We start from the raw sequence: 57671 nt of genomic DNA, 5'->3' as shown, positions 1-57671 counted from the left end.
TCAGCATGGGCGTGTGCCAGAAGCTCGACGATGCGCCCGTGCTCAAGGAGCTCTATCCGTTCGCGCGCCTGAAGGACGACATGGGCGCGGGCGTGCAGCTCGGCATGACCGGCATCGGCTACAACACGAAGCTCTTCAAGGAAAAAGGCTGGGCGCCGCCGACTTCGTGGATGGACTTCGCCGATCCGAAGTACAAGGGCAAGGTGGTGTTCCAGTCGGCGTCGAGCAGCACGTTCGGCCTGCACGGCTTCCTTGCGATCAACCGCATCCTCGGCGGCAGCGAGAAGAACGTCGAGCCGGGCTTTTCCAAATGGGCGACGACGGTCGGCCCGAACGTCGTCGAGTACATTCCGAATTCGGCGAAGCTCTCGGAGATGATCACGACGGGCGAAGCCGGCCTCTTTCCGCTCACGCCGACCGCCATCGGCGATCTGAAGGACAAGGGTCTGCCGGTTGCGTATGTCGCGCCGAAGGAAGGCGCGGTGCTGCTGCTCGTCGATGTGTGCGTCGTGAAGAACAATCCCGATCCCGCGCTCGCGCAGAAGCTCGCGCAGTTCCTCCTGTCCGCGCCCGCGCAAACGAAGGCCGCCGAAGCCGGCAAGCAGATTCCCACCAACACGCAGGCGAAGATGACGCCGGAGATGGAGAAGAATCTCGGCGACCTGAACGCGCTCGTGAAGAAAGTGACCGTGGTGGACTGGGACACGATCAACGCGAATCGCGCCCAGTGGGATCAGCGCTGGAATCAGCAGATCGAGAAGTAACGCTTATAGGTCCTTCACTAGACGAAGCGCATCGTAGATGGCGGCGTGCGTATTGCGCGCCGCCACCGCATCTCCGATCCTGAAGAGCTGGAAGCGCCCTTCCGGATTCCGTTCGACGACTTGCGGCTTGCCGTCGATGAGCGTGTCGTAATCGACCGCGCCGAGGTTCGACGACAAAGGCTTCAGCTCGAAGTACAGTTCGTCCATCGGAATGGTGCCGTGATTGACGACGATCTGATCGTGACGCTGCTCTTTCTTCACGCCGCCGTAATCGCTGCCGATCGTCGCCACCAGTTCGCCGCCCTCGCGGCGCACGGATTCGAGGCGGAACGTCACCGTGAATGTGGTCGCGAGTTTCTGCAGCGAGCGCATGTAGGGCACGAGGTTCATGCTCATGACTTCGGGCGAGAACGAGCGGTCGGGCGTCATCACTTCCACCTTGCCGCCGGCCTGCGCGATCGTTTCGGCTGCCTGAAGCGCGGCGTGATCGCCGGCATCGTCGAAGATCAAGACATTCGCGCCGGGCTTCACATCGCCGGAAATGATGTCCCACGAAGAGACGACATGCTCGTTGCCTTCGGTGCAGACTTCCGTGTGCGGCATGCCGCCGGTCGCGACGATCACCACATCCGGATTCTCCGCCAGCACGGTCTCGTTGTCGGCCCACGTATTGAACCTGAACCGCACGCCGAGCCTTTCGCACTGCGCCATGCGCCAGTCGACGATGCCCATCATCTCCTTGCGGCGAACGTTCTGCGCGGTCAGGCGAATCTGGCCGCCGGGATCGTTCATCGCTTCCAGCACGACGACATCGTGCCCGCGCTCGCCCGCGACGCGCGCCGCTTCGAGACCCGCGGGCCCCGCGCCCACGATGACAATCCTGCGCTTCGTCGCGGCAGGCTTGATCGTGTGCGGCATCTCCAGTTCGCGGCCCGTCGCGGCGTTGTGGATGCACAGCGCCATGCCGCCCTGATAGATGCGATCGAGGCAGTAATTCGCGCCCACGCAAGGCCGGATATCGTCCTCCCTGCGCTCGATGATCTTTCGCACGATATGCGGATCGGTCATATGCGCGCGCGTCATGCCGACCATGTCGATCTTGCCCGACTCGATCGCATGGCGCGCGGTCGCGACGTCCTGAATGCGCGCCGCATGGAACGTAGGGAAGTCCGTCGCCTGCCGGATTTCACCCGCGAAATCGAGGTGCGGGGCGCTCTTCATGCCCATGATGGGGATGACATCGGTGAGCCCGGCGTCGGTATCCAGATGGCCGCGAACCACGTTCAGAAAATCGACGAGACCGCTGTTTTTCAGGCGCTTCGAAATCTCGATGCCCTCCTCCTTCGTGATGCCGCCTGCCAGCATTTCGTCGGCCGTATAGCGGATGCCGAGAAGAAAGCGCTCGCCGACGCGCTCGCGCATCGCGCGCAGCACGTCGAACGTGAAGCGCATGCGGTTTTCCAGCGAGCCGCCATACGGACCTTCGAGCGTATTCGTCAGCGGCGACCAGAACTGGTCCATCAAGTGACCGTACGATTCGATTTCCAGCCCGTCGAGCCCGGCGGCCTTCATGCGCTCCGCCGCATCGGCGAAGTCGCGGACGATGCGCTCGATATCCCAGTCCTCCAGCTTCTTCGGAAAAGCGCGGTGCGAGGGTTCGCGGTTGTGCGACGGCGAGACGGCCGGCAGCCAGTCGCCTTTGTCCCAGCGCGTGCGGCGGCCGAGATGCGTCAACTGGATCATCACTTTCGCGCCGTGCTCGTGGCACTCGTCGACGAGATCCTTCATCCACGGAACGACTTCATCCTTGTACGCGAGGATGTTGTTGAAGACCGGCGGACTGTCCTTCGAAACCGCCGCGGAACCCGCCGTCATCGTCAATGCGAGACCCGCCCTGGCCCGTTCGACGTGGTACGCGCGGTAGCTCGCCTTCGGCATCCCGTCCTCGGCGTACGCCGGTTCATGCGACGTCGTCATGATCCGGTTTCGAAAAGTAAGGTGTTTCAGCGTGTACGGCTGCAGCAGCGGGTCCGTGGACATGGATGCCTCATCGAAGCGAGTGGGGACGAAACGCCTGTTGTGAATCAAGAGTAGAACCTCTGTACACATGTGTCAAGTAGGGAGACAATGGTGTACATTGGAGTCGTCAAAGCGGAGGAAATAACGAAATGGACGAGACGCTCGACGTGGTGCGCGGCTCCGCCGACATGTGGCTCGATGCGGCGTATGAAGGCTTTCTGGAAGGTGGCGTGGAGGCGGTCCGCATTCTTCCGCTCGCAAAAAAGCTGAATCTTTCGCGGACGAGTTTCTACTGGTTCTTCAAGGATCGTGAAGAATTGCTGGCCGCGCTGCTCGACCGATGGAAACAGAAGAACACGGGCAACTGGATCGAACGTACGGAAGCGTATGCGGACAGCGTGTGCGAAGCGATCCTGAACGTGTTCGACTGCTGGTTCGACGACACGATCTTCGACTCGCGCTTCGAGGCCGCGATCCGCAACTGGGCGCAGCAATCGCCGGACATCGCGGAGCACATGGCTCAGGACGACGCGCAGCGCATCGAGGCGCTGACTGCGCTATTCGAGCGATTCGACTATGAGCCGCGCGCCGCCGATGTCCGCGCGCGCGTCGCGTATTTCACGCAGGCCGGCTATGTCTCGACGAAGCCTCACGAAGACATGTCCGTCCGCATGATGCGCATTCCGGAGTACGTCGAAGTCTTTACCGGTGTGCGGCCGAAGAAGCACGAACTCCAGCGCTTCTACTCGCGGCGCGACTTCGAGTTCGAGTTCGAATGAACGTGTTCCTTCGCGGTCAGTTGCTCGAACACGTGCTCGCATGCGGCTTTCCACGCCGCGTTGCCACCGAGCCTTTCCAGCACATCCAGACCTTGTGCCGTATAGGTGCCCGCCGTCGCGATGGATGAACCGATTTCGCCGATGCCCGACGAAGCTTTGTATCGCGAGTAAGCCACGCAGTCTTCGACGCCACTGAGCACGAGTTGTCTTGCATCGTCGGGTGCGAAGCCCTTCTGAACGAACCATTGCTGCAAGTCGTGGAGCAGGAAATAAAACCATCCGTTCATGCATGCGCCGACCGTGGCGAGTTCGAATTCGCGTTCGGTTGCAAGCAGCACCGGATTGCCCAGCGCGGCGAGCAACGGCGCCATCGCTGAATCGGCGGGATAGACCGCGACCGTCGAGCGGTTGATCTCGGCAGCGAGGGACAACATGGCGCGCGTGCATTCCCGTGCGCCGAACATCCGCTGCAAATCGCCGACCGGCACGCCACTGACAACGGAAATGAGCGGGATGCCGGGCCTCAAGCTGATTTCCTGCGCGAGCTCGCCGAGTTGTCCCGGACGAACGCCGATGAGGACGACATCAGCGGCATCCGCGACTTCCTGGTTATCGCGCATCAACGTGCAGCCGATATCTTTCGCGAGACTTTCCGCTCTTGCGCGGCTTCTGGGCGAAAGAAGAAACGTCGTGTCGCTGCCGCTGCGATGTAATCCTCGAATCATCTTCTCGGTCAGATCGCCGACGCCGAGCACCCCGAGCTTGATCATGAGTTTCGTCACTCCTCGCTGAGCCTGATTTGTCAAACTGAACATTCGTGCAGATGACGCGCGCATCACGAGGCACTATATCTGCATTCGAGAACATCTGGCCGCTTCCGTTGCACGTGCTCGAATCGGCGCATAGACTGATTCGGGTATCGGGTGTTCACGAATGCATCGTGAAGAAATACGGAGTATCGCCATGATCGAGCAGAGCGATTTTCGGACCAGAAAACTGGCGCTCAATCACGGGAGCGGCCTTATGCCCGCGCTCGGATTCGGCACACTCATTCCCGATGGGGCCACGACTCTTCGTGCCACCCGGGAAGCACTGGAAGCCGGCTATCGACACTTCGATTGCGCCGAGCGGTATCGAAACGAGCGTGAAGTAGGCGAGGCTCTGCGCACAGGGCTCGCGAATGGCGGAATTGCGCGCGAAGATATCTTCGTCACGACAAAGTTATGGAATTCCAATCATCGGCCGGAGCGTGTCGAAGCGGCTTTCGAAGGAAGCCGTGAAAGGCTCGGCGTCGAGTTTCTCGATCTCTATCTGATTCATACGCCGTTTGCATTTCAGCCAGGCGATGAGCAGGATCCGCGCGATCAGAACGGCGCCGTCATTTACGATAAAGGCGTGACTCTGCGCGATACGTGGAGCGCGATGGAGCGTCTCGTCGATCAGGGAAAATGCCGCGCCATAGGACTATCCGATATCGGCCTGGACCAATTGCGAGGGCTTTACGAAGCGGCGCGAATCAAACCCGCAGTGGTACAGGTCGAGGCTCATCCGTATCTTCCGGAAACAGAGCTTCTGGACTTCTGCAAGGAAAATCAGATCGTGTTTCTGGCCTTCGCGCCATTGGGTCATGGCATCAGGCCAGGGCCGCTCGAAGACCCCGTCGTTACGCGAATCGCCGCGCGAATCGGCAAGACGCCGGCGCAGGTACTGCTTGCCTGGGCGATTCAGCGCGGCGGCGCGTTGCTCACGACGCCCAAGACAGCGGAGCGCGCACGCGAGAATCTCGATGTATCCGCGCTTCCGGAAGACGCGTTCGACGAGATCAACCGGATCGAGACGCGGCAGCGGTTCAACGAGGTCGTGAAGACGGGCAGCCCCGGTTTTATTCCGCGCAGCCCGCAGTAATTGCGGCGCGAACGATATCCGGAGCCACGCCATGAGTGAAGAGCAGATTCGAGAAACGCTGAATGCGCACTGGCTCGCATCGGCGAACGGCGACCTCGACGCCGAGCACGACATCTACGATGACGATGCCATCTGCGATTATCCCCAGTCAGGCGAACGCATACGCGGACGGGCGAACTTGCAGGCATTGCGGGGACATCATCCGGACAAGCCGTCCGGTTTCGATGTCAAACGGATTCAGGGAGAAGGCAATCTCTGGATCACCGAATACATGATCTCGTATCAGGGACAGGCGGCCTTTACGGTCAGCATCATGGAATTCCGCGACGGCAAGGTGATTCACGAAACCCAATACTTTTCGAGTCCATTCGAAGCACCGGCCTGGCGAAGTCAGTGGGTTCAGCAAATGAACTGACGGGCGAATGTCTGCCTTGCGCCGACATCGAGCAATCGAACTGTCGCTCGCGAGCCGTCGCGTGACACGCGTGCGCGCTCGAATAAATTGCTCGACGCTTATAGGCAGGGACTTTCGCACTCGTTGGCATGGCGCGTGCAAATGAATGAGTGGCGATTTGCATGTCGTCATTCACTTCACTTTTGCCAGGAGACCAGCCATGACCACTCTGACCATCACCGATCTGCCCCGCGCCGATACCATCGATCGCGATGCGATGTCCGCCGTGCGCGGCGGCATCGCCCATGTGACCTTGCCCGGCGGCGGCAACACGCTTCCCGGATTGCCGACGCTGCCGGCGTCGTGGCCCGGCGCTGCCGCGCTCCTGAAGGAGCTGCACATTCCGGTGCCGCTGCAGATAGCGCCGCAACCCGCGACGCAGGACCCTCGTCTGCTTTGAGCCCGAGTCGCGTGAAACTCGACGCGCCTTCATCGTTCGAAATAGATCGCGAGCCAGACGGTTTGCTCGTCGGCATCCGTCCACGCGACGCGATGCCGGCAATGCGGCTCGATCAGCACGTAGTCGCCCGGACGCATGTCGTGCCGCGTCGAGTTCTCCTCGAACTCGAGCGTGGCCGCTCCCGACAGCAGCACGACCCATTCGGCGCGCGAGTCGTCGTACCAGAAGCCTTCAGGACTCGCGTGTCCCATCGACACGATCCGCTCCACGTTCAGGCGCTGCCCCGTGACGAGCATGTCGATCCGCTCTTCGACGCCGCGCTTTGCTTCGACGCCGAACAGGTTACCCGTTTGCAGTTGCATGGATCGGCCTCGCGTCAGGGTTCAAATCGCTGATATCGATTATGTGCGAACTCAACTCGACCCGCTTACCAGCAGATCGCGCATCGCGTTGAGCGCCGCCGAGAAGTGCCCTTTGCGCCACACGAGCAGCGTATCGACGCGGCCGAGTTCGCCCATCGGATGCAGATCCACTTCGCCATCCAGCCGCGCGAGTTCGAGCACTGAACGCGGCGCCACCGCGACGCCCGCTCCCGCCGCCACGCACGCGACGATCGCGTGATACGAACCCAGCTCCAGCACCCGCGCCGGTCGGATGCCCTGCTGCTCGTACCAGCGCATCGCGTATGAGCGGTAAGCGCAGCCGCGCTCGAACGCCACCAGCGTCAGACCCGCCGCCTCGCGCGCCGTCGTCGCCGGATGCTGTCCGCGCGGCGTGACCAGCGCCAGCTCTTCCTCGAACACCGGCACGAACTCGAACTGCTCGGGGGGAAGCGAGTCGGGCTCGATCGGACGCGCCATCACCGCCGCGTCCACTTCGAACGTGCGCACGCTTTCGATGAGCGCGCGTGTCACGCCCGTCGCCAGTTCGAGCGTCACCTGCGGCCAGCGCTGATGGTAAGTCGCGAGCACGCGCGGCAGGCGGCTCGCGGCCGTGCTTTCCATCGTCCCGAGCCGCAGACGCCCCTGCGGACGATTCTCGCTGACCGCGTGACGCGCTTCCTCGGCGAGCGCGAGCAGACGTTCCGCATAGGGCAGCAAGGTCTCGCCGGCCGGCGTCAGCACGAGACGCCGGCCATCGCGAATGAAAAGGTCCGTGCCGAGCGTCTCCTCAAGCTGACGGATGCGCGTCGTCACGTTCGACTGCACGCGATTGAGCTTCGCCGCCGCCCGCGTCACGCCGTTCTCGCGCACGACGGCCCGAAAAATGGTCAATGCCGATAGATCCATGATCTTTCCAGAAGATTCATTGCATCTCGATTATTCATTTTTCAAGATACATCGGTCAAGTTAGGATGCGTTCATTACCGCTTCGCTGATCGCCTCATGGCCTCCTCGCCCGCACAAGCCTCGTCGCTGCCCGCCCATCACGCGCGAAATGCCGCGCTGGCGTGCGCCGTCGTGCTCGCGGTGGCGCTCGGCGTCGGACGATTCGCCTTCACGCCGCTGCTTCCGCTGATGCTGAAAAGCGGCGCGCTCGATATCCGCCACGGCGGCTGGCTCGCATCGGCGAATTACGCGGGCTACTTGATCGGCGCGTTGTCGTGCGCGGCGATCCGCATCGACCACGCGCGCATGGTGCGCCTCGCGCTCGCGTGGACGATCGTGCTGACGCTCGCGATGGGCGTCGTCCATCTCTTCTGGCTGTGGGCCGCGATACGCTTCGCGGCGGGCGTCGTCAGCGCCTGGGCCTTCGTGTTCGCGTCGCAGTGGGGCTTGCGGCGGCTCGCCGAACTCGACGCGCACGGCCTCGGCGGCGTGATCTACGCGGGGCCCGGCGTCGGCATCGTGGCGACCGGTTTGCTCGGCGCGGCGGCCGCCGCGCTCGGCGTGCCAGCGCCTTCGGTATGGATCGGATTCGCGATCGCGTCGGGCGTGGCGGGCGCGATCGTGTGGAAGACGCTCGCTCATCGGGCGCCATCGACGCGTGGTCGCGCACACGTGCCCGAGCGCGCGGCGCCCGCGTCGGCGCGCGCCGATTCGATCGGGCTCGTCGGCCTCTACAGCCTCGCGGGCTTCGGTTACATCATCACCGCGACGTTTCTTCCCGTCATCGCGCGACAGGCGTTGCCGGGCTCGCCGTGGCCCGACCTGTTCTGGCCGGCGTTCGGACTGGCGCTGATCGCAGGTGCGCTGATCGCCGCGCGGCTGCCGCTGTCGTGGGACAACCGGTTCTTGTCGGCGGCGTGCTATGTGATCCAGGCGCTCGGCATCTTGCTGGGCATCGTGTTTCCGAGCGCGCTCGGCTTCGGTATCGGCAGCGCGCTGCTGGGCTTGCCGTTCACCGCGATCACCTTGTTCGCGATGCGCGAGGCGCGCCGATTGCGCGGTGAAGCCGCCGCCGGCCTGATGGGATACGCGACCGCCGCGTACGGCGTGGGACAGATCGCGGGACCGCTCGTCGCAGCACCGATCGCCGCGCACACCGGCTCCTTTTCCATCGCGTTATGGATCGCGGTGGCGGCGCTGGGACTCGGCGCGGCCGGACTGGCATGGCTCGGGATGCGCGGGCGCACAGCGAGCGCCTGACGCAACAGGATCGTCCTATCCGCGCGCCTAAGCCGCGTGTCAAAGTGGCGGGCATCCTCTCATGTGGAGCATGCCGTGTCCGCCGCCGAAACATCCGCTCTTCTCTATCGCCCCTTCACCGCCGATGACATCGCCGCGGCGCATGCGCTCTCGGTCGAAGTCAAATGGCCGCATCGCGCCGACGACTGGCGCTTCGTGCTCGACGCCGGCGCGGGTTTCATCGCGCAGGACGGCGAGCGCGTGGTCGGCACCGCGCTCTTCTGGACATACGGCGACGATGGCGGATCGCTCGGCATGGTGATCGTCGCGCCCGACTGCCAAGGCAAGGGCATCGGCCGCAAGCTGATGGAACTGCTGCTCGAAGCGCTCGGCAACCGCATCACCGTGCTGCACGCGACGCCCGCGGGCGAACCGCTTTACGCGAAGCTCGGGTTCAAACGCATCGGCGCGATCCATCAGCATCAATCCGCCGATTTCGCTGTACCCGCAATCGACCTGCCGCAAGGCGAACGGCTGCGCGCGATCGAACCGGGCGATACGCAAGCCATCGTCGATCTCGCATCGCGCGCGAACGGACTCGACCGAAGCGCGTTGCTGCCCGCGCTGTTGAACGTCGCGCGCGGCGTCGTGCTCGAACGCGATGGCGAAGTGATCGGCTTCTCGCTCATCCGCGAGTTCGGGCGCGGTCACGCGATCGGACCGGTGGTTGCCGTCACCACGGATCAACAGCAGCAACGCCGCGCGCAGGCGCTCATCGCGCATACGCTCGCGTCTCGCGAAGGCACGTTCACGCGCATCGATACGCCGGATGAAAGCGGTCTGTCGGACTGGCTCGAAGGCATCGGGCTCAAACGTGTGGACACGGTCATCAAGATGGCGCGCAACGGCACGCCGCCGCACGATGCGTCCGTCGCGCAATTCGCGATCATCAATCAGGCGCTGGGCTGATACCCATGACGATCCTCTATAAAGCCGATCCCGAACGCGGCCGCCAATGGGCGCAGCACTTCGCGCAGAAAGCGCCGGACGTGACGTTCCGTGTGTGGCCCGACATCGGCGATCCCGCAGCCGTCCGCTATCTCGCCGCATGGCAGCCGCCCGCCGACGTCATGCAGACATTCCCCAATCTCGAAGTGATCTTCTCCGTGGGCGCGGGCATCGATCAGTTCGATCTGTCGGGCGTGCCGCCGCATGTCGCCGTCGTGCGGATGACCGAGCCGGGCATCGTCGAAGGCATGGTCGAATACGTGACGCAGGCCGTGCTCACCATTCATCGCGATCTCTTCGATTACGCCGCGCAGCAACGCGAGCGCGTCTGGCGCGAGATGCCCGTGCGCGCCGCTTCGACGCGGCGCGTCGGCGTGCTCGGGCTCGGCATGCTCGGCACGGCGGTGCTGAAAACGCTGCGTCTCTTCGGCTTCGATTGCGCCGGATGGAGCCGTTCGCCGCATGAGATCGAAGGCGTCGAATGTCATGCGGGCGTCGAATCGCTCGATACGTTCCTCGCGCGCACCGATATCCTCGTGTGCCTGCTGCCGCTCACGGATGCGACGCGCGGCCTCATCGGCAAACACGTGTTCGAGACGCTGCCCAAAGGCGCATCGTTCATCAACGTGGGGCGCGGCCCGCAGGTGATTCAGCAGGATCTGCTCGATGCGCTCGACAGCGGTCATCTCCATGCCGCGATCCTCGACGTCACCGATCCCGAGCCTTTATCGCCGACGCATCCGTTCTGGACGCATCCGCGCGTGCGCCTGACGCCGCATATCGCGAGCGCGACGCGGCCGGAAACCGCCGTCGATGTGGTGCTGGAGAACCTGCGCCGCCATCGTGCGGGAGAACGCATGATCGGCGCAATCGACCGCACGCGCGGCTACTGAACCGTCCTCCGGGGCGCGCAGCACAAAATGCTGCGCGCCCCCCGAAAAAAACCGCGAATTCACTTTTTGGCGATTTTTTTGGCGATGCGCGCGATACGGCTCTGCCGATAGTATGAAACGGTCAAGAGCCATTCCGCCCCCTTCGAGAAGAGAGAGCCGCATCATGCCGATCAAGTCGCTTGTCGAGTCCGACCGTCAACATCTGATTCATCCCGTCGTCAGCTATCGCGCGCATGAGGCACGCGGCGTCACCGTGCTCGATTCCGCCGATGGCGTGTTCCTGCGCGATATCGAAGGCAAACAGTTGCTCGACGCGTTCTCCGGCCTGTGGTGCGTGAACACGGGTTACGGGCACGCGAGCATCGTCGAGGCCGCTGCGAAGCAGATGACGAAACTGCCCTACGCCACGAGCTATTTCCACTTCGGCTCCGAACCCGCGATCGAACTGGCCGCAAAGCTCGTCGAGCTCGCGCCCGCGTCGCTGCAACACGTGTACTTCACGCTCGGCGGCTCGGATGCCGTCGATTCCGCGCTGCGCTTCATCACGCACTACTACAACGCGACGGGGCGTCCGTCGAAGAAGCATTGCATCGCGCTGCAACGCGGTTATCACGGATCGTCGTCGATCGGCGCGGGACTGACCGCCTTGCCCGCGTTCCATCGCAACTTCGATCTGCCGCTCGCGACGCAGCATCACATTCCTTCGCCGTATGCGTATCGCAACGATTACGCCGACGATGCCGCGCTCATCGCAGCATCGGTGCAGGCGCTCGAAGCGAAGGTCGCGGAGCTCGGCGCGGACAACGTCGCCGCATTCTTCTGCGAGCCGATTCAAGGCTCGGGCGGCGTGATCGTGCCGCCGTCGGGCTGGCTGAAAGCGATGCGCGATGCGTGCCGCAAGCTCGATATCCTCTTCGTCGCCGATGAAGTGATCACCGGCTTCGGCCGAACGGGTCCGCTCTTCGCGTGCGAAGGCGAAGGCGTCGAGCCGGACCTGATGACGGTCGCGAAGGGCTTGACCGCAGGCTATGCGCCGATGGGCGCGGTCCTCATGTCCGACGCGGTCTATCGAGGCATCGCCGATGGCGCAGATGCGTCCGCGGTCATCGGTCATGGCCACACGTATTCGGCGCATCCGGTGAGCGCGGCCATCGGCCTTGAAGTGATGCGGCTCTATCATGAAGGCGGCCTGCTCGCGAACGGCCAGGCGCAGGCGCCGCGTTTCGCGCAAGGGCTCGACGCATTGCTCGAACATCCGCTCGTCGGTGACTCGCGTCATCGCGGTTTGCTCGGCGCGCTCGAACTCGTCGCCGACAAGGAAAGCAAGCGCGGCTTCGATGCATCGCTCAAGCTGCCCGACCGTATCGCCGCAGCCGCGTATGGCAACGGCCTCGTGTTTCGCGCGTTCGGCGACAACATCCTCGGCTTCGCGCCGGCGCTGTGCTACACGCAAGCGAACTTCGACATGCTGTTCGAGCGCCTCACGAAAACGCTCGACGACGTGCTCGCGCAGAGCGAAGTACGCGATGCGTTGAAGGGCGGATCGGGCTTCAGCTCCCGCGCGGCTGCGTGATAACATCGACCGACCGCCGACATGCGAGACCGAACCCGCCGCGATGAGCACCGACAGCAAGCTGGACCGAATCGATCTGCGTATCCTCTCGCAATTGCAGAAGCGCGGGCGCATCACGAACGTGGAGCTCGCCGATGCGGTCGGTCTGTCGCCCAGCCCTTGCCTGATTCGTGTGAAGCGGCTGGAAAAGGCGGGTTTCATCGTCGGCTACGGCGCGCAGATTCAACTCGAGAAGCTCGGCGACGTGCAGGTGGTCTTCACCGAAGTCACGCTCGCGGATCATCGCCGCGAAGACTTCATCAACTTCGTGAATGCCGTGAAGGATGTCGACGAGATCGTCGAATGTCATCTCGCGAGCGGCGGCTACGACTATCTGCTCAAGTTCGTCACGCGCAGCGTAAGCCATTACCAGAGCATTGTGGAAGGACTGCTGGAGCGTGGCATCGGCATCGAAAAGTACTTCAGCTATGTCATCATCAAGACGGCGTTCGTGAAAACGCACTATCCGCTCGAAACGCTCTTCTCGCAGCATCATCACTGAGGCGCGCGCCTCATTCTTCTCATGAACGAATGCACGCACGCGCGTTTTGCACGTGCGTGCTTTTTATCGTCGATCATCTTCACGCGGAGTAGCACATGTCCAGCAAATATCGTATTGCCGTGATTCCGGGCGACGGCATCGGCAAGGAAGTGATGCCCGAAGCATTGCGCGCGCTCGATGCCGTGAGCAAGCGCTTCAATATCGAACTGGAGTACCGGCATATCGAGTGGGCGAGTTGCGATTACTACGCGCAGCACGGCCAGATGATGCCCGACGACTGGAAGGCGCAACTGCAAGACGCCGATGCGATTCTGTTCGGCGCGGTCGGCTGGCCTGACACCGTGCCGGACCACATCTCGCTGTGGGGTTCGCTTCTCAAGTTTCGCCGCGAGTTCGATCAGTACATCAACCTGCGGCCCGCGCGTCTTTTCGACGGCGTGCCCTCGCCGCTCGCGAACCGCAAGGCGGGCGACATCGACTTCATGATCGTGCGCGAAAACACCGAGGGCGAGTATTCGTCCGTCGGCGGCACGATGTTCGAAGGCACGGAACGCGAGTTCGTCTCGCAGACATCGATCTTCACGAGAAAGGGCGCAGAACGCGTATTGAAGTTCGCGTTCGATCTCGCGCAAAAACGCGAGAAGAAACTCACCGTCGCCACCAAGAGCAACGGCATTTCGATCAGCATGCCGTGGTGGGATTCGCGCGCCGCCGAAATCGCCGCGCAGTATCCCGAGATCAAGTGGGACAAGCAGCACATCGACATTCTGTGCGCGCGCTTCGTGCTGAGCCCGGATCGCTTCGATGTGGTCGTCGCGACGAACCTCTTCGGCGACATTCTTTCGGACCTCGGTCCGGCATGCACGGGCACGATCGGCATTGCGCCTTCGGCCAACATGAACCCGGAGCGCAACTTCCCGTCGCTGTTCGAGCCGGTGCATGGTTCCGCGCCGGATATCGCGGGCAAGAACATCGCCAATCCGGTCGCGATGATCTGGTCGGCGGCGATGATGCTCGAATTCCTCGGCGAACGCGACGCGCACGACGCGATGCTCTCCGCCATCGAAACCGTGCTCAAGCAAGGGCCGCATACCGGCGATCTCGGCGGCCGCGCGAACACGACGGAAGTCGGCACGGCCATTGCGCGCCTGCTCGGCTGAACATTCCGGAGACCATCATGACGCAACGATACGAGTTGAGCGATCTGATTCGCGCCGACAATTTCATCGACGGCAAATGGGTTCCCGCCGCGAGCGGCAAGCGCTTCGCCGTCACCGATCCCGCGACGGGCGATGTCATCGCGCAAGTGGCCGACAGCGGCCCCGCCGACGCCCGCGCCGCCACCGACGCCGCCGCGCGCGCCTTTCCCGCGTGGCGCGATACGCTGCCGAAAGATCGCGCGGCCGTGCTGCATCGCTGGCATGCGCTGATCGTCGAAAACGCGGATGCGCTCGGGCGTCTGATCTCGCTCGAACAGGGCAAGCCGTTCGCGGAAGGCCGCGGCGAAGTGATGTACGGCGCGTCGTATGTCGCATGGTTCGCGGATGAAGCCACGCGCATCTACGGCGACATCATTCCGCAGCAGCAGCGCGGCAAGCGCATGAGCGCGGTGAAGGAGCCGGTTGGCATCGTCGCGGCGATCACGCCGTGGAATTTCCCGCTCGCGATGATCGCGCGCAAGATCGCGCCTGCGCTCGCGGCGGGTTGCACGGTGGTCGGCAAGCCTGCCGAAGACACGCCGCTCACGGCGCTCGCGTTGGTGCTGCTCGCGCATGAAGCAGGCGTGCCGGCGGGTGCGTTGAATCTGATCGGCGCATCGCGCGAGAATGCGCAGGAAGCCGTCGGCGACTGGCTCGAAGATGGCCGCGTGCGCAAGATCACCTTCACGGGCTCGACGCCGGTGGGCAAGTACCTCGCACGCGAATCGGCGGGCACGTTGAAGAAGCTGTCGCTGGAACTCGGCGGCAATGCGCCCTTCATCGTATTCGACGACGCCGATCTCGACGCCGCCGTCGCGGGACTGATGGCATCGAAATTCCGCAATGGCGGACAGACTTGCGTGTGCCCGAATCGCGTGTACGTGCAGTCGTCCGTGTACGACAAGTTCGCCGATCTGCTGGCGAAGCGCGTCGCCGCATTGAAGGTCGCCCCCGCGACGGACCCCGACGCGCAGATCGGCCCGATGATCAACGCGCGCGCGGTCGAGAAGATCGAACGTCACGTAAGCGACGCAGTCGAACGCGGCGCACGCGCGCTCACGGGCGGCAAGCGTCTCGCCGAACTCGGCCCGAACTATTACGCGCCGACCGTGCTCACCGGCGCCACGCCCGACATGCAATTGAGCTGCGAGGAAACCTTCGGCCCGGTCGTGCCGCTCTTTCGTTTCGACGATGAAGCCGAAGCCATCCGCGTCGCGAACGATACGCCCTTCGGCCTCGCCGCCTATTTCTATAGCCAGAACCTGAAGCGCATCGATCGCGTGTCGCGTCTGCTCGAAGCGGGACTCGTCGGCATCAACGAAGGCGCGATTTCGAGCGAAGCTGCGCCGTTCGGCGGCGTGAAGGAATCGGGTTATGGACGCGAAGGCTCGAAGTATGGCCTCGACGATTATCTGTCGATCAAATATCTCTGCCAGGGCGGACTCGAATGAACGCCTATCCGATCGAGATCACGTTTCCCGATATCGGCGCGCATGCAGCGGGCAACGCGGGTGTGCCGTATGTGCATACGTTCGACTCGGGCATCGACGGTCCGCATGTGATGATCAACGCGCTCACGCACGGCAACGAAGTGTGCGGCGCGATCGTCGTCGACGCGTTGCTGCGCGCTCGACTGAGGCCGCGTCGCGGCAAGCTCACGCTGGCCTTCGCGAACGTCGATGCATACGCGCGCTTCGATGCGGACAAGCCGGATGCATCGCGCTTCGTCGATCAGGATTTCAATCGCGTATGGACTGCGCAAGCGCTCGATGACACCTCGCGCGATTCGAGCGAACTGCGCCGCGCCCGCGCGATGCGGCCTGTGATCGATACCGTCGATTTGCTGCTCGATCTTCATTCGATGCATGAGAAGAGCAAGCCGCTGATCGTCGCGGGGCCGCTTGATAAAGGCATCGAATTGTCGGCGCAACTCGGCACGCCCGCGACCGTCATCTGCGATGAAGGCCATCCCGAAGGACGGCGCATGCGCGATTACGAAGGCTTCGGCGATCCGTCGAGCAGCAGGAATGCATTGCTTATCGAATGCGGACAGCACTGGGAAGCGGGCGCTGTAACCGTGGCGCGCGACGTGACTGCGCGGTTTCTTCTGCTCTCCGGTGTCGTCGACGAGGATGATTTGCCTGCGGGGTGGATTCAGGCATCGCCGCGGGAGATGCTCGTCGTGCGGGTGACGGAACCCGTTGTCGCGAAGAGCATGGACTTTCGTTTTGCGGGTGAGTACACCGGGCTCGAAGTGTTTCCCGAAGCGGGTAGCGTGATCGGGTGGTCGGATGGGGCCGCTGTCGAGACGCCCTATGACGATTGCATGCTCGTCATGCCCTCATTGCGGCAATTACGTCCGGGAGTGACTGTCGTGCGGCTCGGCAGGATCGAACAGCGTATTCAATCGGAATAGAGATTTTGCGGAGTTTGTTTTCGCCGGATCCCGGGTTCGTGGTGGTCTATTAGCACTGCCCCTCCCCGGGGCGGGGGTCACTTTCTTTGCTGCTGCAAAGAAAGTAACCAAAGAAAGCAGCTCGTTCTGGCCCGCAGTCACACGCACGTTGGCCATGCTTGCCAGCTCGCGGTGGCACTCGCCTAAGTGTCGCCCTCGAAGGACCAACCGGGCTTGGATCGCGCACGGTCTGCCGCGCCAGTTGTTTTAGGGCGCTGGTTCAGCACCAAATAGCTTCGGCACTGCGCTCCGCGCTGCCGTCGGGTATGCGAGGGAAACCATCGAAGAAGAAGCGCGCACGGACCCGATTGACCCATCGGCCGCGTAGCGGGCCGGAGCTATTTGATGCTGAACCAGTTTGTTCTGTGGTGCGATGAGTCAGACCGTGCGCGATCCAAGCCCTTGTCTGCTTGTGGGGGCACTCGCTATTGCCGGGCCATTAGGCCAATCGCCTGTGCCGCGGCCGGCATGAAGTGCTTAGGCTGGGGATAGCTGTTTCTTTGGTTACTTTCTTTGCAGCAGCAAAGAAAGTGACTGCCGCCCCGCACAGGGGCAGTGCTAATGAACCGACGCGAAATCAGGATTTCATAAACTCCGGGATCCGGCAAAAAAACCCAAACCATCAAAGGCAGAACCAATGAAAGTTCAACAGATCAAACAGAGCATTGCGATTGAGGGATTAGAAAACTGGGGCACAGCGGGCCTTCCCGGCCCACAGGAAATCAAAATCTCCGGCGTGCAAAAAGTCATCCCAGGCAGCGAGGCCATCGATACCGGCGTATTCGAATGCACACCCGGCACGTATCGCCGTTCGGTCAAACAGGCGGAAGTCATGCATTTCCTCGCGGGAAACGGCCGCTTCACCCCCGACGGTGAAGACACGATTCATTTCACCGGCGGCGATACGCTCTTCTTCGCCGCGAACACCGAAGGCACATGGGAAGTCGATGAAACCATGCGCAAAGTCTATGTGATCTTCTGAACCCGCGACAGAACGCGGCCATTTCACTGACATAACATCAGGTCATGGTCACTCCAACAATTCCGGCGTTGCCGCCGCGTATTTGACTCAATATATTTTTAGTCATCCACGCGCCGTCTCCGCTTTCGGTCGAAGCCATGCGGGACCGCGCGATCCGCAAGACATCCGCTTCAACCGTGTCGAGGAAAACGCCGTGATGAACATTGCAAGGTTCCGCTGTCCGCACTTCGCCGTTCGCCCGCTCGCCATGACTTTGCTGCTCTCCATCGCAAGCGCGGCGCCCGCGTTCGCGGCGGGCAAGATCACGTTCGTGTCGCAAGGCGGCGCGTATCAGGAAGCGCAGACCAAGGCGATTCTCGACCCCGCCGCGAAACAGCTCGGCATCACGATCAACCAGGACAGCATTCCCGACGCGTGGCCGCAGATCAAGGCGCAAGGCGCGACCGGCAAGCCGATCTGGGACGTCGTCGATACGCCGCCCTCCAACTGCCTGCGCGGTGGACGCGAAGGTCTGCTGGAAAAGCTCGATTTCTCGAAGATTCCCAACGCGGCGACGGTCCCCGAGAAATACCGCACGCCGTATTCGGTCGCGTACGAGTTCTATTCGACCGTCATCGGCTATAACAAGAAGACGCTCAAGAAGGTGCCGCAAAGCTGGAAGGACTTCTGGGACGTGAAGAACTTCCCCGGCACGCGCGCGCTGCGCAACGATCCGATGACCGTGCTCGAAGCCGCGCTGCTCGCCGATGGCGTGCCGCGCGACAAACTCTATCCGCTCGACGTGGACCGCGCGTTCAAGAAGCTCGAAGAGATCAAGCCGAACATCACCGTATGGTGGACTTCGGGCGGACAGTCCGCGCAATTGCTGCACGACGGCGAAGTCGATATGACGATGATCTGGAATGGCCGCGCCAGTGCCGTGATGAAGGATGATCCGGACGTCGCCTTCACGTTCAACGACGGCATTCTGCAGAACACGCAGCTTTGCATCCTCAAGAACGCGCCGAATCTGAACGATGCCGTGCGCTTCCTGAACGCGGCCCTGTCGCCGGAATTGCAGGCGAATCTGCCGCTGTATATCGACTACGGCCCGGGCAATCCGGCCGCATTCAAGACCGGCAAGATCACCGACAAACGCGCGGCCGAATTGCCGAGCGCGCCAGCGAATGCGGCGAAGCAGGCGCTGCTGTCGGAGGACTGGTGGGCATCGGAGCCGGGCATTCAGGCGAAGGCGCGCTGGCTCAAGTTCATGCAGTAGCGCGGCCTTAAGCGCCTCACGTGTTGGACTATCTGATTCTGGGCGGCGGCTCGGCTGGTTGCGTGCTGGCCGCGCGCCTTTCCGAAGATGCGCACGCGAACGTATGTCTCGTCGAAGCGGGCCGCGATATCTCCGCGCACACGATGCCCGATGCCATTCGCAGCCGTTATCCGGGCCGCGCGTATCTCGACACGCGCAATATCTGGCAGACATTGAAAGCGCGCATGAGCCGCAGCGCCACCACGCGACGCTACGAACAGGCGCGTCTTCTGGGCGGCGGCTCGGCCATCAACGCACTGATGGCCAATCGCGGCGCTCCCGCCGATTACGACGAATGGGAAGCGCTCGGTGCGTCGGGCTGGAACTGGCGAACTTGCCTGCCCTACTTTCGCGCGCTCGAAACGGATTGCGATTTCAGCGGCGCATTGCACGGCAGCGATGGCCCCGTGCGTATTCAGCGAACGCCGTGGCCGCGCATATCGCCGTTCGTGCGCGCGGTCCTTGGCGCGCTTGCCGAAAGCGGTCATGTGTTGCACGACGATCAGAACGGGCCGTGGCAAGACGGCACGTTCATCGGTTCGATCGCGGTCAGTGCGAAGGGCGAACGCATCCCGACTTCCGTCTGTTATCTCGACGACGCCGCGCGCGCACGCAGCAACCTGACGATACGCACAGGCGAAGTCGTCGAGCGTATTCTGTTCGACGGCAAGCATGCGACCGGCGCGCGCATCGTGCACGCGGACGGCACGCGTGAAGAACTGAAGGCGCATCGCGTGATCGTGTCGGCGGGTGCGATTCATAGTCCTGCATTGCTGATGCGAAGCGGCATCGGTCCCGCCGATGAGCTCGCCTCGCTCGGCATCGACGTGCTTGCGGATCGTCCTGGTGTCGGGCGCAATCTGATGGAGCATCCGTCGATTGCCGTGTCCGCGTATCTGCCGCGCGCCGCGCGCACGCCGTTTGCGGACGAACATCACGAGCAGGCGATCGTGCGCTTCTCTTCCGGCTTGCCGAATACCGTTCAAGGCGACATGCATGGCGCGATCCTGTCGCGCTCGGGCTGGCATTCGGTTGGATATCGACTCGGCACGATCTTCTTCTGGGTCAACAAGTCGTATTCGCGCGGGCGCGTGACGCTTGCATCGGCGAGTGCATTCGATGAACCCGATGTCGATTTCGCCATGCTCTCCGATTCGCGCGATCTCGAACGGCTCAAGCTTGCGTTGCGCTTCGGCGCTTCCGTTTTGTCATCGCCATCGATGAACGCGCATCGCGACGCGATCTTTCCGTCGAGTTATTCGCCGCGCGTGGCCGCGGTGGCTGTTCCGGGTACATGGAACGCGGTGCAGCGCGGCGCGTTGAGCGCGTTGCTCGATATCGCCGGACCATTGCGCGGCCCGTTGATCGAGCATGTCGTGACGCAGGGCGTGACCATCGACGAACTGCTCGAAGACGATCACGCGATGACGGCGTTCGTGAAGCGTTCGGTGGGTGGCACCTGGCATCCGTCGGGGACGTGCCGCATGGGAGCGTCGAACGATCCGTTGGCCGTAACCGATGCGCGCGGCGCGGTCTATGGCGTCGAAGGTCTGCACGTGTGCGATGCATCGCTGATGCCGTCGATTCCGTGCGCGAACACGAATGTGCCGACGATCATGATCGCGGAACGCGTGGCGGATGTGTTGCGTGGCACGGCGCATGACAAACGCGAACCGGCCACGCGCACGCTCAACTATTCGCCATAACCCACAATCCCCTTCACCTCAAGAAACGCCTCCAACCCCCACTCCCCATATTCACGCCCATTCCCCGACTGTTTGTAGCCACCGAACGGCGAGCCCGGATCCCACGCCGGATAATTGACATAGACGCTGCCCGCGCGCATTTTCATCGCCACACGCCGCGCGCGTTCCTGATCCTTCGACTGTACATAAGCCGCCAATCCATAAGGCGTGTCGTTGGCGATGGCGATCGCTTCTTCCTCATCGCGATACGGCATGATCGCGAGCACCGGACCGAAGATTTCCTCGCGCGCGATCGTCATCGACGGATTCACGTTCGCGAACACCGTCGGCTTCACGTAGTAACCGTGTACGAGTCCATCAGGACGTCCGGGGCCGCCCGTCACCAGCGAAGCACCTTCTTCGATACCAATATCGATCAGCCGCTGCACGCGCCCGAACTGGACCTCGCTGACCACGGGGCCCATCGTCGTCGCCGGATCGCCGGCCGGTCCCACGCGATGCCTGCCAGCCGCGCGCAAGGCAATCTCGACAGCCTCGTCATGGCGCGATGCGGGCACGAGCATGCGGGTCGGCGCATTGCACGATTGACCGCTGTTGCTGAAGCACGAGTTCACGCCCGCGGTCACGGCGGCTTCGAGATCGACATCGTCGAGAAGAATGTTCGCCGACTTGCCGCCCAGTTCCTGATGCACGCGCTTCACGGTCGGCGCGGCCAGTTTCGCGATTTCAATGCCCGCGCGCGTCGATCCGGTGAACGACACCATATCGACATCCGGATGCGCGCTCAGTGCCGCGCCGACGGTCGGTCCATCGCCATTCACGAGATTGAACACGCCTTTGGGCACGCCCGCCGCATCCATGATCTCGGCGAACAGCACGGCATTCATCGGCGATACTTCGCTCGGCTTCAGCACCACCGTGCATCCCGCCGCAAGCGCGGGCGCGACCTTGCACACGATCTGATTGATCGGCCAGTTCCACGGCGTGATGAGCGCGGCCACGCCCACCGGTTCGTGATTGACGAGCGTCGTGCCCTTCCTGCGCTGCCACGGGAAGTGCTCGACCGTGCGCAGCGTCTCCTCGATATGCCGCCTGCCGAGCGCGGCCTGCCATGCATGCGCGAGCTTCGTCGGCGCGCCGATCTCGCGCGAGATGACATCGGCCATCTCGTCGTAACGCGCGATATACGCTTCGAGCATGCGCTTGAGCAACGCAACGCGTTCTTCCACATGCGTCTGCGAGAACGATACGAACGCGCGCCGCGCCGCGGCCACCGCGCGATCGACATCGCGTGCATCGCCGAGCGCGACTTCGCCGATCACTTCTTCCGTCGATGGATCGATGACAGGCAAACGCGTGCTGCCGAAAGGCTCGACCCATTCGCCGTCGATATAAAACTGCTGTAGATGTCGCATGTTTTTCCGTAGTGAAAGAGTCAGGCCCGCGCGGCCGACGATGAACGCCTGCTCACGACGACGATCATCACGAGGCACAAGGTCAGCGCCGTCAGCATCGTGCTGATGGCGGCGATGGTCGGGTCGATTTCATCGCGCAACGTGACGAACATGCGGCGCGTGAGCGTCTGATTATTGCCGCCGGAAATGAACAGCGCAACGACGGTTTCATCGAGCGCCTGAATGAACACGAACACCGCGCCGGAAATCACGCTGGCCTTGATCTGCGGCAGCGTCACCGCCATGAATGCGCGAAAGCGGTTCATGCCGAGACTGCGCGCGACCATCTCCTGCGTGCGATCGAACGTGCGCAAATCCGCGCCGACGGAAATCAGCACATAAGGCAATCCGAGCATCGTATCCGCGATGATGAGTCCGCCGAGCGTGTTCACATAACCCATCTGCGTGAATACGAAGAACACGCCCACCGCGACGATGATGATCGGCACCATCAAAGGCAGCATCAGCAGCGGCCGCAGATAGCGCAAGGACCAGTGCGATCCGTACTGAATGCCATAAGCCGCCGCGACACCGACCGGCGTCGCGATGAGCGCCGCGCACGTCGAAGCCGCGAAGGTAGTCTTGGCGGCATCGATCCACGCGGGGTTATCGAAGAACGCGTGATACCAGCGCAACGAATAAGCCGGCGGCGGAAACGTCAGAAAGCGCGCATCGGAAAAAGAAAGCGGCACCACGATGATCACCGGAATCATCAGGAACGCGAGTATCAGCATCACCGTTGCGCCCAGCGTCACGCGTCCAAACGATATCGAGTTCATTTCGCCCCCAGCGTCTTTTCGAGCGGAATCACGCGGCTCACGCCGTAGAAGATCGCGAACACGCAGATGAGCAGCACCACGCTCACCGAACTCGCCGCACCCCAGCTGTTATAGATCTCGACGTTGCGGCTCACGATCATCGACACCATCATCGACTTGCCACCGCCCATCAGTTCCGGCGTGATGTAAAAGCCGAGGCACAGCACGAACACGAGCGTGACGCCCGCGAGCACGCCGCTCATCGACAGCGGCAGGAACACGCGCCAGAACACATGCAAGGGCGATCCGCCGAGACTCGCGCCCGCCTGCGAGAGATTCGGCGGAATCTTCTGCATCGCGGAATAAAGCGGCAGCACCATGAACGGCAGAAGGATATGCACCATCGCGATGATCGTGCCGAACTGGTTATACGAAAGCTGCAATGGCCGGTCGATGAGGCCCGCACCGAGCAGCGCCTTGTTGATGAGGCCCGTGCGTTGCAACAGCACGAGCCATGCATACGTGCGCACGAGCACGCTGGTCCAGAACGGCAGGATCACCATGCCGAGCACGAGCGCGCTCCATCGCGGCGATATCGATGCCGCGAAGTACGCGACCGGATAGCCGAGCAATAGCGTGATGGCCGTCACGATGAGACTGAGCTTGAACGTCAGCAAAAACGTGTCGAGATACGCGCCCGTGAAGACGCGCCTGTAGTTCACGAGCGAGAACACGCCATCGTGATAGAAGGACTGCCACGACAGCCATACGAGCGGCGCCACGAGCAGCACGACGATCACCAGCAGCGCGGGCGCCATCAACAGCAGCATCGTGCGATCTTCACGACGCTGATGGCGTACCGAAGGGTCGATGGTCGCGGCTTGCATCACGGCGGTGTCCTGGAGAATCCGTTTGGCTGTCGTCATCATGCACCCACGGCGTCGAGAAACTGATACCACGCGGCGACGAGCCTCACGCCCGGCGCGCGCAGCGCATGGAACGGCACGGGCCGCAAGCCGTCTTGCGCGAGCAGCGCGAGTTCCGGCCTGTCGCCGAGCGCCAGCGCCGCAGCGTGCTGGCCGATGAGGCTCGCCATCGCGACGCCCGTGCCGTTGTAGCCGAGACAGAACGTGGTGGCGTCGTCGCTGCGTCCCACGTGCGGCAGCGCATTGAACGTCATGCCGACATAACCCGACCAGCGATATTCCACGGCTACGTCCTTCAGTTGCGGAAAGAGCGCGACCATCGCGCGCTGCAACGCATCGAAGCCGGTCGGCTCACCTTCCTTGCCGAACGCATCGCGGCCGCCGAAGAGCATGCGGCCATCGACCTTGCGGAACCACTTCATCATGCGGCGCGTTTCGGTATAGCTGCGGCGATTCACCATGAGTTGCGAATCGAGTTCGGGCGATAGCGGCGCCGTCGCGATCATCGCGCTTCTGAACGGCACGAGCTCACGATGATACGAAGCGGTTGCATCGGTCAGATTCGAGTACGCGTTGGTCGCTACGATCACCTGCCTCGCGCGCACCGTTCCGCCGGGCGCCTTAAACAGCACGCGGCCGTCCTGCGTACGCGACATGTCGATGACAGGCGTCGCTTCGTAGATCGGCACGCCGCGCGCGGTCAGGGCCGCCGCGATGCCGCGCACGTATTCGAGCGGCAGGATCGTGCCCGCATCCGCGCTCAACACGCCGCCGACGAACTCCTTCGAGCCCGTTTCATGCGCCACTTGCGCGCGCGACAGCACGGTCATCGACGTATCGCCGAGCGTCGTGCGCACCCAGTCCGCTTCGGCGCGTATCGAGTCGAATGCGCGCTCCGTATGGGCGCATCGCAAGCTGCCGGTGTGTTCGAACTGCGCGCGAGTCAGCCTGAACTCGTCGATAAATGCCTCGACGGTGCGCACGCCTTCATGCGCGAGCCGATGCATGCGCTTCGCCACATCGACGCCATGCGCGCTCGCAATCGCCGGAAACGAGAGACGAAACTTCGACGACACCACGCCGCCATTGCGACCGCTCGCACCCCAGCCGACCGGATTCGCATCGAGCACCGCGCATTCGACGCCGCGCTTTTGCAGCGCATAGGCGGCGCTCAAGCCCGAATAGCCCGCGCCGATGATCGCCACGTCCACGCCGATGTCGCGTGCGAGCGGCGCACCCGTGCTGACCGGCGCGTCCATCGTGGGGACGCGCGCGGCCATCGCCCGCCAGAGCGAATCGGGTTGCGGGCGCGATGGTGTCGTCGGGGCGCGCATCGTCACGCGGCGGCGCGCACTTCGTCATCGACGGCATCCGCGAGCGCCGCGAGCGTCGCGAACTTCCACGTCGGCGTCGTGACGGCTTCGGGCACCGGCGTCGCGCCGAAGCCCTTCATCCCTTGACGCCGCTCGATCCAGCACGTCGCATAACCGAGCTTCGTCGCGATGCCGATATCGTGATACTGGCTCTGTGCCGTGTGCAGAATCTCCTCGAACTTGTAGCCGAACGCGGCCTGACGTCCGCGGTTATAAGCGAAGAATTGCGGATCGGGTTTCGCGACGCCGGTTTCATCGCAGCACACGGTATCGTCGAACGGATTGCCGAGCGTGTGCGAATACGCCGACAACGCGACGCGGTCCGCATTGGTCATCGCCACGAGTCGAAAGTGCTTGCGCAGCCGCTTCAACGCAGCGACGGAATCTTCGAATGCCGGCCATTCGAGCACGTCGCGCTGAAACGCAGCGGCGGATTGCGGATCGTCGGGCAGGCCGAGTTTCTTCGCGAGATGTAGATACACGTTCGCCATCTCATGACTCGATCGGCCCGGATGCTTCGCGCGCCCTTCCATGTACGGCTCGAAAATCTGATCGTCGGTCAGGTCCTTCGCCTTCGGGCCGCCCAGGCGGCGCACGGAGTCGAGCACGCCCTTTTCGAAGTTGATCAGCGTGCCGACGACATCGAACGTCAGGACCTTGAAATCGGTGAGATTCATTGCTTCATCCTCTACGGGTTGCGGTGAAAAGAATCAGGCCGACACGACGATCGTGTCTTGCGGATCGAGCGCGACGGTCATCGACGCACCCGGCGCGGGAATGCGTCTGCGCGCGTCGTGGCCGCCGGGTTGACGCAGGCTGATCGCGGTGCCGTCGGCGAGCGCGGCGAACACACGCAGGCTCTCGCCTTGATAAAGCACTTCGGTCACGCGACATGAAAGTCGATTCGCGTTCGCATGACGGTTCTCGCCATCGATGACGAGCTTTTCCGTTTGCACCGCAAGCAGCAGCTTGTCACCGCTCGGCAACGGATGCGCGGTACGCAGCACGGTATCGCCGAGACGCACGGCATCGTGGCCGGCGCGCGTGACATCGAGCATCGTCGCTTCGCCGATGAAGCTTGCGACGAAGGCATCGCACGGGCGATCGTAGAGACGCTCGGGCGTATCGATCTGCACGAGCCTGCCGTCCTTCAGCACGGCGACGCGATCGCTCATCGTGAGCGCCTCGCGCTGATCGTGCGTCACGTTGACGATGGTCGCGCCAAGCTGCCGATGCAGTCTGCGCAATTCGATCTGCATGGTCTCGCGCAATTGCTTGTCGAGCGCGGACAAAGGCTCGTCCATCAGAATCAGTTGCGGCTGAAACACGATCGCGCGCGCCAGTGCGACGCGTTGCTTCTGTCCGCCCGAAAGCTGATGAATGCCGCGGCTTTCATAACCCTTGAGCTCGACCATCGCGAGCGCTTCGGCGACGCGCTTCGCCCATGTCGATTTCGGCTCGCGACGCGCGCGCAACGAGAACGCGACGTTCTCGCCCACGCTCATATGCGGAAAGAGCGCGTAGTTCTGAAACACAATGCCGATATCGCGCTTGTGCGGCGGCGCGAATGTAATGTCTCGCTCGCCGACCCACACGCTGCCCGAAGTCGGCTGGACGAAGCCGCCGAGAATTCCGAGCAGCGTGGTCTTGCCCGAACCCGAAGGTCCGAGCAGCGAGACGAACTCGCCCGGTGCGATATCGAGCGATACGTCGTCGAGCGCGGTAACGCCGCTGTATCGCTTGGTCGCGGACCTGATCGACACTCCTGTTTTCGCGCGTGCATCCATGGCGTTCATCTCGTCGGAAAGGAGAGCGGTTGAGAAAATACTAAGTCGCGATGTTTTTGACGGCAATTCCAAAATTGTTGGATCGGGCATAACATGAAGTCATGCCAAACCTTCGCAGGAAACTGCCCAGCGCGAATGCGCTCTTCGTGTTCGAAGCGGCCGCGCGCTGCGGGAATTTCACGCGCGCCGCGCAAGAGCTTTATGTGAGCCAGCCCGCCGTCAGCCGCATGCTCGCGCGCATGGAAGACCATATCGGCGTGCGGCTTTTCGAACGCGTGCGCGGCGGTATCGAACTCACGGAAAGCGGGGAGATTCTCTATCGCAAGATCTCCGAAGGCTTCAGCGGCATCGAAAGCGCGATCCGCGAAATCGAGGCGCGCGCGACGGGCGTCGAAACGGTCACGCTGTCCGTGTCCACCGGTTTCACCACGCATTGGCTCATGCCGCGCATGAGCCGGCTGAATCAGGCGTTTCCTTCGATCGACATGCGGTTTCAATTGATATCGGGGCGCATCGGCGGGCCGCTCGTCGATGTCGATCTCGGCATGCGCTTTCTGCACGATGAAGAGATCGATGAGAACGCCGTGCTCGTGATGCCCGAAACGCTGCTGCCGCTGTGCAATCCGCGTTATCAAGAGCTCGCGCAGACCGAAGCGGCGCGCGCACATGGCGATACGGTCATCGTCATGGATGACGAGGAACGCGGCTGGCACGAGCGTTTTCATGCGTTCGCTTCAAAGGAGCGTCATGCGGCGGGCATGCTGCGCTTCAACGATTACGCGATCGTCGTGCAGGCGGCGCTGCTCGGGCAAGGCATCGCGCTCGGCTGGCTCAACGTGACATCGCACTGGCTCGCGCAAGGCGCGCTCGTGCCGGCCGAAGAGGAACTGCTCGTCACGAGCCGCCGCTGCTGTTTGCTCACACCGCCGAACCGGCCGATGCGGCCCATCGTCGCCAGCGTGCGCGAATGGATTATTCAGGAAGCGTTAAGCGACATGCGCACTGTCGAGAGCAAATACCCGCGATTGGGTTTGCGCGACGCGCTTCGTCAAACCGGCATCGAACTCGGCTGAGCGCGCCTTTTTTCGCGTGCGCTCGACGAATGCGCTCGGCGTCATGCCGCACAAGCGCTTGAAGTGCCGCGCGAGATGACTCTGATCGAAGAAGCCGACTTCCGTCGCGACGACCGAGCCCGGCACGCCCGCAAGCAGCAAGGTCTGCGCGCGTTGCACGCGCAACTCGCACAGGTACTTGTAGGGCGAAAGCCCGAATTGCTCGCGAAACACGGTCGCGAAGCGCGATACGCTCAGCGCCGACAGATCAGCGAGTTGCGCAAGACTCACGGTCTTGTCGAAATTGGCTTCGATATAAACGAGCGCGTCGATCAGATTGGCCTGGCTCATGGCGAAGTCTCGGAGGTGATCGATTCGGCGTGCGTCGACGAAGCGCGCTGAAATCGTCTGATGGAAAACGATGTGAGATCGATGGGCGTGCTGCCGCTATCGAGCACTTCGGCAAGCGTTTCGCCGACGCCCGGCCCGATCTGAAAGCCTGATCCGCTGAAGCCGAACGCATAGAAAAGGCCATCGGTTGTCGAGCTCGGGCCGATCACCGGCTCCGAATCCGGCAGATAGCTTTCCACGCCGCTCCACACGCGGATCACATGCAGCGCGCGCATCGCGGGCACCATGCGGCGAAACTGCGCCATCTGCGCGACGGTGTTCGCGGGCAGGACCGATGCGCGTCGCGTGCCTGCATCGGCGGGACCAGGAGGGCCGCCACCCAGCACGATATTGCCGCGCGGAATCTGCCGGAAATACACGCTCTCTTCCTTGATCGACGTGTACACGCCCATCGAAAACGGGAAGACGTAGGGCACGGGTTCGGTCACGGCCATCTGCGGACCGCGCGCGGTGAGCGGCACAGGCTCGCCGAATTGCGTCGATAGCGCACTGGCCCACGCCCCCGCGCAAATCAGCACTTGCTCCGCGCGATACACGTCGCCCGTTGCGGTTTCCACGCGAAAACCGCCCGCTTCCTTTTCGACGCGCACCACTTCCGTGTTCTCGACGATATGCGCACCGAGCCGCGCCGCCGCGCGACCGAACGCGGGCGCGGCGAGACGCGGGTTCGCGTGACCGTCGAGCGGCGAGATCGATGCGGCGAGCACATCGCGGCCGAGAAACGGAAAACGCCTGAACATGGCTGCGCCTTCCAGCACTTCGAGATCGAGACCACAGGCGCGCGCATCGGTGGCATAGCGATGAAAGTATTCCGCGTCATGCGCGTGATAGCACACACGCGTATGACCCGACGGCAGGAACTCGACGTCCTCGCCGAGCAACTCGCGCGAACGCCGCCAGGTTTCGAGCGCACGATTCGACATCGCAAGTTGTTCGAGCGCGCGGCCTTGTCGACGCACGCCGCCGAAGTTCACCCCGCTCGCCTGCTGTCCTGTCAGACCACGTTCGAGCAGAATCACCGAACGATTGCGTCGGCGTAAGAAGAAAGCAGTCGACGTACCGACGATGCCGCCGCCGATCACGATCACATCGGCGCGCCCGGTCATTCGCTCGTCTCCATGTCCTGATGCGGCGCAAGCGCCATCGGCAGCGGTTTGACGGGCGCCTGCCCGCGCAAACGGCCGACTGCTTCGAGCGGCACGCGTGCCTCCGCCGCGATGACTTCCGCGCCCGCATGCGCGCAGAAGCGGCCCTGGCATCGGCCCATGCCGACGCGCGAGAAAGCCTTTGCGCGATTCGCTTCCTTCGCACCCATGTCGTTCACGACGCGTCTGAGTTCGCCTGCGCTGATCGCTTCGCAGCGGCACACGATGGTCTCATCCGGCAACGTGGCGGCGAATCGCCCGGGCCACGGAAACGCCGCGCGCAAGCCAGCCGCGAAGCGCGTGAAGCTGCTCAGTTGCTTACGCAACGCGTTCGCCTCATCTTCATTGGAGATCATGCCGATGTCTTTCATCGCCGCGAGCGCTGCGAGCCGCCCCGCGCGTTCGGCCGCATCCGCGCCGCGCACGCGCGCGCCGTCGCCTGCGAGATAGACGCCTTTTACGTTGCTGCGGCCGTCTTCATCGGCGACAGGAAGCCACTGCTGCAACGCTTGATCGAAACGGAATTCACAGCCCGCGAGATCGGCGAGTTGCGTTTCGGAGCGCAAGTGATAGCCGAGCGCGACCGCATCGCATTCGACTTCGAGCATCGCGCCATCGGCGAGTTTGACGCGCACGCCTTGAACGCCATGCTCCGGTGTGCCTCGAATCTCGACCGGCGTGATGCCGCGATGAACGGGCACGCGCGCATCCTTGAGAACCTTCATCAACGCGATGCCCTTCTTCAGCGTCGATGGAATCGCGAGCAGTTGCGGCAATGCGCGCAGGCGTTGCGCGAACGTGGATGTATCGAGCACCGCGCTCACCGTCGCGCCCGCCTTCACGTATTGCGCGGCGACGAGATAGAGCAGCGGACCCGTGCCCATCATCACGACGCGCGAACCGATCGCGCAGCCCTGCGATTTCAACGCAACCTGCGCGCCGCCGAGGCTATACGTTCCCGCGTGATGCCAGCCGGGCACCGGCATCAGACGATCGGTCGCGCCGCTGCAAACGATGAGCGCATCGAACCCAAGCTCGCGATGACGCGTGCCGCTCACCATATGCACCGAATTCGGCGCGACGTTCCACACGAGCGTATCGGGCATATAGTCGATGTTCGGGCGCAATGCATCGAACGCCTCGTGCAATGCACGCGCGCGCTCTGCTTCGGTCCCGTACAAGGTGTCGTACGTGCGCGTGAATCCTTCCGGCTGACGACGATAAATCTGCCCGCCATCGCGCCTGCCTTCATCGATCACCACGGGACGCAAGCCCGCCTCGACCAGCGCCTCTGCTGCGCGCACGCCCGCCGGCCCCGCGCCGATCACGATCACAGTCGCGGCCATACGCCCTCCTCGGCTTGCGAAAGACGCGTGACGATCGACATGCCTTCGACCGCCGGCGTCGTGCACGCGCGCACGCGTTCGCCATCTTCAGTCCACACCCAGCAGTCCTGGCATGCGCCCATCACGCAGAAGCCCGCACGGCGGCCATCGCCGAATTCGGAATCGCGCAAGTCCTGCTGCGAGGTGAGCAGCGCGACCATCAGCGTGTCGCCGGCGGCTGCGAGCGCGCGCCGGCCATCGATGACGATCTCGAACGTTCTGCGCTCTTTCTCCGCGACTCTCACGAAGCGTCCGCTCATGCCGTCACCGTTTCCATCGACTGCATGCGCGCGAGATCGTCGGCGCTGTGATGGCACAGAATCTCCGCGCCCGATGGCAAGGTCTTTCGCGCAGGCGGCGTCACATTGCATTTGCCGTCTATACGCGCCGAGCAACGCGAACGGAAACTGCACAGCTCGCGCACATCGCTTTCCGGACCGAGCACGGGCAACGCACCGAGCGCCATCGCGCGGCGCGAATCGAGCCAGCCGGGACGCAGCGCGGGCACCGAATCGACGAGCAGGCCCGTATAAGGGTGGTAAGGCGGATGCGAAAGCGCATCGCGCTGGCCCGCTTCGACGCACTGGCCCGCGTAGAGCACGATGACTTCGTCGCAGATGGCGCGCACCGTCGAGATGTCGTGGCTGATGAACATGTACGACACGTTCAGCTCGCGGCGCAGTTCGGCAAGCAGATCGAGGATCGCCGCACCGACGACGGTATCGAGCGCCGACGTCACTTCATCGCAGAGAATGAGCTCGGGTTTCGCGGCGAGCGCACGCGCAAGATTCACGCGCTGCTTCTGTCCACCCGACAAGCCGCCTGGCTGACGCTTCGCGATCGACGCGGGCAGCTTCACCAGATCGAGCAGTTCGAGCATGCGCTTTTGCGCGGGTGCGCCGCGCAGGCCGTGATAGAAATTCATCGGCCGCGCGAGAATATCGGCGATGGTGCGGCTCGGGTTCAGCGCGGTATCGGCGTTCTGAAACACGATCTGCACGCGACGATATTGCTCCAGCGTGCGCTCCGACAACTTCGCGGGCAAAGGCTTGCCGTCGAGCAGCACCTCGCCATGCGCACGATCGACGAGGCCCGCGATCACGCGCGCGAGCGTCGTCTTGCCCGAGCCCGATTCGCCGATCACGCCGAGCGTGCAACCGCGCTCGATCTTCAGGCTCACATCGTCGAGCACGCGCACGGCGGGCACGCCGTTCGCATCGATGCGGCCATAGCCCGCGCTCAGGTTGCGTATTTCGAGCAGCGGGACGTCGCGCGCTTCGTCGGGCATCGTGAGTTCCGCTTCGGGGCGGCGCGTCGCGGCGAGCAGTTGACGCGTGTATTCGTCGACGGGCGCATCGAGCACTTGCGCGGTCGTGCCGTTCTCGCGCACGCGTCCGCCATTCAATACGACGATGCGGTCGGCCATCTGCGCAACGACCGCGAGATCGTGCGACACGTACACGGCCGTCGTGCCCAGTTCGCGCACCACGCCCTTGAATGCGGCGAGCACTTCGATCTGCGTGGTCACGTCGAGCGCGGTGGTCGGTTCGTCGAACACGACGACGGCGGGATCGGTGATCAGCGCCATCGCGGCCATGAGCCGCTGCAACTGACCGCCCGACACCTGATGCGGATAACGATCGCCGATGGTCTCTGGATTCGGCAATGCCAGCGACCGGAAAAGACCGACCGCTTTTTCACGCGCGGCTGCGGGCGTCATCAGCTTGTGCAGCAGCGCGGGCTCGATGACCTGATCCATGATCGTGCGCGCCGGATTGAAGCCCGCCGATGCGCTCTGCGCGACATACGCGACCGTGCGTGAACGCAATGCGCGACGGCCTCTGGCATCGAGCGACAGGACATCCGTATCGCCGATCTTCACCGAGCCGCCCGCGATCGCGCATCCGCCGCGCGCATAGCCGAGCAGCGCCAGAGCGATTGTCGTCTTGCCCGATCCCGACTCGCCGATCAGCGCGAGCACTTCGCCCTTCTTCACGGTGAAATCGACACCCTTCACGATCTCGACGACCGGATCGGGCGCGACGCCTGCAATCACGCGCAGGCCTTTTACTTCGATCATGTTCGTAGTCACCGTGCGCCTCCATGCGAACGCGCGCCATGACGACGCAAGCTGTCGATGAGCAGATTCACGCCGACGGTGAGTGTCGCGATCGCAACGGCAGGCATCAGCACCGCGGGCGCGCCTTCCGAAAGCCCGCCGATGTTCTCGCGCACGAGCGAGCCCCAGTCCGCGTTCGGCGGCTGCACGCCGAGGCCGAGGAAGCTCAGGCCCGAAAGCAGCAGCACGATGAACACAAAGCGCAGGCCGAAGTCCGCGAGCATCGGATGAATCATGTTGGGCAGCACTTCCACGCGCGCGATATAGAAGAGCTTTTCGCCGCGCGCCTTCGCCACTTGCACGTATTCGAGCGTCATGATGTTCACCGCGAGCGAGCGCGAAATGCGAAACGCGCCGGGGATGTAGGCGAGCGCGGCGACCATCATCAGCATCGGGATGGACGAGCCGAACGCGGCGATCACGACGAGCGCGAGAATCTTGCTCGGGATCGAGATGAGCGCATCGAAGAGGCGGCTCAGCACTTCATCGACCCAGCGCCCCGACACGGCGGCAATGAGGCCGAAGAACGTGCCGATGACGCTCGCCGCCACCGTCGATGCGAGCGCGAGGCCTACCGTGTATTGCGTGCCGTAGAGAATGCGGCTCAGCATGTCGCGGCCGAGATAGTCGGTGCCGAGCAGATGCGCCGGGCTGTACGAGCCGAAGACTTCCGTCGACGTGAACGCGCCGCCTTTATACGGCGCGATGACGGGCCCGACGAACGCGACCGCGAGCCAGAACACGACGATGAAGAGACCGATCAGCCCCAGCACGGAAAAGCGATCGACGAGGCGCTTCAACGCACCGCGCTTGACGACGACGGGCGTCTGTTCCTGCGGCGCGTCGGCGGGAGGCTGCTCGTATAGCATGGTCGTGGCGTGAGAAGAGACGTTCCGGTTCATCGTTGACGCAGCCTCGGGTTGGAGACGATCTGGGCCAGATCGGCAATGAGCACGAGCGCGAGATAGGCCGCGCAGAAAACCATCACGCAGCCCTGCACGAGCGGCATGTCGCGATTGGTGACGGCATCGACCATCAGGCTCGCGAGACCGGGATAGTTGAAGATCGATTCGACAATCACCACGCCGCCGAACAGATACGACAGCGAGAGCGCGACCGCGTTGGCGATGGGTCCGATGGTGTTCGGCAACACATGCCGCAGGACGACACGCATGGGCGTTGCGCCCTTCAGCAAGGCCATTTCCACATACGACGCGTTGAGCTGATCGAGCACGGCCGCGCGCGTCATGCGCGCCATCTGCGCGACGATCACGCAACAGAGCGTCATCACCGGCATCGCATAGGTGCGCAATAGCCCGCCGAACGACGATACATCCGACAGATACGACAGCGCGGGCAGCCAGCGCAGCTTCACCGCGAAGATCAGCACGGCGATGGTCGCGACGAGAAACTCGGGCACGGCGACGGTCGAGAGCGTGAGCACGTTGAGCACGCGATCGACGAGCGAGCCGCGATACATCGCCGATGCAATGCCGATCACGAGCGCGAGCGGCACCGACACGAGAGCGGTCAATCCGGCAAGCACGAGCGAGTTCGGCAGACGCGTCGCGATCAGTTCGCTGACCGGCAGATTGTTCGACAGCGACGTGCCGAAGTTGCCCGTCACCACATGCACGAGCCATTGCAGATAGCGCGTGACCGCGGGTTGATCGAGGCCGAATTGATGCCGCAGCGCCGTCACCTGCTCGGGCGTCGCCGCCTGCCCGAGCGCCTGCTGCGCGGCATCGCCCGGCAACAGGCCGGTGATGCCGAACACCACCATCGACACGATGAACAGCGTGAGCACCGCGAGGCCGAGGCGCGCGGCGACGAGTCGTTGCGCATGAACTTTCATCGGATATCGCCTCTCGTTGAAGGGTTGACTTTGCACGCCGCAACTTCGTAGACGGCGCGCGTCCGGCGTTACATCATGTTCATGCCTCGAGCCACACGTTCTCCGCGAACATCCAGCCCATCAGACCCGCGAGCGGAATGCCGCCGAGACCCTTGAGCTTCGTGGTGTGCGCATCGAGCGAGCTCTGGAACATCGGAATGCCGATGCCGCCATCCGTATGCACGAGCTCCTGCATGTCGCCGTAGATCTTCTTGCGCTTCGCGTCGTCCGGTTCGCCACGCGCGGCGACGAGCATCTGGTCGAACTGCGTGCTCTTCCAGTTCGCTTCGTTCCACGGCGCGTCGGACTTGAAGAACTGCGTGAAGATCACGTCCGCGCTCGGGCGCGCATTGATATTGCCGAAGCCGAGCGGATGCTTCATCCAGTGGTTCGACCAATAGCCATCGGACGGCACGCGCACCACTTGCAGATTGATGCCGGCCTGCGGCGCGACCTGCTGCATCAGCACGGCCATTTCGACGGAGCCTTCCGCCGCCGGCGATGCGTACAACTGGATCGGCGCGTTGCCGAGCTTCGCCTTCTGGAAGTGGAACTTCGCCTTGTCGGGATCGAACGCGCGTTGCGGCAGGCCCGACATGTAGTACTTGTTGCTCGGATCGATCGGCTGATCGTTGCCGATCGCGCCATAGCCGCGGAAGATCGTCTTGCGCATCTGCTCGCGGTCCATCAGGTACGTCATGCCGCGACGGAAGTCCGCGTTGCCCGTGATGCCGCCGTCGTCGCGCATGATGAGGTCGGTGTACTGGCCCGTCTTCGTTTCCAGCACCGCGAAGCCCTGCGTGCCCTTGATGCGCTCGGTCGAACGCGCGCTCACCGCGTTGATGAGCTGCACGTCGCCGGACATGAGCGCGTTCACGCGCGCGGGCTCGTCGGCGATGCCGATGAGTTCCACTTCATCCAGATGCGGCATGCCCGGCTTCCAGTACTTCTCGTTGCGCACGCCCACGGTACGCACGCCCGGCGCGAATTCCTTCACCTTGAACGGGCCCGTGCCGATGGCCGTCTTGAAGTCCGTCGTGCCGTCCTTGATGATGAGGAAATGCGAGTCCGCGAGAATCACCGGCAGGTCCGCGTTCGCGCCCGTCAGCGTGATGGTCAGTTCGTTCGGGCCGGTCGCCTTGATCTCCTTGAACTGATCGGCGAGCGTCTTCGCCTTCGAGCCGACTGCCGGGTCCTTATGGCGCATCAGCGAATAGATGACATCCTGCGGCGCGAGCGATTTGCCGTCATGGAACTGCACGCCGCTGCGAAGCTTCACGACCCACACGGTCGCGTCTTTCGTTTCGAGCGATTCGGCGAGCGCCATCTTCGCGCCGAGATGATTGTCGAGTTCGGTCAGGCCGCTATAGAACATGAACGCGCGGGCGTAGTCGGTGCCGAGCGCGCCCTTGGCGGGATCGAGCGTATCGGCGGCCGACGACGACTGCGTCGCCACGCGGATGCGTCCGCCCTGCTTCGGCTTCGCCTGCGCGAAAGCCGCGCCGCTCGCGCTGAGAAGCCCCGCGCCCGTCATGGACAGCAGCCCGCCCGCGGCCATCGCGCGAAGGACGTTGCGCCGCGACGCGCCACGGCGCGTCAGTTCTTCGAGCCGTTTGCCGGCATCGGCATGGGCAAGTGCTTCAGGCGATGTGTCGATGCTCATGAACTTCTCCGCGATAGGGGCTGTGAATGTCCGGCGGCTTGCTTATGGGATGTAGACCGCCTTTGTTTGCTTCGATGCTTCAATAGAACACGTCTTTGATCGAGTAATACGCGCCGACGAGCGGCAAGAACCAGGGCTTGCCCGTATGGCCCGGAATCGCGGGCCAGTCGAAATCGCGCCACGGGTTCGCATCGGCGTTGCCGTTCATCACGTCGGCCATGATCTGGCCCATGTGCGTCGACATCTGCGTGCCGTGGCCGCTGTAGCCCATCGAGAAATAGATGCCGTCGTGCTGGCCCGCGCGCGGCAGACGATCCGCGGTGATATCGACGAGACCGCCCCAGCAATAGTCGATGCCCACATTGGCCAGGCTTGGGAAGATCGACGCGAGATTCGCCTGCAGAATGCGTCCGCTCTTCGCATCCGATGGACGCTCGGATGCGGTGAACCGTGCGCGCCCGCCGAGCAGCAGACGCGCATCGGGCGTGACGCGAAAATAGTTGTGCATCAGGCGGCTCGTCGTGTACGAGCGCCGGTTCGGCAGCAGTTCTTGCAGCCGATCCTCGGGCAACGGCTCGGTCACGATGATGAACGAGCCGACTGGCGCGAGCCTGCGCCGATACCACGAGAACGGGCCGTGTTTCGAAGGGCCTGTTGCGATCAGCACCTGCTTCGCGTGCAACGTGCCGCGCTTCGAATCGATCCGATACCCGGAACCTTCCTTCGTGATCGCGGTGACTTCGGCGTGCTCATAGAGACGCGCGCCTTGCTTCACGGCCGCTTTTGCAAGTCCGTCGGCGAACTTGCCCATATGCATCTGCCCGCCATGACGTTGCAGCAAGCCGCCGTGAAAGGCATCGGATTGCACTTCGTTGCGGACCTGCTCGCGATCGAGCAGATCGATATCCGGATCGACTTCACGCCGGATCAGCTCGGCGGTCTTCGCGATATGTTCGAGATGATGCGGCTTCGCGGCGAGCTTGAGCTTGCCCGAAGCGAGATAGTCGCAATCGATGTTCTCTTCGCGGATCAGACGCTCGACGGTATCCACCGCCGCCGCATACGCGCGATAACAGCCTTGCGCGCGCTCGACGCCGAGTTGCGCGCGCAGCGCCGCATAGTCCTGCGCGACGCCCGTATTGCACTGGCCGCCGTTACGCCCCGACGCGCCGCCGCCCATGCGCCCGGCATCGAGCACGACGACGCTCGCGCCGCGCCTGCCCAGCGCGAGCGCCGCCGACAAACCCGTGAACCCGCCGCCGATCACGGCGACATCGGCCTGGCCGTCCGCCGGGCCTTCGCACGTCGAGATCATCGCGGGCGCGGTGTCGAGCCAGTAGGAGTCGAGTTTCATCGGCATTGCTCGCGTGAAGTGGCTTGTTTTACAGACCGAGTTGCGTGGCGAGATCGCCGATGGTGTCCACTTCGTAATACTCGTAGTACGGCGTGCCCGGCTCATGGCCGCGCTTCACGAACGCCTTGTGCTTGATGCCCATGTCGTGCGCGGTCATCAGGTCGTAACGCAGGCTCGACGACACGTGCAGCACGTCTTCCGGATTGCAGTTCAACTGGTCGAACATGTATTCGAAGCCCTGCATGCGCGGCTTGTACGACTGCGCCTGCTGCGCCGTGAACACGCGATGGAACGGCGCGCCGAGCTTGTCGACGTTGCTCTGGATCTGGTCGTTCGATGCGTTCGACAGAATCACGAGCTTGTATTTCGTGGCAAGCCGCGAAAGGCCTTCCGGCACGTCCGGATGCGGGCCCCACGTCGGCACGGCGAGGTAATACTTTTCGGCTTCGGCTTCGTTGAATTCGACGTTCATGCGCTCACATGCGCGGCGCACCGAATTGACGATCACGTCGCGATACGGCTTCCACGCGCCGAGCACTTCGTCGCGGCGATAGCCCGCGAAGAACTTGACGAATTGTTCGAGGTCGTCGCCCTGCAGACGGTCGGCGTACATCTCGCGGGCCATATCGGCCATGCGGAATTTCGTCAGCGTGCCGTAGCAGTCGAACGTGATGTACTTCGGCTCGAAATCGATCATGGTGTCAGTCCTGTCGTGTGATGAACCCGTCCGGGAGTTCAGTGGTGAAAACAAGCAACAGCGATGTGTTGAGGAAAATTTAAACAGTGCAAAAATGACTGAGCGCGTCGAATGCGTGCGTCGCGGCGATATAAGTCATGCGTTTTGAGGCATCGCCACAGCAGAAAATGCGGCGTTCTTTTCGCACGATCGTGCGTCTTGCGTGCTCCTATCCTTCCGTATCGATGAGCACGCTCTTGAAGCGCAGATTCGCTTCATAAGCCTGCCGCCCGAGATCCTTGCCGATGCCCGAGCGCTTGTAACCGCCCGTCGGCAGCACGAAGTCGCTCGTGCGGCCATAGCGGTTCACCCATACGGTGCCCGCTTCGATGCCGCGCACCATCCGCAGCGCCCGGCCGATGTCCGCCGTATGCACGCCGGCAGCGAGGCCGTATTCCGGATGCGCCGCGAGTTCGAGCGCTTCTTCTTCCGTGTCGAAAGACTGCACGGTGAGCACGGGGCCGAAGATTTCGCTGCGCACGGCGTCGTTGTCCTGCGTGACATCGCACAGCAGGGTCGGCGAATAGAACGCGCCGGGCGTCGCCGCATCCGCACGCTTGCCGCCGCAACGCAAGCTCGCGCCGCCCGCGATGCCGCGCTGAACGATCGCATCGATGCGCTGCGCCTGCGGCTCGGAGATGATCGGCGGCAAGGTCGTGCCCGCAGCCCATGTCGCGCCCGCCCTGAGTTCGCCGAAGGCCTGCGCGATGCGATCGGTCAGTTCGCCGGCGATTGCGCGCTGCACGAGCAGCCGCGAACCCGCGACGCACACCTGTCCGGCGTTGCCCGTGATCGAACCCGCGATGCGCCGCGCCACTTCATCGATACGCGGGGCATCGGCGAACACGATCTGCGGGCTCTTGCCGCCCAGTTCCAGCGTGACCGGCTTCGTGCCCGATTCCGCGCACGCCGCCATGATCGCGGCGCCGGTGCGCGTCGATCCGGTGAAGGTCACCTTGCCGATGCGCGGATGACGCACGAGCGCGTCGCCGGTCGTGCGGCCATCGCCCTGAACGACGTTGAAGATGCCCGGCGGCACGCCCGCTTCCAGTGCGAGTTCGGCGAGACGCAGCGCGGAAAACGGCGTCATCTCCGAAGGCTTCAAAACCACCGCGTTGCCCGCCGCGAGCGCGGGCGCGGTCTTCCATATGCCCATCACGAGCGGAAAATTCCACGGTGCGATCGCGCCGATCACGCCATACGGCTCGGCGATCGTCATGCCCAGATGCCGGTGATCGGTCGCCGCGACATCGCCGCCGATCTTGTCGGCGAACTCCGCATAGAAACGGATGCTTTCGGCGGTGAACGGCACGTCCCAGTTGTACGCATCGCGCACCGGGCGGGTCGAGCCGAGCGCTTCGAGCGGCGCGAGATTGGCGGCATCGGCGGCGACGAGATCGGCGAACCGGCGCAGCACCCGCGCTCGTTCTCGCGGCGCGCGGCGCGCCCAGTCGCTCTGCCTGAACGCGCTGTATGCGTTCTGCACGGCGTAGTCGATCATCGCTTCATCGGCGACGGGCACCGATGCATACACGACGCCATCCGACGGCCGCGCGACCTCGATACGCGACGCGCCCGCATCGATCAATTCGCCGCCGATGAAATGCCCGCTCCTGATGACGATGCTGGCAGGATCGAACCGGTCCATATGCGTGAGTCCTCCTCCGTGATGCTGCGTTGACATGGCTTCATCGTAGGTCCGGAGCGCCGGCATATTTCGCCGACAAAATTGCCGATTCAGCACAGCACGCGCGTTCTTGCGGCGATAACTCGCGGTTTTGCGTTGCACCACATGCATGGCCCCATGCACCGCGCGGGACAGGAAGATCGTCCTAGCCATGCGCGCTGCGCGGTGTCAAAGTCACGGTAAATGTCTTCAAGGTCAGGAGGCCGGCGTGCCCGACTCGAGCAATAACGATGTGGTCGAATACCGGGCTTTCACGCTCGACGACCTTCCCGCGGCGCACGCGCTGTCGGCGTCCGTCAAATGGCGGCATCGCGCGGACGACTGGCGCTTCGCGGCGCGTCTCGGCAATGGCTTCGCCGCCGTCGACGAGGCGGGCGCGCTCGTCGGCACGGCGCTCGCGTTTCAGTTCGGCGCGCATGCCGCGACGCTCGGCATGTTCATCGTGTCGCCGGAACATCAGCGGCGGGGCATCGGGCGCGGGCTGCTCGACCGGCTGATCGCGACGCTCGGCGCGCGCACGCTCCTGATTCACGCATCGAACGAAGGCAGGCCGCTGTGCGAGGAACAAGGCTTCACGCGCATCGACACGATTCATCAGCATCAGGGCGCGGCGTTCCAGCCGCCGCTGGTTTCGCTGCCGCCGGGCGAGCGGCTGCGTCCGATCGGCGCGAAGGACACGCCGCGTCTCGCCGGACTGGCCTCGCGCGCGAGCGGGCTGGATCGCACGGCGCTGCTGCCGCAATTGCTCGACGTCGCGAGCGGCATCGCACTCGATCGCGATGGCGAGCTGATCGGCTTCGCGCTCTTCCGGCGTTTCGGCGACGGACACGTGATCGGTCCGGTGATCGCGCCGGAATCGCCGGACCAGAGCCGCGCCAAGGCGTTGATCAGCTACTGGCTCGCGCTGAACGCGGGCATGTTCGTGCGCATCGACACGCCCTTGCGATACGGGCTTTCGTCGTGGCTCGAAGGGCTCGGGCTGCCGCTCGTCGATACCATCGAGCAGATGGCGAAGAACGGTGCGCCCTCCACGGATGCAGCGCTCGCACAGTTCGCGCTGACGAATCAGGCGGTGTGGTAGCGGCTTGCGCGTGGACATCGGCGGAACCGATGTTCACGCCTTCGCAAGCCACGCGAATTCCGCGAAGCGATATCCCATCACGCGCCCCGACGGCGTGCCCTTCAAGCCGCGCAGGTTCGAGCTTTGCGCGTCGATGAAGTTGATGAACGCGGGGATCACGAGACTGTTCTTCTCGTAGATGATGCCCTGCATGTCGCCGTACATCTGCTTGCGCTTCACTTCGTCGCGCTCGCGGCGCGCCTGCACCAGCAACTGATCGAACTGCTCGTTCTTCCATCCCGATTCGTTCCAGTTCGCATTCGAACGGAAGAACTGCGTGTAGAGAAGATCGAGCGTCGGGCGCGGCAGGATCGAGCCGTAGGTCATCGGGTACTTCATCCAGTAGGTCGTCCAGTAGCCATCGGCGGGCACGCGGCGCACGTTGATATCGACGCCCGCCTGCTTCGCGGCCTGCTGGACCATCATGGCGGAATCGAGCGCGGTCTCGACCGATGGCGGCGCGATGATCTCCGCGCGCGCGCCCGGCGTGCCCGCCTTCTTGAAGTGGAACTGCGCCTTGTCCGGATCGAAGGTGCGTTGCGGCAATCCCTTCATGAAGTACGGATGCCACTCCGGCACCGGATGATCGTTCGCGAGCGTGCCGTGACCGCGCAGCATCACGTTCACGATGCGCTGCCGGTCGTGCAGATACTTGATGCCCTCGTTGAAGTCCGAACTCTTCGTCGGCAGCATGTCCTGCCGCAATGCGAGGTCCGAATAAAGCTGCGACGGACTTTCGAGCACCGTGACCTTGCCGGTCTGCTTCACGCGATCGACATCGCGCGCGGGCAGCGGCGAGATGAGCTGCACGTCGCCCGCGAGCAGTGCATTGGTGCGCGCCGCATCGTCGCCGATGCCGATGATCTCCACTTCGTCGAGATACGGAAGTCCCGGCTTCCAGAAGTTCGGATTGCGCGCGCCGATGCAGCGCTGCGCCGGCGTGAACTCCTTGCATGTGAACGGACCCGTGCCGTTGCCTTTGGAGAAGTCCGTCGTGTTCGCGGCGACGATCACGAGATGCGGAATCGCGAGCAGCGCGGGAAGATCGACGTTCGGCTCGGTCAACGTGATCTCGACCTTCAGCGGGCCGGCCGCCTTGACGGTGCTGATACCATCCACGATCGACTTCGCCTTCGATGCCGTCGCGGGGTCCTTGTGGCGCATCAGCGAGAACACGACATCGTCGGAGGTGAATGGCTTGCCGTCGTGGAAATGCACGTTGGGCCGAAGCGTGACGGTCCACTTCACGAAGTCGTCGGATTCGAGCTTTTCCGCAAGCGCGTTCTGCGTCTTGAAGTCGGCGTCGAGTTCGGTGAGGCCGCTATAGAACATGTACGCGCGCGAATAGTCGCCGGTATGCGTGCCCTTCGCGGGATCGAGCGAATCCATCAGCGACTGGTTCGCCAGCGCCACGCGTATGCGTCCGCCGCGTTGCGGCGCAGGCTCCGTCGCGGCGAACGCGAGCGTCGATGCGCCAGGCAGGACGAGCGTTGCCGCTCCCGCGGCGGCCAGCGTCTTCATCGCCTTGCGGCGGCCAGGATCGGCGACTACGAGTTCCTTCGGCAATATCATGGTCAGCCTCGCTCGGTCATGTCGTTATGGCGGATGTTATGGCGAATACGATGCAACGGGCCTTCACAGCGTCTGACATAGCCGGTAGGCGTCGTAGATGGCCGTGTGAATATCGCGCGACGCGCTCGCGTCGCCGATACGGTAAAGACGGAACTGTCCTTCTTCGCCCTCTTGCGCTTCGGGCTGCGGCTTGCCCGTGGCGAACGCTTCGAGATCGGTGTAGCCGTCGTTGACGGAATACATGCGCGTCGCTTCGAAAAGATCATCGACCGCGAGCATGCCGCGCTCGACCACGACATGATCCGCTTCCATCTCCACGAGATCGTTCGTCAGATGATGACGGAACACGGCGCGGCGCTTGCCGTTATCGGCCGCGCTCACTTCGATCAGCTCGATGTTGGTGCGCACGGGCACGTCCCAGCGCGCGATATTGCGCATCCACACCTGATCGTCGCCGCGTCCGCCGGTTTCCTGTGCCGGCATGCTGTCGATGAGCGCAAGCGATACATCGAGGCCCGCATCGACATAACGCTCCGCGCACAGATACGCGTTGTGCCGCCCGGTGCCGTCGTACACGAGCACGCTGCCTGCGCGCGGCGGCGTTTCAGTGAGCGCATCGAATACCGACTTGCACAGCTCGCCGCCAGGCAACGCATCGAGATTCGGCAGGCCGCCTGTCGCGATGATGACGACATCCGCGCCATGATCGAGCACATCGCTCAATTCGGCATAGTGGTTGTAGCGCACATCGACGCCGAGTTTTTCGAGCTGCGACACGCGCCAGTCCACGATGCCGATGAGATCGCGCCGCCAGCTTCCTGTCGCCGCCAGCAGCATCTGTCCGCCCGCCGTCGAGTTCGCTTCGAGCACGGTGACATGATGGCCGCGCGTCGCGCACACACGTGCGGCTTCGAGGCCCGCCGGTCCCGCGCCGACGATGAGCACGCGCTTCTTGTGCGCGGCTTCGGGCAGGTCATGCGTGAGATACGTCTCGCGCGATGTCGCCGGATTATGGATACACGTCGCGCGGAAATTGCGGCAGAACGATGCGCCGACGCACGGCCGCGCCTCGTCCTCCTTGCCCGCTTCGACGAGCTTCACGAGATGCGGCTCTGCGATATGCGCGCGCGTCATGCCGACCATGTCGAGCAGGCCTTCGCGGATCGCGTAGCGCGCGGTGGCGAGATCGGCGATCTTCGCTGCGTGAAACACGGGCAGATCGACCGCGCGCTTGAATGCGGCGGCTTTCGGCAGCCACGGCGCGGACGGCACGAACATCCCCGGCATGGAATTGACCGCGAGCGACATCTTCGTGTCCATGCGCCCGAACGTGACGTTGAAGAAATCGAAGAGACCCGTGCCCTGCAGAATGCGCGACATCTCCAGCCCTTCCTCGAAGCTGCATCCGTCTTCGAGCGCGAAGCGAAAGCCGACGATGAAGTCATCGCTCACCTGCTTGCGAATCTCCTCGTGAATCTCGATCGCGAAGCGCACGCGATTGGCCGTCGAGCCGCCGTATTTGTCGGTGCGCAGGTTCACGGTCGGGTCCATGAACTGACCGATGAGATGACCGCCCGCATGTGTTTCGATGCCGTCGAGCCCGCCATCTCGGCAACGCTTCGCCGCGATGCCGAAGTCGCGGATCACGCGTTTGATGTCCGCGTCATGGATCGCCTGCGGCATGGCGCGGTGCAGCGTTTCGCGCACGGGCGATGGCGCGATCATCGGCAGCCAGGGTTCCGTGTACGCATCACCGCGCCGCCCGAGATGCGTGATCTGGCACATCAGCGCCGCGCCGTGCGTATGGATGCGATCGGAGAAGCGCCGCAGATGCGGCACCACGGCATCGGTTCCGACGTTGATCTGCTGGAACGTGTTCGGACTGTCGATGCTGACGTTCGACGACCCGCCGAACATCGTCAGCGCGATACCCCCTTTCGCCTTTTCCTCGTGATACCGTTGATAGACCTCCTGCGGGAATTCGTCGCGTGTCAGACGGCTTGCGTGACTCGTGCTCATCACACGGTTCCTGAGCACGAGATGCTTGAGAGTGAACGGCTGAAGCAACGGGTCCGACGAAGCAGTAGTCATGGCCTGCGAGATGAAGTGACGTCGGACTCAAGGTAAGGAGGTCAATATGCGCCGTCAAATTACAAATCGATGCATGCCCCATAACATGGTGTTGTATGAGTCTGCGACTTCCTTCGCTTCAGGCGTTGCTCGTATTCGAAACATCCGCGCGGCTGTTGAGCTTCACCAAGGCTGCCGGCGAACTCAACGTGACGCCCGTCGCGGTGAGCCGCATGGTGGCGCGGCTTGAAGACGCGCTCGGCTTCAAACTCTTCGAGCGTACGAAGCTAGGGCTAACCCTGACCGATCGCGGTGCAACATTGCAGCACGCCGTCGCATCCGGCTTCGGGCAGATCGGCGATACCATCGATGAACTCAAGCGCGATCATGCGCAAGGCGAGATCGTCACGCTATCGCTCGCAAGCGGTTTCGCCGCTTTGTGGCTGCTGCCGCGTTATGCCGCTTTCCGCCGTGCGTTTCCCTGCATCAATCTGCGCTTGCAGGTGATGGCAGGACGCCTGTACGGACCGCTCGAAGATGCGGACCTCGGCATACGCCTGCATGGTCCGGGTTCGGACAAGGACCCGCTTTTGCTGTGTCCCGAGATCATCGTTCCTGTCTGTAGTCCGAACTATCTTGCCGAGACCGGCCGGCTCGATGCGCCGAGGAGCGCCGAAGGACACGCTTACATTCATCTCGACGTGACCACGCTGTCATGGGCGGATTTTCATCGGGCGACGGGGCTCTCCGACAAGGGCATCGGCGAAGCGGTGCATCACACTGACCCCGGACTCGCCGTGCAATGCGCGATGCTCGGCCAAGGCGTCGTGCTTGGCTGGCTGCTCGCGATCGCGGCGCCGCTCAACGAGGGCAAGGTGATTCCCGCGTGGGATCGCTATATCGAAACGGGCTGCAATTACGTGCTCGAATATCGTTCGTCGACGCCTTCGGAGAGCACGCGCGCGGTGGCGCGATGGCTCATCGACGAGATGAAGAAGGAACTCGACGACGCGCGGCGCGTGCTCGCTCCGTTGAAAGCGGTCCCGAAGAATCGTGTCGAGCCCGTGTCGCCAGTCCCGTCGCCATCATGAGGTCGTCGGCGCAGCGCGATCGCGCTGCCAGCAGCGCAGGCCGAACAGCGGCACGACGCCATACGCGTGATCGAGCATGTCCGACTGCAGACTCTCATATCGCTCCCAACGTATCTCGTCGATGAACACGCAGATCTCCAGCGCGACGATGGGCATCGCCGACTGCACGTGTCGAATCACGAGCGGCATGTCGCGGCGCACGGCCGGATGCTCACGGAAGTATCCGCTGAGATAGAGCCTGTACAAGCCGAGGTTCGTGCGGCGCTCGCCTTCGGGCAACGCGAGCGGTCGTTCGATGGCTTCGCGCAGACGCGCGAGCAAAGCATCGTCGGGGAAGCGGATCGTGTCCGCGTCGAAGTGAATCGCGTGGCGCAGACGTCGCGCGCCGGACGCGATCATGCCGCGCCAGTTCTTCACGCTGTTCGTCAGAAGGAGCTGGCTCGGCAGCATGACGATCGTGTTGTCGAAGTTGCGCACCTTGATCGTGTTCAACGCGATATCGACCACGATGCCATCGGCGACATATCCCGGCACTTCGATCCAGTCGCCCACGCGCAGCATGTCGTAGGCCGCGAGCTGAATGCTGGCGACGAAGCCTAGGAGCGAGTCGCGAAAGATGATGATGAGCAGCGCAGTGATGGCCGAAAGCCCGGTGAGCAGATAAAGCGGCGAGCGCTCCAGCACCAGCGACACCACCGCGATCAGCGCGACCAGATACACGACGATGGTCGCGATTTGCAGAAAGCTCTTGATGGGCCGCTCGCTCGCGGAGGGGAAATGGCTGTAGCGCTCGTCGATGCTGTCGCGCAACGCGAGCGCCGCGCGCACGAGCGTGTAGACCATGTAACAGGCGGCAAGGATGGCCAGGGGCCGCCCGAGTGCGGGGATGATCGGGAACGTGAGACCGGAGAGCAGCGGCGCCGATGCATAGACGATTGCGGCAGGTACGAGCGGCGCGAGCCGGTGAAACACCCGATGACGCTCCGCCGCGACCAGCCACTTGCGCCCTTCCTTGCGTGCGAGCCGGCTGACGATCAGAAGCATGATCGAGCGCGTGACGTAGTAGCAGATCACGCTCGCAAGCAGAATCGCCAACAGCAGCGCGGCCACCAGCAGTGTCGCGACGAGCCAGCTCTCGGTGGCGACGTGCACTTCCCAGTCTGGTCCGACTTCGATATGCAAGGTGTTGCCGAACATGGACGCTCCCGATGTGGGCGAAGCGAGAGGATTATTCAGGCGAATCGGACGTGACGCTTGCTCTGGTGGTTATTGTAGTAGTGGTGCCGGGATGAAAAGGCACTTCGCAATTTTTGATTTTCCCGCTACAATTCGGTCCCCTTTGCCCAGGTGGCGGAATTGGTAGACGCACTATCTTGAGGGGGTAGCGCCGCGAGGCGTGCGGGTTCTTATCTAAACATCCTTTTGGTGCACCTTACAGAGCAAGGCCTGCGCCTTGACTGGCGAGCCTTTCCGAAGCGTGACTTCCGGTGCATGCTGAATGAAGAAAAATGCCGACGTGGTGAAATTGGTAGACACGCTATCTTGAGGGGGTAGTGGCGCAAGCTGTGCGAGTTCGAGTCTCGCCGTCGGCACCAAACTGCATCAGTTCATGATGCGGAACTGCATTCACTTTGCTAAACCATCACACGACGAGGGTTGTTCGCCCCTTGGCCCCCGGAAGAGCATTAGACGGTCCATCCGTAGACATCGGTCGATTTCCAACACGAGCGACGTTCTCACTCGACTTCAGATGTCGCTGTTCTGCGCAAGCTTACAATTTCATGATGCCGGCAAGCGCCGAGCAGCGGCGAGTCAACTGACAAAACGTGCTGCACACCACGCAGCATACCGGCGTTCGAAGGTGCCTCCATCGGGAGACCCGAAGTTTGTGCCCAAGTCACAATTTCGCCCTCACTTGAGACTGGGCGACGATACCACCCATCAATCACCGCCCGACACCGCGCACGGAAAATGACCCATCGCGTCAGGGACTTGCAGCGCGGCGCAACGCGACGTTCGGCTATATGTAACGCTAGAAACGCCCGAAGCAGCGGTCCAGAGAAGCGAAGTTGCGCGCAAAAGTGTCTACGTGCGACGGTTGCAGGCGTGTGGTCCAAGCAACTGCGTCTCGGACACCACTTCATTTTGCGAGACTGCCAGTGAGCGTCGAGTCGAACAGCTTTCTGATGTGCTTACGCTCCGCCTTCGGAAGCCGGCCCCAGACGAGCACTACTTCGGCAAGGTCCTCGTCCTCACAGTAGAAATATGCCGCCGGCACTTGCAGCACCTTGGCGAGCTTCACTGCGATTTCAAAAGGCGGCTCGTGCACGCCAGTTTCATAGCGGCTAATTCGCGCGCTCGCAGTATGTTCATCAAGTCCAATCTGGACGCCCAATTTATCCTGTGGAATATCCGCATGGCGCCGAGCACTCCGAAGCCGGCGGCCAAATAGAGACGCTGGCTGCTGTTTTTTCATTCTACGAATATCGTAGAATTTACTTGTTGAATCTCTACGTAATTCGTAGAATTGGTGGCGGTCCCGACCAACAGCAAAGGGCCGATAGTGTCGACGCGCCCGATGCGCGCGTTTGCTGAGGTCATTCCAACAAAAACGTCTCTAAAAAAAGCAGCGAATGCGGTCGACGGACTCAACCTTTAAAACTTTTTGGCCGGTGTCATGCTATTTACTGACAGCAGTTGGGAAGAGCCACATCCCATAAAGAAGAGGCTCATGCAGCCACTTCTTGCGTGGCGCTGCGTTGGATGGACGGACCTTACGCCGAACTTCTTTGTCGTGGCCTCCTCTCGCGGTGAGGACTGCGCGAGCGCTAATGGTTGGGTGGTGGACGGTGCCGAGGCGCTGATACAGCTGTTACTGCAACTTGGCGAAGTCAGCTTTTCAGTTCACCTGTTGGCTCGCAATAAAGCTGACGCTTCCATTACGCTCTGTCGAGTAAGCGCGTTGTGGCAGGATGCCGAGAGCAACGATAAGGACGTCGTGCACTACTGGTATTCGACCACCGACGGAGAGACAAGACGGTGTTCGCCCGTCGCATTCGGTCGGTTTGTTAAGAGACCGCGGTTGGTGAAAGTACTGAGCTTCGAAAACGGGTGAGAACGAAGCGAGATTCGAAATCTGCGGCCGGCACCTGAACAAGCTCATCTCGAAAGCACGTGGCCTGTCGTCAGAAGTCATGGAGTCCTGCACTGGTAAGTTTGAAGAAGCAACACATAGGGATGGATATGCCGCGGTCCGTAAGTAATACGAGCACTGATGCGCGACATGTCATGCGCAATGCCGCCGTTGCGGCGATGCTGTCGGACCCAACAGGCGCTGAAGCAAGTCTTTTCCTGTCCGATGCGGAGGTTGGCCGTCTTTTCAAAGCACACCTCATCCAAGCAATTGGCACCGCTACGTTGGCGAGCTTGGACCTAAGCTCCACTCGTGAGGAAGATGAGAAGCGAGGCCGCTTGACCAACCGTCGAGCATCGGAATTCCCCGGTTTGACCAATGCCTCGTCGGCCAACATAGAGCGGTACTCCCTTGTACTACAAGGAAGGCTGCTACCGGCTGAGGACTTTTGCAAAGCCGCTGGCATCACTGAGCAAGAACTAAGCGAAGACGTCGCGTCGTTCAGAGTGTTCACCGTGGAATTCGAGTCTGACCAGTACTACCCAGCTTTTGCCTTATCGAAGCTAGTCGGCCGCAAGGATTTCTCGAAGGTCGCTCAGTGCTTGGGTGACTCAACCGGTTGGAGTAAATGGAAATTCTTCACGACGCCATCAGAATCACTCGGAGGTCTCACGCCGTTACGACTTTTGATGCGCGAGGAAGTGGAGCGCGCACTGACGGCAGCCGCAGAGTTCAAAGCCCTAAGTTCGACGTTCTTCAGTATCACCAGAACGACACCGCTCTCCAATTAGCTCCTTCCGCCATGAATCGAAGAACGTTTGCAGGGGCAAAGATGCCACGCCCTTCTCGTCAGAGAGGAGATACGCTTTCACCGGAAGAAGCACAGCGCGCGCGGACAGACTATGTGATTCATCGTGCGGCCGTCGCTGCGGTCTTGGCGAACCCTGTGGCGCCATGGCACTTCTCGACATCCCCAACGAGGAGCTCGGACGCATGGTTAAGAAGCGACTATGGGAAGTCATTGGCGTGTCGACGATTCTGAACATAGACCTCTCATCGATGCATGATGAGGACGCGAATCTAGGCAAGCGCTTAAGCCGTAAATCGAAACTGCGAACACCCGAGAACGAGGAAGCGATACAGAGCCGGTCGGCAAACCTTCCACGTCACGAGCTTGTGCGTCAGGGGAAGTTGCTGCCTATGGACGACTTCCTTGCGGTTGCAGATGTCACGCAGAAGAAACTGAACAAATCCGTCGCTTCAAGGAAAGTCTTTAGCGTTGAGCTCGAAGGTGCGTTGTACATCCCCGCATTCTTTCTCTCCGCAATGATTCATCGCAACGACTTCGCGAAGGTCGTACGTAGGCTCGTTGATACATCCGGTTTGAGCAGGTGGGAGTTTTTCACGACTCCGTCAGAGGCCCTTGGCGGCGCCACGCCGCTCCAGTATCTCGCGATAAAAAAAGTCAAGCATGCCGACGGGTACGAGTTCACTCGTTCGGATAACGGAGTGTGGCTGACCGAGGTAGTGCCTCCGGCATACCTGTCTCAGTTGAAATCGGACGCAGGCAGGCCAGAGTCGTGAACCTGTGCTTTCTTGTCAAATCTCTCATCGCGCAACGGAGCTAAAACCACAAGTCGAGTCGCAGTGCCCGCAAGAATTGCTAATCACCTATGCAGTGTCTTGCCGCCAAGATGCACAGGTCGGTCGGGTGTGAGCGAGACGGAATTTTAGCGATGGCTTCGGCGTTGTACTGTTGCCTCAGGCGATGTACGCCGAATTAAGTCCCTCGGGCCATTAGAGAGAGTTCTGCTCAATCGCGACTCGCACTCACGAGGCACGAGGCACGTTGCAATAAGATATTCTTCTTGCTCTACGAGTGACCAACCTTTGCGCAGAAGCCGAACGCAACCTCGACGGCTTCGTAGCTCAGGCCACAGTGCTCGACGTCCACAACGTCCAGCAGCGCCAAGTCAGAGGCGCCGCTCTAGATTCTAAAGGACAGAATGTGAGCCATAACGTCGATATCGTCCGTCTCGCCGCTTACGATTGTCTCGGCTAACAGGCCTCCCATACCGACCAGTACCGTCCAATTGGTGGGCAAGTCGGGAGCGGTGCCCCCTGCGTCGTCGCCATCTTGTGCATCGCCTCTGGACAGGTGCGAGGACGACTGTCCAATCCACGCAGTCTCCTCGGGATTTCCGCTCTGGTGTCGCCAGACGACTGCGTCACCCGCACCGCCAAAGCGCTCATAAAGCATCTTGTGACCCGCTTCATGGTACGCAGCGTTGCGGAGTTCATTCAGAGCTATTTGTTCGTCGGTAAAGTTAAGCATTTGAGTTACACCTTCCGATTTCGTGACGTCAAGGTATAGCTCAATGAGAGGCCCATTACATAGGTGACGGCTATGAGAGATTGCCAAGTGCTAAAGCTTCCGATAGAGGATTGACGAGACTCCAACCTCGACATCAAGCCGATAACCGCCGTCACGCGTCTGCCGGATGGCAGCCAGCGTATTCGAGCCGTACAATGCTCCGATAACGGCGTATGGCTTACTCAGGTTGTGCCGTCGGCACACCTGTCAAAGTGGACGTCGGACGAACGCGGGCCATGCTCATGAGGCTGCGTTCCCGTGTTAAATCTCTCACGGCGCAACGGGTTCAACGACCCGACCTGAGTTGGCAGCGCGCAAAAGAGTTGCTATTCAAGGCACCTACGACCGGCAAGTGGTGCGTTTTCGTGCTTTCATTCGATGTCGACTTCGCGTGAGCGACAACTAAGGACGCCGTGGATTGACCGCGCCGAGCAATTTCCGTGACAATGCCCGCTGCATGCAACGGACGTCGATGTTTGTCGTACTCGTAGCCTCGGCCGCCCTGAACGACCCGAGCCTTCGATAGCGGTCTGCCAGGCTTGCGCTGACGGGCGGAAAAGCCTTGACCAGTGCTTGAAAGTGACGTTGTTGCGGTTGACGCGCGTCAGTATTATCACCGCGAGCTGGATGCTTTGCGCCTTGGTGATGAGGTGGTGCTTTGAACCGGGTCGCGCGCGGTTTGTGGGATTCGGTCCCGTTTTTGAACCTGAGCCCACAGCACGGAAGAGGAGTCGACGATGACCCGAGACTAGTCGATGTGGTCGGCGGCGCAGCTGCGCAAGCAGCAAGTCGTGAACTCGTCCCAGACGCCTGCCTCTTGCCAATCACGCCGGCGACGCCAGCGACCTATGCCGCTTCCACAAACCATCTCGCGAGGAAGAAAGTCCCAACACAGGCCGGTCTGCAAGACGAAGAGGATGCCGGTGAGCGCCGCTCGATTATCAAGCAGTTTGCGCCTTAGGTAATGGTCGCGCCGTAGTCTGGAAGGGGGCAGTAACGGTTCGATGAGTGTTAGAGCTCGACGTCGAGTATAGGTATTCGTAATGCAAGCGATTGCCTCCTAGACTCCCGTGTTCACCAACTGTCGATGTCTATCAACACGATGACAGGGAACGGGAACGGCAACGCCCGCGCTCACCCACAATGCACTAGCAAGTCTGACCTCATTTCTGCGTTCTGGAAGCCAGACTCGGTTAGCGCACCAGTCGTACAGAACTGTTCTTCCTAATTATGCTGCGTCTCATCGGAGTTCCCTAAAGACTCCGGCGTATCAGAGGCGCTCGGAATAAGCTGCCCAGTCTTCTCAATAAATCCGACCGGACATGATGCTGGCTCCTCTGGCTTTAAACGTGAATCATGCGATGGCGCCCCAGAAATACGCCATTTCCCATTGTTTTCAAAAATGACTAACATTGTACCTGTCTCCTCAGTTGTAGAAACTCATTTAACAGAAAAACTGCCGACTCTGACATTGACTTCTGCAAGTCTTCTTCATTTTTTATCTTCAAATTTTTTCGGAATCCAATTCGGAGCATTCCTGGCGGTTCGAAGATATCCTCCGCGCCCGGGGGGCGAATCGGTACAGCGATAACCGCTACTTCGTCTTGGTCGAGGTCTTCATTACTATCATCCCCTGAATCACTCCGCAAAGAGAGTGCTGTCCGACCCCACCAACAGAAACGGTAGACGCTCCTGGCGTTGCTTACTGCAGCAGTTCCCCTTGGCGGCGACGCAGCGTCGAAGCCGCGAACGTGTGCAGCCAACTCCCAAAGCTTGCCTTCTGACCTGTAGAGTCCCAATGAAGCGAAATCCTTGAACTCCGGCGCTAGTCCCTTCTCAAATGCCTCGAGAAGTGCTTTACCGAAGCTCTTCACGACCTGCCGGAATTCGTCAAAGGTCTGCATATTACGTGCGACACGAGGAAGCGTCCACGCAAGTCCGTATATCATGCTAGTAAAAGGAAAGGGAATAGTAAATACATAACTTCCTTTCGCCATCTCCACAGGCCGAAGACGAGTCGGAGGACTGGTCGGGTGTGTCCGCTCTGAGTTGTCACGCCAGTCCGGATATTTATCCGCAATAATCTCCATTGAATCTACGTCCGGCGCGACCTTTTCAGGTACGCGTAGAATGATGGTCAGTTCTTCGAGGCCTTCTTCTACTCGCGCGGCAACGAATTCATTGCCGTCTATTCGTTCGGGACCCAGGAGTTGAGCGTCGAATAATTTTGAGTCGTCAGCTGTAAGAAGACAACCTGATTCCCAAATCATATCTATTGTAATTTTCGATGCCCTTCGAGGCAAAGGAACTTCAAAGCGCCATAAGTGAGGCGTCCCTTTAACCTTTTGATATTGGGGCTGTAAAAACTGAGGTACGACTCCATCCTCCCACTCGATAGTAATTCCATTACAGGTCGGCGTTCCCGTACTATTGAATACTTCGTGCCGGAAGGTTCCCGATTTCGCGTAGCATGGCGTCCTTACCTCTCTGACTCGTATGTCTCGGGTCGCGGTGAACTCAATCTTTTTGAGGATTTTTCCTGTTGGTACTCCTGTGTGCGAACGCCCAAGCTTGATTCGCCGCATATCCCGATAGGAAAAAATCTCCGAAACAGTCTCTTGATTTCTCTCCCAACGATTGCCCGCCATGCATGTATGACTTTCCAACCACACAGTCCCATCTGGCCGCAGGTCAATGACGTTGAACGAGCCGTTGGTTGCTTTGCACGGCTCAAACTCGGAAGCTCCGGTTGCGGAGCCCGCCGAGAGGATGGTTACTTCATGCCGTTTATGGCTCACAGTTGTAAAGCGCGCCGCAAACGAACGGTGCTCATGGCCGTGCAGTAGCAGGTCGACCTTTGCCTCCGTCAGTGCGTCAAGGAGCACGCCTGCATTAGGCATCATAGGGTGCGAGGCTTCTGCAGGGCCCTTAGCGCTTGCGCTTTTAACCTGAAGCTCTGCAATCGGCAGCAGCTGATGATGCTGAAGCGCGATGCAAATATCGATGTCGTCCTCGACTTTTCCTCCAGCGCTTACTAGCGCGGTGAGTTCCTCACTGTCCAGAGAACCTTGCCTGCATTTCTTCGAATCCCGACTGGTCTCGACAGAAATGATACCGAGTTTCCAGCGGTAGTCGCACTGGCGGAAGCTCTCAGACCATGGCTCACCGTGGACGACGACGTGTTGTTTGAAAATCTCATCAAACGATGCCTTTTTAAGTTTAGGCGACTTCCTGCCAGATGCCGCTTTTCCTTGAGTCAGTTTTCGTGGTAAGCGTCCGGAGTTGTGGCGGTCGGTATTTCCGGCGCAAACCTTAAAAGGAATCCCGAGTTCGATTAACTCCTTTTTTGCGCGAGTCAGGTCTTTCAAAGTCGGCGTATCTGCAATATCGCCGGTAGCCAGAATTAAAGATGGCGAGAGTGTTCTGAGATAATTGACGAGTCCCTTCCACGCGCTTGATTGCCGAGGAGCACCGAAGTGCAGGTCACTCATATGGACAATTTTAATCGAGCCGGACGGATTGCGGTTGCCTTTCGCGTCAACTTCGTTTTGACGGATAGCTGCATTCGGGAAAATGCTCACTTTTGTTGTAATGTCCCCTTCTGGGGCGTCCGGGGCGCTTAGAAACGGATGGGGATTTTCGGCATTAATTCTCAAATAAGACCAAGTAAGGTCACAGATGTCACTCAGTGTCAAAGATTGCGCCAAATTCGCGTGACCGGTGCTCAATACGCGTAATAATGCTTCTGAAAACCGGGTATAAGTTTCCGTTTCTTTTGCAATTGCTGCAGTTCTCGCGTCGGAAGCCGCGAGAATCCCAGTACCCCTGCGTGGGTCATCTTGGTCTTCGTCGATTTCTGCCGAAAAAAATGCAGATTCGATTTTCTTTTGAGTGAAAGACGGCATCGCCGACTGTGGCGCGAAAGGTATTGCAGCATCTCCAGCGTAACAGCAATCTAGCACGACATATCGTCTAAAATGACGAGCGCCCTCTTTCAGCTCGGTAGCCAGAAGGTTCATTCTCAGCGACGTGCGGAATGGCGCCGCCGCTTCAGTGTCTTCAATGGCCAACGTCAATTCTTGGGTTCGATTTGAAAAGTCCGGAAGACCATGGCCAACGTAATATACTATGAGGTTCGTCCGAGCGAACCCGCTCGCTGCTAGTTTTGCTTTCGCGAGATGCTCACGTATTAGGGAAAGCTGTGTGGTCGCGTTGGATAAGCTGCCAAAGAGGTCGAGAATGTTTGATTCTTCAATTCCAAGTCCGCCAGTACTATCGAGCAAATATTTTTTGAAGGCGGTTGACGAATTAACAAACACGCGTCCAATACGGTAATCCGGAACCTTGTTGAAGTCCTGTGCTCCAAGCAAGATGGCCGTCCAGTATTGGTTCATGTCTTTCTCACTTGGACGAGTTGAAAAGTCGGTCTACCAACTCAGCCAATTGCGATGAACTGGCACCCGTCACCTTTATCTTTTCGCCTTTTCGTTCAATCGAAATTGTTGCCTGTTGGTGCTTGCTAAGCCACTCGCGTACACCCTTGGCTAGTTCAAAAGCTGCCTTTGTCGCAATGACGGCAACTAAAACCGTACCCGGGTCTAGGGATGTCGAGCCAGGTGGTCTCGTACGGGAGACGTCAACACCAGACGACGATTCATTGAGTGCTTCCTGCAAAGATGTGGCCAGGTTGTTTGCTTCCATTGAGTCATCATTAAGTACTTCAAACTCGAAAGTTGTTCGTTCGTTCACGGCGGCGCCTCACTGACGAGGATTGTCGGGGCATAGTGGATGCGATAACGCGGCGAGTCGCTTCAACTATACGGAGTGGTACCTGCCTCGACGTAGCTGGTTCTTAGCCTGCTCAGTTCGGGGTTGAAGACGATTTAATGTCACGTGTGCCAGAACTTCAAGTTTGAATCGTATGTTTGGTCGGGTACCGAACAGTCACGGACTTTTTTTCGTAGCGCCAGGCCTCTCGACGGAGGAATTGACCGTCGGCTATTCGTAAACTGATTCGTTGTTCTACGAAGGATGCCGAAGATTGAGACGAATTCGTTGGCCCGGGTTTGAAAATCTATCGATGCGATGGAAGACCAATTGAGCCTCTGCGTCTCGTGCAAATGCCGTTGCGTGAAAGAGTCAACTATCTAAGCTGCAGTGCGGTCCGGCGCAGGCATTCCCACCAACATCTAACGATGTTTCAACTATCCCTGTTCCATGCTTCATCATCTTTTGGAGCCGGAGTGGCGAAGCGTATGATTGACGTTCCTCTGATTGCGTTTTCCAGGCTGTCGTGCCGTTTGTTCTTCGCAGGGCGCGGCAGTAAAAAGCGGCTTTCTGTGTCCGCAATCTGCGCTTCTGAAGCGTTCAACTTCGCTTATGCGTGGGCTTGCCGAACGGCGAGATGGCCGACCGCTTTTGCGCTGGCCATGGTCTGCTGGCTCTTGGTCGCATCTGCGCTGGCCAAACTGCCCACTACGCTGCCGTGGTGCATCGGCGTAGCGTTTACGGCAGTCGTAATCGGTCAGCGATTCCTTCCGTGCAGCACGGTTGAAGCACGGGGACTACCGCTTCGACGTCGAGACTTGGCGATGCGAATGGTCCTGGGTGCTCTGCTCACGTTGGTGGTCACCTACCTAGCTGCCGCGGTTGGGCCGAAGTGGAGTGGCTTGCTCGCGGTCTTTCCACTGCTCGGAAGCATCCTGTCGGTATCATCGCACCGTGCTCACGGTTCAGAATTTGTTGTTTCGTTGCTGCGAGGGATGGTACTCGGCCGATTCTCATTTGCCGCGTTCTGTCTGACGCTCACCGTGCTGCTGCCTATCCAAGGCATCAGCATCGCTTTCGGCATCGCGCTAGTGCTGTCGATGCTCGTGCAATGGAGTACACGAATGATTGCAAAGTAAGCGGCTCGCCTAGGCCGTGTGTAGAGGCGTGCGCGCCTGGGCGCAGGATTGCCTCAGGTGGAGCGGCTAGATATCTTGATGTGGTGAACTTGCCGCTGCGTGCAGCTTCTCGGCCACAC

51 protein-coding genes, 1 tRNA gene and 1 pseudogene (1 of these 53 running past the window's edge) are annotated in these 57671 nt (G+C 61.6%); 24 read left to right on the top strand and 29 right to left on the bottom strand.

Annotation, left to right across the window (positions count from 1 at the left end):
* On the top strand, positions 1–764 hold the 3' portion of the coding sequence (locus IAG25_RS21675; protein WP_035503809.1) for an ABC transporter substrate-binding protein. It extends 283 nt beyond the left edge of the window; 764 of the gene's 1047 nt are visible here — the last part of the coding sequence; its start codon lies off the left edge, out of view; the stop codon is at positions 762–764.
* A 3-nt stretch (positions 765–767) separates the two neighbouring features.
* Here IAG25_RS21675 and IAG25_RS21670 read toward each other — a convergent pair whose 3' ends face one another.
* Positions 768–2804 (bottom strand): NADH:flavin oxidoreductase, encoded by a 2037-nt coding sequence (locus IAG25_RS21670; RefSeq protein ID WP_187606683.1) that lies wholly within the window; start codon positions 2802–2804, stop codon positions 768–770.
* Between the two features lie 128 nt (positions 2805–2932).
* On the opposite strand from IAG25_RS21670, the gene IAG25_RS21665 reads away from it, so the two are divergent.
* Entirely contained in the window at positions 2933–3562 is a 630-nt protein-coding gene (locus IAG25_RS21665) for a TetR/AcrR family transcriptional regulator (RefSeq protein ID WP_187606682.1), read from the top strand.
* Here IAG25_RS21665 and IAG25_RS21660 read toward each other — a convergent pair.
* The gene (locus IAG25_RS21660) at positions 3526–4332 is read right to left on the bottom strand and encodes an NAD(P)-binding domain-containing protein (protein WP_187606681.1); all 807 of its coding nucleotides are present in this window, start codon (positions 4330–4332) and stop codon (positions 3526–3528) included. The two genes, IAG25_RS21665 and IAG25_RS21660, sit on opposite strands and share 37 nt — an antisense overlap.
* Before the next feature lie 193 nt (positions 4333–4525).
* Between IAG25_RS21660 and IAG25_RS21655 the strand changes: the two genes are divergently transcribed.
* The 3 genes from IAG25_RS21655 (at position 4526) to IAG25_RS21645 (ending at position 6321) form a co-directional block, all read left to right on the top strand.
* The gene (locus IAG25_RS21655; RefSeq protein WP_187606680.1) at positions 4526–5467 is read left to right on the top strand and encodes an aldo/keto reductase; all 942 of its coding nucleotides are present in this window, start codon (positions 4526–4528) and stop codon (positions 5465–5467) included.
* A 31-nt stretch (positions 5468–5498) separates the two neighbouring features.
* Positions 5499–5882, top strand: a complete 384-nt coding sequence (locus IAG25_RS21650; RefSeq protein ID WP_187606679.1) for a nuclear transport factor 2 family protein — start codon at positions 5499–5501, stop codon at positions 5880–5882.
* 199 nt (positions 5883–6081) lie between these two features.
* Positions 6082–6321, top strand: coding sequence for a hypothetical protein (locus IAG25_RS21645; protein WP_035503817.1), 240 nt, complete (start codon positions 6082–6084; stop codon positions 6319–6321).
* A gap of 29 nt (positions 6322–6350) precedes the next feature.
* Here IAG25_RS21645 and IAG25_RS21640 read toward each other — a convergent pair whose 3' ends face one another.
* Positions 6351–6683: a cupin domain-containing protein gene (locus IAG25_RS21640; protein WP_187606678.1), complete on the bottom strand. Its 333-nt coding sequence runs from the start codon at positions 6681–6683 to the stop codon at positions 6351–6353.
* Between the two features lie 51 nt (positions 6684–6734).
* Positions 6735–7610 (bottom strand): LysR family transcriptional regulator, encoded by an 876-nt coding sequence (locus IAG25_RS21635; RefSeq protein ID WP_187606677.1) that lies wholly within the window; start codon positions 7608–7610, stop codon positions 6735–6737.
* A gap of 96 nt (positions 7611–7706) precedes the next feature.
* On the opposite strand from IAG25_RS21635, the gene IAG25_RS21630 reads away from it, so the two are divergent.
* The 11 genes from IAG25_RS21630 to IAG25_RS21580 all read left to right on the top strand — a co-directional run bounded on the left by IAG25_RS21630 (position 7707) and on the right by IAG25_RS21580 (position 20542).
* Positions 7707–8909 carry a YbfB/YjiJ family MFS transporter gene (locus IAG25_RS21630; protein ID WP_187606676.1) on the top strand — a complete coding sequence of 401 codons (1203 nt, stop codon included), beginning with the start codon at positions 7707–7709 and terminating at the stop codon, positions 8907–8909.
* A 75-nt stretch (positions 8910–8984) separates the two neighbouring features.
* Complete coding sequence (locus IAG25_RS21625) at positions 8985–9857, top strand: GNAT family N-acetyltransferase (protein ID WP_187606675.1); 873 nt, start codon at positions 8985–8987, stop codon at positions 9855–9857.
* 5 nt (positions 9858–9862) lie between these two features.
* Positions 9863–10789 carry a 2-hydroxyacid dehydrogenase gene (locus IAG25_RS21620; protein WP_187606674.1) on the top strand — a complete coding sequence of 309 codons (927 nt, stop codon included), beginning with the start codon at positions 9863–9865 and terminating at the stop codon, positions 10787–10789.
* Between the two features lie 163 nt (positions 10790–10952).
* Positions 10953–12362 (top strand): aspartate aminotransferase family protein, encoded by a 1410-nt coding sequence (locus tag IAG25_RS21615; protein WP_187606673.1) that lies wholly within the window; start codon positions 10953–10955, stop codon positions 12360–12362.
* Between the two features lie 43 nt (positions 12363–12405).
* Complete coding sequence (locus tag IAG25_RS21610) at positions 12406–12903, top strand: Lrp/AsnC family transcriptional regulator (protein WP_187606672.1); 498 nt, start codon at positions 12406–12408, stop codon at positions 12901–12903.
* A 95-nt stretch (positions 12904–12998) separates the two neighbouring features.
* Complete coding sequence (locus IAG25_RS21605; protein ID WP_187606671.1) at positions 12999–14063, top strand: tartrate dehydrogenase; 1065 nt, start codon at positions 12999–13001, stop codon at positions 14061–14063.
* A gap of 17 nt (positions 14064–14080) precedes the next feature.
* On the top strand, positions 14081–15553 hold the full coding sequence (locus tag IAG25_RS21600) for an NAD-dependent succinate-semialdehyde dehydrogenase (protein ID WP_187606670.1): 1473 nt from the start codon (positions 14081–14083) through the stop codon (positions 15551–15553).
* The gene (locus IAG25_RS21595; protein ID WP_187606669.1) at positions 15550–16518 is read left to right on the top strand and encodes a M14 family metallopeptidase; all 969 of its coding nucleotides are present in this window, start codon (positions 15550–15552) and stop codon (positions 16516–16518) included. Before IAG25_RS21600 ends, IAG25_RS21595 begins: the two co-directional genes overlap by 4 nt.
* A 676-nt stretch (positions 16519–17194) precedes the next feature.
* Entirely contained in the window at positions 17195–17539 is a 345-nt protein-coding gene (locus tag IAG25_RS21590) for a cupin domain-containing protein (protein ID WP_187606668.1), read from the top strand.
* Positions 17540–17735: 196 nt separating this feature from the next.
* A complete protein-coding gene (locus tag IAG25_RS21585; protein ID WP_035503834.1) occupies positions 17736–18797 on the top strand; it encodes an ABC transporter substrate-binding protein in 1062 nt (353 codons plus the stop codon).
* Positions 18798–18817: 20 nt separating this feature from the next.
* Positions 18818–20542, top strand: coding sequence for a GMC family oxidoreductase (locus IAG25_RS21580; protein WP_187606667.1), 1725 nt, complete (start codon positions 18818–18820; stop codon positions 20540–20542).
* On the opposite strand, the gene IAG25_RS21575 is transcribed toward IAG25_RS21580, so the two are convergent.
* From IAG25_RS21575 to IAG25_RS21550, 6 genes are read right to left on the bottom strand one after another with little or no spacing between them, the layout of a single operon-like run.
* A complete protein-coding gene (locus tag IAG25_RS21575; protein WP_187606666.1) occupies positions 20530–21957 on the bottom strand; it encodes an aldehyde dehydrogenase family protein in 1428 nt (475 codons plus the stop codon). The two genes, IAG25_RS21580 and IAG25_RS21575, sit on opposite strands and share 13 nt — an antisense overlap.
* A 20-nt stretch (positions 21958–21977) precedes the next feature.
* Positions 21978–22775 (bottom strand): ABC transporter permease, encoded by a 798-nt coding sequence (locus IAG25_RS21570; RefSeq protein WP_187606665.1) that lies wholly within the window; start codon positions 22773–22775, stop codon positions 21978–21980.
* Positions 22772–23683 carry an ABC transporter permease gene (locus tag IAG25_RS21565; protein WP_238292147.1) on the bottom strand — a complete coding sequence of 304 codons (912 nt, stop codon included), beginning with the start codon at positions 23681–23683 and terminating at the stop codon, positions 22772–22774. The genes IAG25_RS21570 and IAG25_RS21565 overlap by 4 nt, the downstream gene beginning before the upstream one ends.
* On the bottom strand, positions 23680–25014 hold the full coding sequence (locus IAG25_RS21560; protein ID WP_187606664.1) for an NAD(P)/FAD-dependent oxidoreductase: 1335 nt from the start codon (positions 25012–25014) through the stop codon (positions 23680–23682). Before IAG25_RS21560 ends, IAG25_RS21565 begins: the two co-directional genes overlap by 4 nt.
* 2 nt (positions 25015–25016) lie before the next feature.
* Positions 25017–25730: an HAD-IA family hydrolase gene (locus IAG25_RS21555; protein WP_187606663.1), complete on the bottom strand. Its 714-nt coding sequence runs from the start codon at positions 25728–25730 to the stop codon at positions 25017–25019.
* A gap of 33 nt (positions 25731–25763) precedes the next feature.
* Positions 25764–26840, bottom strand: a complete 1077-nt coding sequence (locus tag IAG25_RS21550) for an ABC transporter ATP-binding protein (RefSeq protein WP_035503914.1) — start codon at positions 26838–26840, stop codon at positions 25764–25766.
* 101 nt (positions 26841–26941) lie between these two features.
* Here IAG25_RS21550 and IAG25_RS21545 point away from each other — a divergent pair, with 101 nt between their 5' ends.
* Positions 26942–27913 (top strand): LysR family transcriptional regulator, encoded by a 972-nt coding sequence (locus tag IAG25_RS21545; RefSeq protein WP_187606662.1) that lies wholly within the window; start codon positions 26942–26944, stop codon positions 27911–27913.
* Here IAG25_RS21545 and IAG25_RS21540 read toward each other — a convergent pair.
* The 11 genes from IAG25_RS21540 to IAG25_RS21490 form a co-directional block, all read right to left on the bottom strand.
* The gene (locus IAG25_RS21540) at positions 27827–28243 is read right to left on the bottom strand and encodes a helix-turn-helix domain-containing protein (protein ID WP_035503847.1); all 417 of its coding nucleotides are present in this window, start codon (positions 28241–28243) and stop codon (positions 27827–27829) included. The genes IAG25_RS21545 and IAG25_RS21540 overlap by 87 nt on opposite strands.
* Positions 28240–29409 (bottom strand): NAD(P)/FAD-dependent oxidoreductase, encoded by a 1170-nt coding sequence (locus IAG25_RS21535; protein ID WP_187606661.1) that lies wholly within the window; start codon positions 29407–29409, stop codon positions 28240–28242. Before IAG25_RS21535 ends, IAG25_RS21540 begins: the two co-directional genes overlap by 4 nt.
* Entirely contained in the window at positions 29406–30794 is a 1389-nt protein-coding gene (locus tag IAG25_RS21530) for an FAD/NAD(P)-dependent oxidoreductase (RefSeq protein ID WP_187606660.1), read from the bottom strand. The genes IAG25_RS21535 and IAG25_RS21530 overlap by 4 nt, the downstream gene beginning before the upstream one ends.
* Positions 30779–31093 (bottom strand): (2Fe-2S)-binding protein, encoded by a 315-nt coding sequence (locus IAG25_RS21525; RefSeq protein ID WP_187606659.1) that lies wholly within the window; start codon positions 31091–31093, stop codon positions 30779–30781. The genes IAG25_RS21530 and IAG25_RS21525 overlap by 16 nt, the downstream gene beginning before the upstream one ends.
* The gene (locus IAG25_RS21520) at positions 31090–32913 is read right to left on the bottom strand and encodes an ABC transporter ATP-binding protein (protein ID WP_187607103.1); all 1824 of its coding nucleotides are present in this window, start codon (positions 32911–32913) and stop codon (positions 31090–31092) included. The genes IAG25_RS21525 and IAG25_RS21520 overlap by 4 nt, the downstream gene beginning before the upstream one ends.
* An 8-nt stretch (positions 32914–32921) precedes the next feature.
* Positions 32922–33854, bottom strand: coding sequence for an ABC transporter permease (locus IAG25_RS21515; protein ID WP_187606658.1), 933 nt, complete (start codon positions 33852–33854; stop codon positions 32922–32924).
* Positions 33851–34807, bottom strand: a complete 957-nt coding sequence (locus IAG25_RS21510; protein ID WP_035503859.1) for an ABC transporter permease — start codon at positions 34805–34807, stop codon at positions 33851–33853. The genes IAG25_RS21515 and IAG25_RS21510 overlap by 4 nt, the downstream gene beginning before the upstream one ends.
* 79 nt (positions 34808–34886) lie before the next feature.
* Positions 34887–36509, bottom strand: a complete 1623-nt coding sequence (locus IAG25_RS21505; protein WP_187606657.1) for an ABC transporter substrate-binding protein — start codon at positions 36507–36509, stop codon at positions 34887–34889.
* Positions 36510–36588: 79 nt separating this feature from the next.
* On the bottom strand, positions 36589–37863 hold the full coding sequence (locus tag IAG25_RS21500) for an NAD(P)/FAD-dependent oxidoreductase (RefSeq protein WP_187606656.1): 1275 nt from the start codon (positions 37861–37863) through the stop codon (positions 36589–36591).
* 28 nt (positions 37864–37891) lie between these two features.
* Complete coding sequence (locus tag IAG25_RS21495) at positions 37892–38560, bottom strand: haloacid dehalogenase type II (protein ID WP_062258951.1); 669 nt, start codon at positions 38558–38560, stop codon at positions 37892–37894.
* 208 nt (positions 38561–38768) lie between these two features.
* Complete coding sequence (locus tag IAG25_RS21490; protein ID WP_187607102.1) at positions 38769–40247, bottom strand: aldehyde dehydrogenase family protein; 1479 nt, start codon at positions 40245–40247, stop codon at positions 38769–38771.
* A 247-nt stretch (positions 40248–40494) separates the two neighbouring features.
* Here IAG25_RS21490 and IAG25_RS21485 point away from each other — a divergent pair, with 247 nt between their 5' ends.
* Complete coding sequence (locus IAG25_RS21485; protein ID WP_187606655.1) at positions 40495–41367, top strand: GNAT family N-acetyltransferase; 873 nt, start codon at positions 40495–40497, stop codon at positions 41365–41367.
* 33 nt (positions 41368–41400) lie between these two features.
* Here IAG25_RS21485 and IAG25_RS21480 read toward each other — a convergent pair whose 3' ends face one another.
* A complete protein-coding gene (locus IAG25_RS21480; RefSeq protein ID WP_187606654.1) occupies positions 41401–42978 on the bottom strand; it encodes an ABC transporter substrate-binding protein in 1578 nt (525 codons plus the stop codon).
* Positions 42979–43041: 63 nt separating this feature from the next.
* Positions 43042–45069 (bottom strand): oxidoreductase, encoded by a 2028-nt coding sequence (locus tag IAG25_RS21475; RefSeq protein WP_187606653.1) that lies wholly within the window; start codon positions 45067–45069, stop codon positions 43042–43044.
* Positions 45070–45164: 95 nt separating this feature from the next.
* Here IAG25_RS21475 and IAG25_RS21470 point away from each other — a divergent pair, with 95 nt between their 5' ends.
* Complete coding sequence (locus IAG25_RS21470; protein ID WP_187606652.1) at positions 45165–46139, top strand: LysR family transcriptional regulator; 975 nt, start codon at positions 45165–45167, stop codon at positions 46137–46139.
* Here IAG25_RS21470 and IAG25_RS21465 read toward each other — a convergent pair.
* A complete protein-coding gene (locus IAG25_RS21465) occupies positions 46134–47336 on the bottom strand; it encodes a mechanosensitive ion channel family protein (RefSeq protein ID WP_187606651.1) in 1203 nt (400 codons plus the stop codon). The two genes, IAG25_RS21470 and IAG25_RS21465, sit on opposite strands and share 6 nt — an antisense overlap.
* A gap of 313 nt (positions 47337–47649) precedes the next feature.
* On the opposite strand from IAG25_RS21465, the gene IAG25_RS21460 reads away from it, so the two are divergent.
* Positions 47650–47734: transfer RNA gene (locus IAG25_RS21460), tRNA-Leu, on the top strand.
* A gap of 545 nt (positions 47735–48279) precedes the next feature.
* Here IAG25_RS21460 and IAG25_RS21455 read toward each other — a convergent pair.
* Entirely contained in the window at positions 48280–48615 is a 336-nt protein-coding gene (locus IAG25_RS21455) for a helix-turn-helix domain-containing protein (protein WP_187606650.1), read from the bottom strand.
* A gap of 255 nt (positions 48616–48870) precedes the next feature.
* Between IAG25_RS21455 and IAG25_RS21450 the strand changes: the two genes are divergently transcribed.
* From IAG25_RS21450 to IAG25_RS21440, 3 genes are all read left to right on the top strand, one after another.
* A complete protein-coding gene (locus IAG25_RS21450; protein WP_187606649.1) occupies positions 48871–49254 on the top strand; it encodes a hypothetical protein in 384 nt (127 codons plus the stop codon).
* 173 nt (positions 49255–49427) lie between these two features.
* On the top strand, positions 49428–50063 hold the full coding sequence (locus IAG25_RS21445; RefSeq protein ID WP_187606648.1) for a hypothetical protein: 636 nt from the start codon (positions 49428–49430) through the stop codon (positions 50061–50063).
* A 163-nt stretch (positions 50064–50226) separates the two neighbouring features.
* Positions 50227–50856, top strand: a complete 630-nt coding sequence (locus IAG25_RS21440) for a hypothetical protein (RefSeq protein ID WP_187606647.1) — start codon at positions 50227–50229, stop codon at positions 50854–50856.
* Positions 50857–51259: 403 nt separating this feature from the next.
* Here the strand turns inward: IAG25_RS21440 and IAG25_RS21435 are convergent, their stop codons facing one another.
* From IAG25_RS21435 to IAG25_RS21420, 4 genes and pseudogenes are all read right to left on the bottom strand, one after another.
* Positions 51260–51607 carry a hypothetical protein gene (locus tag IAG25_RS21435; protein ID WP_187606646.1) on the bottom strand — a complete coding sequence of 116 codons (348 nt, stop codon included), beginning with the start codon at positions 51605–51607 and terminating at the stop codon, positions 51260–51262.
* A 445-nt stretch (positions 51608–52052) separates the two neighbouring features.
* Positions 52053–52684: pseudogene (locus tag IAG25_RS21430) on the bottom strand (transposase); the annotation flags it as partial.
* 368 nt (positions 52685–53052) lie between these two features.
* Positions 53053–56040 carry a metallophosphoesterase family protein gene (locus IAG25_RS21425; protein ID WP_187606645.1) on the bottom strand — a complete coding sequence of 996 codons (2988 nt, stop codon included), beginning with the start codon at positions 56038–56040 and terminating at the stop codon, positions 53053–53055.
* 7 nt (positions 56041–56047) lie between these two features.
* Positions 56048–56395 (bottom strand): effector-associated constant component EACC1, encoded by a 348-nt coding sequence (locus IAG25_RS21420; RefSeq protein WP_187606644.1) that lies wholly within the window; start codon positions 56393–56395, stop codon positions 56048–56050.
* Positions 56396–56901: 506 nt separating this feature from the next.
* On the opposite strand from IAG25_RS21420, the gene IAG25_RS21415 reads away from it, so the two are divergent.
* Complete coding sequence (locus IAG25_RS21415; RefSeq protein ID WP_187606643.1) at positions 56902–57552, top strand: hypothetical protein; 651 nt, start codon at positions 56902–56904, stop codon at positions 57550–57552.
* The last annotated feature ends 119 nt before the right edge of the window (positions 57553–57671 follow it).

Source organism: Caballeronia sp. EK (genome assembly GCF_014384845.1).
GTDB classification, from domain to species: Bacteria; Pseudomonadota; Gammaproteobacteria; order Burkholderiales; family Burkholderiaceae; genus Caballeronia; species Caballeronia jiangsuensis.
The sequence above is the reverse complement of the archived record's forward strand: the minus strand, read 5'-3'. Positions and strand labels throughout refer to the sequence as shown.

What these genes read in the sequence shown, in the direction of transcription:
- IAG25_RS21670 (WP_187606683.1), bottom strand. Translation starts at nt 2,804, where the DNA reads ATGTCCACGGACCCGCTGCTGCAGCCGTACACGCTGAAACACCTTACT.
- IAG25_RS21665 (WP_187606682.1), top strand. Translation starts at nt 2,933, where the DNA reads ATGGACGAGACGCTCGACGTGGTGCGCGGCTCCGCCGACATGTGGCTC.
- IAG25_RS21660 (WP_187606681.1), bottom strand. Translation starts at nt 4,332, where the DNA reads ATGATCAAGCTCGGGGTGCTCGGCGTCGGCGATCTGACCGAGAAGATG.
- IAG25_RS21655 (WP_187606680.1), top strand. Translation starts at nt 4,526, where the DNA reads ATGATCGAGCAGAGCGATTTTCGGACCAGAAAACTGGCGCTCAATCAC.
- IAG25_RS21650 (WP_187606679.1), top strand. Translation starts at nt 5,499, where the DNA reads ATGAGTGAAGAGCAGATTCGAGAAACGCTGAATGCGCACTGGCTCGCA.
- IAG25_RS21645 (WP_035503817.1), top strand. Translation starts at nt 6,082, where the DNA reads ATGACCACTCTGACCATCACCGATCTGCCCCGCGCCGATACCATCGAT.
- IAG25_RS21640 (WP_187606678.1), bottom strand. Translation starts at nt 6,683, where the DNA reads ATGCAACTGCAAACGGGTAACCTGTTCGGCGTCGAAGCAAAGCGCGGC.
- IAG25_RS21635 (WP_187606677.1), bottom strand. Translation starts at nt 7,610, where the DNA reads ATGGATCTATCGGCATTGACCATTTTTCGGGCCGTCGTGCGCGAGAAC.
- IAG25_RS21630 (WP_187606676.1), top strand. Translation starts at nt 7,707, where the DNA reads ATGGCCTCCTCGCCCGCACAAGCCTCGTCGCTGCCCGCCCATCACGCG.
- IAG25_RS21620 (WP_187606674.1), top strand. Translation starts at nt 9,863, where the DNA reads ATGACGATCCTCTATAAAGCCGATCCCGAACGCGGCCGCCAATGGGCG.
- IAG25_RS21615 (WP_187606673.1), top strand. Translation starts at nt 10,953, where the DNA reads ATGCCGATCAAGTCGCTTGTCGAGTCCGACCGTCAACATCTGATTCAT.
- IAG25_RS21610 (WP_187606672.1), top strand. Translation starts at nt 12,406, where the DNA reads ATGAGCACCGACAGCAAGCTGGACCGAATCGATCTGCGTATCCTCTCG.
- IAG25_RS21605 (WP_187606671.1), top strand. Translation starts at nt 12,999, where the DNA reads ATGTCCAGCAAATATCGTATTGCCGTGATTCCGGGCGACGGCATCGGC.
- IAG25_RS21600 (WP_187606670.1), top strand. Translation starts at nt 14,081, where the DNA reads ATGACGCAACGATACGAGTTGAGCGATCTGATTCGCGCCGACAATTTC.
- IAG25_RS21595 (WP_187606669.1), top strand. Translation starts at nt 15,550, where the DNA reads ATGAACGCCTATCCGATCGAGATCACGTTTCCCGATATCGGCGCGCAT.
- IAG25_RS21590 (WP_187606668.1), top strand. Translation starts at nt 17,195, where the DNA reads ATGAAAGTTCAACAGATCAAACAGAGCATTGCGATTGAGGGATTAGAA.
- IAG25_RS21585 (WP_035503834.1), top strand. Translation starts at nt 17,736, where the DNA reads ATGAACATTGCAAGGTTCCGCTGTCCGCACTTCGCCGTTCGCCCGCTC.
- IAG25_RS21575 (WP_187606666.1), bottom strand. Translation starts at nt 21,957, where the DNA reads ATGCGACATCTACAGCAGTTTTATATCGACGGCGAATGGGTCGAGCCT.
- IAG25_RS21570 (WP_187606665.1), bottom strand. Translation starts at nt 22,775, where the DNA reads ATGAACTCGATATCGTTTGGACGCGTGACGCTGGGCGCAACGGTGATG.
- IAG25_RS21565 (WP_238292147.1), bottom strand. Translation starts at nt 23,683, where the DNA reads ATGATGACGACAGCCAAACGGATTCTCCAGGACACCGCCGTGATGCAA.
- IAG25_RS21560 (WP_187606664.1), bottom strand. Translation starts at nt 25,014, where the DNA reads ATGCGCGCCCCGACGACACCATCGCGCCCGCAACCCGATTCGCTCTGG.
- IAG25_RS21555 (WP_187606663.1), bottom strand. Translation starts at nt 25,730, where the DNA reads ATGAATCTCACCGATTTCAAGGTCCTGACGTTCGATGTCGTCGGCACG.
- IAG25_RS21550 (WP_035503914.1), bottom strand. Translation starts at nt 26,840, where the DNA reads ATGGATGCACGCGCGAAAACAGGAGTGTCGATCAGGTCCGCGACCAAG.
- IAG25_RS21545 (WP_187606662.1), top strand. Translation starts at nt 26,942, where the DNA reads ATGCCAAACCTTCGCAGGAAACTGCCCAGCGCGAATGCGCTCTTCGTG.
- IAG25_RS21540 (WP_035503847.1), bottom strand. Translation starts at nt 28,243, where the DNA reads ATGAGCCAGGCCAATCTGATCGACGCGCTCGTTTATATCGAAGCCAAT.
- IAG25_RS21535 (WP_187606661.1), bottom strand. Translation starts at nt 29,409, where the DNA reads ATGACCGGGCGCGCCGATGTGATCGTGATCGGCGGCGGCATCGTCGGT.
- IAG25_RS21530 (WP_187606660.1), bottom strand. Translation starts at nt 30,794, where the DNA reads ATGGCCGCGACTGTGATCGTGATCGGCGCGGGGCCGGCGGGCGTGCGC.
- IAG25_RS21525 (WP_187606659.1), bottom strand. Translation starts at nt 31,093, where the DNA reads ATGAGCGGACGCTTCGTGAGAGTCGCGGAGAAAGAGCGCAGAACGTTC.
- IAG25_RS21520 (WP_187607103.1), bottom strand. Translation starts at nt 32,913, where the DNA reads ATGATCGAAGTAAAAGGCCTGCGCGTGATTGCAGGCGTCGCGCCCGAT.
- IAG25_RS21515 (WP_187606658.1), bottom strand. Translation starts at nt 33,854, where the DNA reads ATGAACCGGAACGTCTCTTCTCACGCCACGACCATGCTATACGAGCAG.
- IAG25_RS21510 (WP_035503859.1), bottom strand. Translation starts at nt 34,807, where the DNA reads ATGAAAGTTCATGCGCAACGACTCGTCGCCGCGCGCCTCGGCCTCGCG.
- IAG25_RS21505 (WP_187606657.1), bottom strand. Translation starts at nt 36,509, where the DNA reads ATGAGCATCGACACATCGCCTGAAGCACTTGCCCATGCCGATGCCGGC.
- IAG25_RS21500 (WP_187606656.1), bottom strand. Translation starts at nt 37,863, where the DNA reads ATGAAACTCGACTCCTACTGGCTCGACACCGCGCCCGCGATGATCTCG.
- IAG25_RS21495 (WP_062258951.1), bottom strand. Translation starts at nt 38,560, where the DNA reads ATGATCGATTTCGAGCCGAAGTACATCACGTTCGACTGCTACGGCACG.
- IAG25_RS21490 (WP_187607102.1), bottom strand. Translation starts at nt 40,247, where the DNA reads ATGGACCGGTTCGATCCTGCCAGCATCGTCATCAGGAGCGGGCATTTC.
- IAG25_RS21480 (WP_187606654.1), bottom strand. Translation starts at nt 42,978, where the DNA reads ATGATATTGCCGAAGGAACTCGTAGTCGCCGATCCTGGCCGCCGCAAG.
- IAG25_RS21475 (WP_187606653.1), bottom strand. Translation starts at nt 45,069, where the DNA reads ATGACTACTGCTTCGTCGGACCCGTTGCTTCAGCCGTTCACTCTCAAG.
- IAG25_RS21470 (WP_187606652.1), top strand. Translation starts at nt 45,165, where the DNA reads ATGAGTCTGCGACTTCCTTCGCTTCAGGCGTTGCTCGTATTCGAAACA.
- IAG25_RS21465 (WP_187606651.1), bottom strand. Translation starts at nt 47,336, where the DNA reads ATGTTCGGCAACACCTTGCATATCGAAGTCGGACCAGACTGGGAAGTG.
- IAG25_RS21455 (WP_187606650.1), bottom strand. Translation starts at nt 48,615, where the DNA reads ATGAAAAAACAGCAGCCAGCGTCTCTATTTGGCCGCCGGCTTCGGAGT.
- IAG25_RS21450 (WP_187606649.1), top strand. Translation starts at nt 48,871, where the DNA reads ATGCAGCCACTTCTTGCGTGGCGCTGCGTTGGATGGACGGACCTTACG.
- IAG25_RS21445 (WP_187606648.1), top strand. Translation starts at nt 49,428, where the DNA reads ATGCGCAATGCCGCCGTTGCGGCGATGCTGTCGGACCCAACAGGCGCT.
- IAG25_RS21440 (WP_187606647.1), top strand. Translation starts at nt 50,227, where the DNA reads ATGGCACTTCTCGACATCCCCAACGAGGAGCTCGGACGCATGGTTAAG.
- IAG25_RS21435 (WP_187606646.1), bottom strand. Translation starts at nt 51,607, where the DNA reads ATGCTTAACTTTACCGACGAACAAATAGCTCTGAATGAACTCCGCAAC.
- IAG25_RS21425 (WP_187606645.1), bottom strand. Translation starts at nt 56,040, where the DNA reads ATGAACCAATACTGGACGGCCATCTTGCTTGGAGCACAGGACTTCAAC.
- IAG25_RS21415 (WP_187606643.1), top strand. Translation starts at nt 56,902, where the DNA reads ATGATTGACGTTCCTCTGATTGCGTTTTCCAGGCTGTCGTGCCGTTTG.